Genomic DNA, 57,671 nt, shown 5'->3' with positions numbered 1-57,671 from the left:
ATCAAACTGTAATTAATCGACTAGGTTCATAAATATTTAGAGGAGTAATGTACATGATCAAACAATTATTAAATGACAAATCATTATTAGAAAAATTTAAAGATAAAGATGAATTGAATGAATGTGTAAAAAAGATAAAGAAGGAACAAGTGAAATTAAAAATTGAGAGTAATAGAGTAGTTAATTTTAGTGATTTAAGAGGTGCGTAATTGAAAGAATTAAAATATTAAAAATAGCACTCCTAATCGTCATCTTGGCGGAAGAGATTAGGAATGCTATGGGTGAGAAAATATTTGAATTGATTATAAAAAATATTAACGCAATAAATGTTAAAAGTTGTTCCATGGATTTATCTTAATTAGTTTAATCTAATACATGATTATTTATAGGAGGGAATATTATATTATTCACTAATATTTGTATCATTTTAACAATTGTTTTCATAACTTTAACAACATTTATAAACATTAAAAAATAAACTTTTGTTTGTGGCTAAATCCATTAATAAGTTTATTAGTGTTAATTTCAATTACTTTGGGTTTATCAGTTAAGTAATAAGAAAATTCTATTTTGGCTTCTGGTATAAAGGTTTCCTTCGTCCTAAATTGATAAGAATTATATGGCGAGAATAAAGGATTAGGGTATTTTAACCATTCTTTTTCAGGAGGTTTAACTTCATTGTGTAATAACTTAGCACCTTCATTACTGTATAAATTAATTTCTTTAACAACAATTGTAGTTGATGAAGTATTACAAAGGATGAAACTAAATTTGATTAAGTCACTATGATATTCTAAATCCTCTACATCATGATCACTTAAATCAATATGTGGACGATTAACTATAAATGTATAGATGAAACTAACAATAGCTATTATCAAAGCCACTAAAGCAATGATATTTGAAAATAATGTTGATTGAAAAAAGTCCATCAATTTTCACCCCCGTTCATCGCAGTAGCGATAATTAAATTATACAGTTGATTTAAATATAAAATAAGTGGTTTGCAACATAAATTTAGGAATTTAATTTTTTGGAGATGATTATTATAAGTAGAAGTGAAATTCCATTCTTTGCAGCATATTTTTTAACATTGATTTTATCATTTGTATTTATGCTTATAGGTATATATTTTACGACTTCAATAGTATTAAGTTTTTTTATTGGATTAGCACTATATTTATACCTAGAAAATAAAATTAAAAATAAAAAAACTGACTGCTAACGGCAATTAGCAATCAGTAATTAAAAAATAACACACTTGAATTATACCAACAATGGAGGACAACAACAATGACAAATAATTCAAAACAAGACATGTATGAACTATATCAAGAACTCTTTGAAGAATTAAAGAAATCAGACCAAACTTGTATACTCGAAATCGAAAGAACGCCTCGTAAAGAAATTATTATTAATTTCTTACATTACCACAATAGATATAAAACCAATAACAAACTACTACAAATTTTTGAAATATATCCTGAATCACACGAAAGAATGAAAAATTATATTATTGCTGTTATGCGTGGCCAAATTTTGGTTAAGAAAGGAGCTTGATTAAATGAATGAATTACAACAACAAGAATTTGAAAGTATAGAGCACCAAGAAGAATCGTTTAAAATTACTAATTTAGATCAAGCAAATTGGGCATTTAAAAAGCTTGATGCAATCAATGCCAAAGAAAATGAGATTAATCAGCTTGCTAGTCAAGAAATTGACAGAATCAAAGATTGGCAAAGTATCCAAACTGACCAATTAAAAAATCATAAAACTTATTTTGAGCATTTACTTACAGAATATTTTAAAGAGATGCGTCAACAAGATAATAAATTTAAATTAAATACACCATATGGAAAAGTAACTTCGCGCAAAGGTTCAAAAGTACTTCAATTAAGTAATGAACAAAACGTTATTGATCAATTAGAACAACGCGGATTTGATAAATATATCAAAGTGACTAAAAAAATAAATCAAACAGATATTAAGAAAGATTTTAATGTAACTGAATCAGGAAGATTAATTGATTCAAATGGTGAAATGTTGGATGGTATTTACCTTGTTCAAAAGCCAACATCATACTCAGTCAAAGTGGGTGATTAAATGACACACGAGCCCAGTATTTTAGAAAAATTAGGTGTCAAAGATATAAGTAAACAAAATGCTAATAAGTTCTACAAATTTGCAATATACGGCAAATTTGGGACAGGTAAAACCACATTTTTAACTAAAGATAATAATGCTTTGGTATTAGATATTAATGAAGATGGCACTACTGTTACAGAAGATGGTGCTGTTGTTCAAATAAAAAATTATAAACATTTTGGATTAGTTATAAAGAAGCTGCCAGAAATTATTCAACAATTACGTGATTATGGAAAAAATATTGATGTTGTTGTGATAGAAACCATTCAAAAGCTAAGAGATATAACTATTGATGAGATTATGAATGGTAAAAGACGGAATCCTACATTCAATGATTGGGGAGAGTGTGCTTCCCGAATAGTAAAAATGTATAGGTATATATCAACAATTCAACAGAAATATCAATTTCATTTAGCTATAAGTGGTCATGAAGGCATAAATAAAGATAAAGACGAAGAAGGTAGCACAATCAATCCTACTATCACTATTGAGGCACAAGAACAAATTAGAAAGGCTATTTTAAGCCAGTCTGATGTTTTAGCAAGAATGACAATTGAAGAACACAGTGATAGTGAAGGGAAGAGATTTGAATATGTTTTAAATGCTGAACCATCTTCATTATTTGAAACTAAAATAAGGCATGCTAGCAATGTCAAAATTAGAGATAAGAAGTTTATTAATCCTAGCGTAAATGACCTTGTAGAAGCAATCAGAAATGGAAATTAATAAATATTTAAAGGGTGGTAAGAACTATGAATTTTAATATTAATCTTAATGGTGCGCAAGAATTAGGTAATTATATGAAACCTGGACTTTATAGCGTGAAAATTAAAAACTTTGAGGCTAAACAATCCAAAAATGGACATCCACAATTTGCAATTACATTTATACATAAAGAAGAAGGAGAATTTGTTCATTACGCCAATGCTGATATGGAACATAATTATGCACGTGATTGGCTATATACATTCTTAAGTGTATTAGGGCTTAAAGGTAATAATATGCAATTTAAATTTACTGAAAGAGATTTAATAGGTAAGCCAATAAACATTGAATTAGAGCGTAAATTTAATGACTATACTGACAAATGGGTTACGAATTTAAAGAGATTTTGGAAATTTGATGGTACAGCTGTATATGAAAAATATGAAATTAAAGACGAAGAGAAAAACTATACTAAAGAGCAGAAAAAAACTAGTTTAGACAGTCCAGATAATCCTTATATGAGTGATTCATTTGATATAACAGATGATGATTTACCTTTTTAATTGGTCGTATTTAAAAGAGGTGGTTAGATGACAGGTTGGATTAAAATACATCGTAAAATAATCGATCATTGGATATGGGCAGATTCCAAACGATTTAAATGGTGGTTAGACATCTTATTATTAACAAATCATTCTGATAAAAAAGTGATGATTGGTGGAAATTTAGTCCTTTTGAAACGAGGTTCATTCCATACATCAGAATTGAAATTATCTGAACGTTGGAACGTGTCTAGAAATACCGTGAGAAACTATTTAAATTCGTTAGAAAAAGACAACATGATAAACACTAAAAAGACAAAAAACGGAACAACCATTAAAGTGCATAACTACGAGGTTTATCAAGGAAAAGAAGAAACTAAAAAACATATGATTGAACAACAGACTGAACAATTAAATGAACAACAAACTATACAACCAACTGAACAACAAAGTGAACAAATCATTGAACAACAGACTGAACAAAAGAGAGACAATAGACTGAACAGAACACTGAACAAATCACTGAACAAGACTAAGAATGTAAAGAATATAAAGAATGATAAGAATGTAAAGAATGAGAAGAAGGAGAAGAAGTATAAAGCCTTCGACTTCTTCCAAGAAAATGGATTTGGCTTTATCACTCAATATCTTGTCGAAGAATTAAATTATTATCTTGATAACTTTTCTCATGATTCAGACGAAATAGTCATAGCTGCACTTAAAATTGCAAAGGACAGAAACAAAGTGAATTGGGGTTATGCCAAAAGCATTTTAAATTCCTGGTTACAATCAAACTTGAATTCAATTGATCAAATAAGAGCTTATGAAATTCAACAAAAAGCATTAAGAGATCAATACACCAAACCTAAACAATTCCAACAAAGTAAAGAGAAAACGCCAGACTGGATTGAAAATCGAGACAAATATCAAGACGAAGTAGACGAAAATTTTGAGGAAGATAGGGCTAGATTTTTAAAAGAATTAAACGAACAGTGGGGTGATTAGCATTTGGACAAAGAACCTTACAAAGTAAAAATTGGAGACCATAAACTTATATTTAATAGCGACGAAGTGAAAAAGATGAAACAGCTTGGTATTACAAGATCATTAATTGTTAATAGATTTAAAAATGGTTGGCCAAGATTTTATATAGTGAATCAGCCAAAACGTATGTCTAGAAAAGATTTTGACAAAATGATAGCAATTAGAAAGCAAAATCTATTGTCAAAGCAACGGCGCTCAGTTTATAAAAAGGAACTCCAAGAAAAAAGACAACAGGAGAAATTGCACTTAAAGAAATATCCACAAAAAGTAAAAGCATCAAAATATTATTTTGATTTGCTAAATTTTGCAACTAAAGCATTCAAAAATTAAAACGCAAAATGCAAAACATAAAACAAAAATTGGAGGAATAAAATGTCAAAAATTAAACGTAAAGTAGAAATGAATTTACATAAATTAATTGAGTGGGCTTGGGAAAACAATATTAAAAATCAAGGATTTATAAGTAACAGAGATGAATTAGTATATTTCAATGATTTCGGAGATTTTGATACATGTGGAGATTTTATAGTGAAAGATTCTTTCTTTGAAGTAGAAATTGAAGAACCTTTAACACTAGAAACTCAACTTTTTGGAGTAGTTGCCATGGGGAGAGATGTTGACGAAAAATGGCATTCAACTGAAGGTGTTTTTAAAGAAATTTCAATTAAAGAAATATTGAGTGTGACCACTGATGAACTAATTCAAGATATTACTATTCATCATTACGACAAAGTGACGAAGGAATTTGTTTGTATATATAAAAATGGGGCGATGGTGGAATGATACTGAAATTTAGAGAATGGGACGCAGTAAGAGAAGAAATCTTTCCAGGAAAAGGTATGAGTTATGGTGTGAGAGAAGATTTTGATGATTCATTCAAAATTACATTCAGCCACATGGAAGATTTAGACATTATTAATGGTGATGGTTCTATAAATAGAGTTGTGATGATGTCTACAGGACTTAAAGATGTGAATGATATTGAGATATACGAAGGAGATATTGTACGTATTTTTTCTAGCGATGGTATAGATTATAACGCTCAAATCATTTTTAAAGATGGTGGCTTTTGTGCAATAGATGGAACTAAAGATAATTATTCTACTATTCGTTATAAATTATGTGAATTTGATTTGAATTTAGATGTCATCGGTAATATTTATGAAGATTTTGAGTTATTGGACGAGGATTTAGTAAATGTTGAAAGAAAAGCAAAAGTATTTGATGAAATACAAAGCAATCTCAGCCACGTATTAGATTTAGGAAAGTATGAAACATTGGATTATAAAGATTGTCAGATATTAAAAATTATTTTACAGGAGGTTAATAATGACTAATCAATTAACAGTAGATCAATTACAAGAGTTATTACAGATACAAGAGGACTTTGACGGTAGAATACCGACACTTAATTTGCAAGATAGCAAGATTGCATATGTAGTTGAATTTTTTGAATGGTTTGACACATTAGAAACGTTCAAGAACTGGAAGAAGAAACCAGGCAAACCGTTAGATGTTCAACTAGACGAGTTAGCGGATATGTTGGCATTTGGATTAAGTATTGCGAATCAAACAAGTTCAAATGCTAAAGAAATAGTTGAATCAATAAAAGAAAGCTTTAAAGATGAACTATTTAAAGAAATGTTTGATTTTAATAATAAAGAATTTGCTAAAGATGCAATTTTAGGTTTACCTGATTTGGTTTATAACGAATTTTATCCTGACTATTTCACTGTTGTTGTGGTGTTCGATATAGCATACAACATTTACTCTATTGACCAACTCATCGATGCATACAAAAAGAAAATGAAACTTAACCATACTAGGCAAGATGGAATTGCAGATATAGACAAAGGTTACGTTTAAGGTATCAAGGTATTTATAAATAAGTGAAGAAGGTGCTTTTCAATGACAACAATAATCACATTAATTAGTTTAGCTATATGTATTAGTATATTTTACTTAATGTCTATAGTTTCTATTTATTATTTAAGACTTATATTAGGTATTGTACTGAGTTTTGGAATAACATTTTTATTTACATTTTCAATTTTATTTGAGCAATTAAATTTAGTTTTACCAATTTTAATATTCGTTATGTTAATAGAAATTATTGATTTGAGAATTAAAGTTAGGAAACAGTTTGAAGACAGTGAATCAATTTAAGAATTAAAACATCAGGAGAGAACGACAACATGAGAGATTTATTAATAGAGTATAGGAATACCAGGTTGAACGTACTTAATAAAATTAAAGAACTGGAACAAAATAATACAGATGAAATAGATGACTTAACTGTTTATAAAGATATATTAAAAGATATTGATTACACTATCGAATGGTTAACTACTGGACATGAACCTGGAAACTATAATGCTATTGATAAATCTCAATGTTATTTAGTAGATCAACAAGTTTTAGAAAAAGCTTGTGATGAATCTATGTATAAAAAAGTATCTAATATGGAATATCATGATGTTATTGATGATATGGATAATCAAATAAGTTATGCGCTAATGAAACTTACGACTAAAGAGTTGGAATGTTTTATCATGGTTAAGTGTGAGCATTTATCTTATAGAGAATGTGCTGATTTATTAAATATAAAAATTGGTACAGTTCAAAACTTTTTAAAAAGAGCGCAAAAGAAAATTGATAATGAATTGATAGAGAATTTATTTTTATTATGAATTTTTGTCTTAATCTTGATACATATATAGGAGAAGTGAAATTCTCCAAGGTGTCCTAAGATTTTTGACATTATATGTTCTCCTCCCTAAACCTATCTGAGAGAAAAATCGGGTAGGTTTTTGCTATTTAAATCTATGGTAATTTAATGCATAACAATGTAATATAGTTGTGTAAGGCAAATTAAAACAAAAGGGGAATACAAATGAACAACAAGGAAATATGTCAGTTTTTAGTACAGTATTATGGAAACCCCCTAGGGCAAAACTTACATGCGGTTCCGTCTCACGAACAGATTGAAAGTTTATCTAGAGAAGGTTATATAAAAGTAGAAGGTTATGACGGTACTGAGGAAAGTCTTGATAATATAACAGTTAATATTACCGATAAAGGTAGAGAATATTACGAAAAATATTGTAAATTATAAAATAGCGCCTTAATTGGCGTTTTTTTAATGCAAAAAAATTAAAAAGCTATTAGCGTGAGAGTTGGTGATATATGGAATGGCTAGAAAAGGTTTATATGAAAAATTAGATATTGAAAGTAAATTGGGATTAGTTGAAGGTTGGAAACGTGATGGACTAACTGATGAACAAATTGCTAAGAATTTAAGTGTTTCAAAACATACATTAATTAAATGGAAAAAGAATATACCAGACTTTTTAGACGCCATAAAAAGAGGCAAAGAAGTATCTGACTATGAGTTAGAGAACGCTTTACATAAAAGGGCAGTAGGCTATTATTACGAAGAAGAAACCGTGACAAATAAAGGTAATATAGTAAAAATTAAAAAATATGAACATCCAAATCCTACATCACTAATATTTGCCCTAAAAAATAGATTACCGCATAAATACAGAGATAAAGTGGAACAAGAAATCACTCAGAAAAATATTGAAATCAATATTGGTGAATATAATGACGACGATTAAGTTAAATATTAAATATCCTAATAAGGTGTTTAATAAAAATATATTCGAAATTATTAACGATTATTCACATGTTACTGAAGTACATTATGGTGGTGGTTCAAGTGGTAAATCACATGGCGTTGTTCAAAAAGTAGTATTAAAAGCATTGAAAAAGTGGAAATATCCACGTAAAGTACTTTGGCTTAGAAAAGTCCAATCAACAATAAGTGAAAGTATATTTGAAGATGTAAAAAGCTGCTTAATTGATTTTAAAATTTGGGATTTATGTAAATGGAATAAAACTGATAACAAAGTAGTGCTACCTAATGGCGCTATTTTTTTATTTAAAGGTTTAGATAATCCAGAAAAAATTAAATCTATTAAAGCAGTATCAGATATTGTGATGGAAGAAGCGTCTGAGTTTACTTTAGATGATTACACACAATTGACACTTCGTTTAAGAGAAAGAAAACACTTGAACAAACAAATTTTTTTAATGTTTAACCCAGTATCAAAATTAAATTGGGTTTATAAAGCATTTTTTGAAACTAGTAATCCATTAAAAGATGTATTGATTAGACAATCAAGTTATAAGGATAATAAATTTTTAGATGATATGACTAAAGATACGCTAGAACAACTTGCTAATAGAAATCCAGCCTATTACAAAATATATGCGTTAGGAGAGTTCGCTACATTAGATAAATTAGTTTTTCCAAAATATGAAAAACGAATCATTAATACTGATGAAATTAGACACTTACCATCATATTTTGGACTGGATTTTGGATATATCAACGATCCAAGTGCATTTATTCATGTGAAAGTAGATGTTGAAAATGAGAAACTCTATGTTATTTCAGAGTATGTCAAAAAAGGAATGTTGAACGATGAAATAGCTAAACTTATTAAAAGTTTAGGATTTAGTAAAGAAGTGATAATTGCTGATTCAGCTGAACAAAAAAGTATAGCTGAGATTAGAAAGCATGGTATAGGAAGAATTAAACCTGCAATCAAAGGTAAAGATAGCATTATGGCCGGAATTCAATTTATTAGTCAATTTGAAATTATAGTTGATGAACGATGTTTTAAAACTATTGAAGAATTAGATAACTATACATGGAAAAAAGATAAAAATACCGGCGAATACTATAACGAACCTGTAGATACATATAATCATTGCATAGATGCACTTCGATATTCTGTATGCAATTTAATTTTTAAAGATAAGGAAACTGAAAATAAAATAGATGATTTAACAAGGATTAGAAACATGTTCTAAGGAAGTGAACTGATGACGATTTACACCCAAGAAATTAACAACACAAAGTTCTCTAAAACAGCAAATAATGATTTTTTAATCAGTAATGTAGAACAGTTATTAAAAGAAGAAGTATTACTTAGTTTGGTAAGTAAACATAAAACTGAACAAGTACCAAGGTTAGAAATGTTAGAAGATTATTATTTGAACAGAAATACTGATATTTTAACCGATAACCGAAGAATAAATGATTATAGTGATAAAGCTGACCATAGAGCTGTACATAATTATGCTAAGTATGTCACACGCTTTATAGTCGGTTATTTAACTAGTAATCCTATAACAATTACACATAAAGACGAAAATACAAATGAAAAATTAGTTGACCTTAATAAAGTGAATGATGCAGATGCTACAAATAGTGATTTAGCATTAAATTTATCTATTTATGGTCGAGCGTATGAAATTGTTTATAGAGATACTGATGATAAAGATACATTCAAATTATTAGATAGTAAAAGTACATTTGTTGTATATGACACTTCACTAGATAAAAAGATGATAGCAGGAGTTAGATACTTTAATGTTAAAGATTTAGATAATACACCAATACAAAAAATTGAAGTCTATACAACAAATAAAATCTATTACATAGAAGTTAAAGGCGGCTCTTTCAATTCTATCGATGAAATACCTCATTACTATAATGATGTTCCAATTATTGAATATTTAAATGATCAATTTAAACAAGGTGATTTTGAAAATGTTATTTCTTTAATTGATTTATATGACCAAGCACAATCAGATACTGCTAATTATATGACCGATTTAAATGATGCCATGTTAGCAATTGTTGGAAACATTGAAATAGATGGTGATGAAGCTAAAAAATTTCGACAAGCTAATATGGTTCATGTTAAACCAAGTATCAATGTGAATGGGTCAGAAGGTAATGCAGATGTTAAGTACATTTATAAACAATATGATGTTAATGGCTCAGAAGCTTATAAAACCAGATTACAAAAAGATATTCACAAATATACCAATACACCTGATCTAAGCGATGAGAATTTCAGTGGTGTTCAATCTGGTGAATCAATGAAATATAAATTGTTTGGTCTAGAGCAGGTTAGAGCTATTAAAGAACGTTTATTTAAAAAAGGGTTAATGAAGAGATATAAACTGTTATTTAATATTCTTAATTTAACAGGTGTACATAAGTATGATTATTCAACCATTGATATTACCTTTACACCTAATTTACCTAATTCTTTAAATGAATCAATTGATGCATTCAATTCTTTAAATGGTGGAGTATCTGAACAAACTAGATTGAAATTGTTACCTATTATTGATAATCCACTTGAAGAAATCAAGAAAATGGAAGACGAACAAAATAAAGTAAAAGAAAATAGCTATAATTCATCATTTAAGACACCATTTAGCCGCGAAAATGAAATGACTGATATAAATGTCAGATAATTTAAAATATTGGCTAGAACGTGCTAAAAACGTCATGGACGCTGAATCATTAGTTGATGCACAAGTAATCATTGAAATTGAACGTACCATTTTATTGATGTATGCCGAAATTACAAAAGAATTATTAGCTTTTTATGCAAAATATGCCAAAGATACTGGACTGAGTATTCAAGAAGTTAAGAAAATGGCTGATTCATTTGATGTACTAGCATTTAGTAACAAAGCGAAACAATTTGTTGAGCGTAAAGATTTCAGTGAAGAGGCGAATCAATCGCTCAAACAATACAACTTAACGATGAAAATCTCTAGAGAAAAACTGTTAAAGCAGCAGCTAGATTTGATTGTGAAAGATTCTAGTTTAAATCTTCAAAATAAAATTGAGGATAAGCTAAGTGACGCAGTTAATAGAGAAGTAAAGAGACAAGCACATATTCTAGGTGAACATGTTCAAATTGATGACACTGAAGTGAAAGCAGTCGTTAATAGTAATTTCAAAGGTGTTAAATGGTCTACTAGATTATGGAATGATATGGAACTTGTTCAAAAGGAAGTTGAGAGGGTAACAAGTCATGTCGTTATTCGAGGTCGACATCCTAATGAATTTGTTTCTGAGTTTAAAAAGCAAACCAATTCTACTTCTTATAACGCCAGTAGATTATTAGTAACCGAATCAGCACGTGTACAAACAGAATCACAAAAGATAGCTTATCTTAAAGATTTAGGTGAAGCTGGCGAATATAAATATGTTGCCAAAATAGATAGTAAAACATCTAAATTATGTCATTCACTCAATGGTAAAACATTTAAAGTTAAAGATATGGTTCCAGGTGTGAATGCGCCACCTATGCATCCTTGGTGTAGAAGTACAACAGTGCCACATGTCGGCAGTTGGCGAGACAAGTTCTTTAAAGAGCGTGAAGGTAAATATCAGGTAGAAGATGACACAACCAATGATGAATTACAACAAGCTAAAGTATTAGGAAAGAAAATATATATTACTGATCAAGCAATTGATAAAGTCAGATATGTTGATATTCCAACACATACCAAAGAAGAAAATCAATTTATACAAGAACAACATAAAAAATTACTTAAAGATGCCAAAGAAAATAATGATAGTAATGAAGTAGCATACTTATTAAAAGATGGTAAAGTTACAAAAGTATATGGAAATCAAAATAGTGTATCCTTTGTACCAGGGGAAAAAGCAACCGAATTATTATTTAACAGTAAACCAAATTCAATTGTTATGTTACATAACCATCCTGGACAGTCAGGATTTTCAGAATATGATTTATTTACATTTTTTAAGCATCCATCAATAAAATCAATGACAATCGTTACTAATAAGGGACAAGTAAAATTTATTACCAAGTCAGATAGGTTTCAAGGTAAAATAGTGAGTAAATTTTGTGCTAAATATTTTATGCAAATTAATATTATTAATGATAGCCATATTGAAAAATTATTGAAAAAACTTTATAGTATAAATATGATTATATATAAAGTGAGATGATTTTAATTATGTTAGATTCACAATTAGATGGAAATGTAACTGCAAAAGAATTGAGTGAATCTTTTAAAGAGTTAGTTGAAGAATTTGAACGTATAGAAAAAGCGAATAAGAATTCAAATTCAAAAGATAAATAGCATCCTTTCTACACAAATATATAGAAAGTGGTGCTATTTTTATATATTATTTTAACCTTCCAATGTGAAGGTTATTTTTTATTGTCCAAAACGTGCTGATGACATTTTAGTATCCAATTAACTTTAGAAATTGTAATTGAATACCACAACTAAAAAAATAACTATTGTAGTTATTATATATATTTATAATATAATATTTTTATAAAATTTTCAGTATTCAAAGGTGTTTAAATAGTTTTTACATAACTAGATGGAAATATAATAATGAAAGAATTACGTGAAATTTTGGACAACGAAATTAAGATAGATAAAAAAAGAGAAAGAAAAAGAACAATGATTTTCAAAACAAAATTCAAAATGAGCTGATTATATGAAGAAGCCTATATTAAGGTTAGATGGTGAGATGACAAAAGAAGAACTATTTGATTTTTTAAATATAGATATCGAAGAATATTCGGTCGAAAAGAAACAAGAAAACGAAATGAAAGAATTGACTGATGAAGACTCAATTAAAACTATAGATGAATGAGTAATTTTTAAAATTAATAGTAGGTTAATAGGTAATGTTATTAGTTTTGTTGATCAGAGATGAAAGTGATTGCTAACTTTAAAAATTAAAGAAATAAATGATAAAAGTGTTACATATAAATATTATCCAAATGATGATGAAAATATTAAACCTGGTGTTATTCAAATGGATATAGATAGTCTTCAAATTCTCAATGCCAAAAAATCTGGTATTGAGAATAATACAATAGATAATTATTTCATACATGCAATTGATAGAATACACACGAATACTAATAAGCGATTATTTCCTGATTCTGAACTTGTAGCATGGGGATAAAACACTTATACAGTGATTTAGCTTATTTTTTAATTATTTAAAGGAGTAAAAATTATGGTAGAATTATACAAAGTCAAAGAAAGTGACAATCAAATTGAATATAAATATTTGCCTGAAAATAAAATAAGCAATGGATATGGCCAAGTAATAGTAAATAAAAATAATAATAGAGTTGATAGTTATACTTTGTCGAAATTAGAAATAGATAATGATATTTTGATATATAGAAATCATGTGTATCATGCTATTAAAAAATTTAATATGAATGGTTATTTTCCAGAAAAATATACTGTTGCTTGGTATTAAAATATATATGTGGGTGATATAAATGGTAATACTACAATTAGATGGTAATATACCTATAGAGGATTTAATAGAAGACTTGCAAGAGGATTTGAAAAAATTAAATGAAGAAAATGAATAGTAACAACAATCAGAATTAAGATATGATTTATATTCTTATAAAAATGTAGGTGAGAATATTGCATATAAGAGATGCTTATGGTCATAATGTAAAGGTAATTTTAACAAATGGAGATGAATTAAAAGGTAGAGTAATTGATTATGAAAACCCATTAGAAACAGACACTGGCAATTATGATATGGATCTTAAGACAGATTTGTGTACATACTCTATTGATGAATCCGATATAAAACAAATTGAAATTATAGAAAAGTAAATTTTATTAGGAAGTGGTTATTATGCATTTTGCACAGTTAGATGGTGAAATAACCAATAAATAGTCGCAAGAATTATTGGAAAAAGAATATAAGAAAGCGATAGAATTAGAAAAACAAAAAATCAAAAGATTAGTAGCATCCTTTCAGCATAGATAAAGAGAAAGTGATGCTATTTATATATTCTTTTAACTTTCCAATGTAAAGGTTATTTTTTATTACCCAAAACATACTGATGACAATAAAATACAAAATAGATATCAACTTTCTCAAACATATATACTTACTAAACTTCCTAACCATTAATTCAAATAAAAAAGCATCACTCCACAATAGAATGATGCCCTCTTTAATACCTATATGTATCTACTATATCAACGCTAACAATTGATCTACATTTTCTTCAGTTGTTGCCCAGCTTGTCGCAAATCTTACAACTCGATGTTGATCATCGTATTTTTCCCAAATTGCGAATTTCACTTTTTGCTCTAGTTCTGAAATTTTCTCATTACTTAATATAAAGAATTGTTGATTTGTAGGTGAATCAAAATATAATTGATAACCTTTTTCTAGGAATCCGGCTTTCATTTTATTTGCCATTTCAATTGCATGACGGCTAATTTTGAAATACAAATCATCATTAAATAACTCAAGAAATTGAATTCCTGTTAATCTTCCTTTAGCTAATAAAGCACCGTGATGCTTAATACGTGTTGTAAATTGTTTTGGTTCATTTTGTTTTGTAAATACTATTGCTTCTCCGCAAAGTGCACCAATTTTTGTACCACCAATATAAAATATATCGCAATACTTAGCTACGTCTTCAATAGTTAAGTCTGATTGATCGCTCATTAATCCATATCCTAATCTTTCGCCATCCATAAATAGAGGGAGATTGTGTTTTTGACATACTTTAGATAAAGATTCTAATTCTGGTTTTGTATATAAAGTACCATACTCGGTTGGATGTGAAATATAGACCATTCCTGGAAATACCATGTGATCACGTTTGAAATCACTATTGAAAGTGTCTAAATAGTCCTCAACACCTTTTGCAGTTATTTTTCCTTCAGACGAAGGTATTGCTAAAACTTTATGCCCACTATATTCGATAGCGCCACCTTCATGTACAGCAACATGTCCTGTGTCCGCTGAAATTACACCTTCATAACTTTCTAGTACTGAATTAATGACAACTTGATTTGTTTGTGTCCCACCGACAAGAAATCGAACGGTCGCTTTAGGACAATTGATTCTATTTTTAATTTGTTGGATAGCTTGTTCTGTAAAATGATCGAATCCATATCCTGCTGCTTGAACTCTATTTGTTTCTACTAAACGATTTAATACTTTTTCATGTGCACCTTCTAAATAATCATTTTCAAAAGATAGCATTTACTTTCCCTCCAATAAATCAGTGAAATACTTTTTCAAATAAGCGATATTTTTCTTATTACTTACACGAATGAATATATTATATCTTATTTTAAATTTATTTCAAATATATTCCGAACAATATAATTTTAATGCAAATCGTATTGACATGGTTAAACTTCAATATTAATTGAATTATTAATGAAAAAGACTTATCATTTAATCATCAAAGTGAAAAGGGGAATTGAAAATGGAGCAAATTAAATTTAAAACTTTTACAGAAAGTAGCTTAGATAAATTAGAAAATAGTGTGAATCAATATTTACAATCAGATGAAGGTGCAAGTTATAAGTTATTAAATATTACGATTAAAGAGACTGAAGAACACAGATTTCCGAATATTGAAGAAGATTTTAATGCGGTTGTGACTTTAGTTAAAAATGATAAAAATTAAAAGATAAAATGTTGTTAGGAGATTATGTTTATGGAACTAAGGTTTTCTCATGATTTGGGTATGCTATTTACAATATTATTAGTTATAGGTTTTGTAATTAATATTATTTTAGCGTTTATAATTATATTTTTAGAAAGAAATCGTCGTAGTGCTAGTTCAACTTGGGCATGGCTATTTGTATTATTTGTATTACCATTAATTGGTTTTATTCTATATTTATTTTTCGGACGCACAGTGTCTAAAAGAAAATTAGATAAAAATAACGGTAATGAATTAGATGCATTTAATGAACTTATAGATAAACAAATCAAAGAATTTGATGAAAAAACTTATGATACCGACAATCAATTAGTAAAGAAACATCATGATTTAGTTCGAATGTTATTAATGAACCAAGATGGTTTTATTACTGAAAATAACCATCTAGATTTATTTACTGATGGACATGAACTTTATGATCAAATGCTTGAAGATATTCGCAATGCGAAAGATTACATACATTTAGAATATTTTGGATTTGAGTTAGATGGTTTAGGAAAACGTATCATCAAAGCCTTGGAAGAAAAACTTAAAGAAGGATTAGAAGTTAAGTTACTATATGACGATGTTGGATCTAAAAAGATTAGTAGAGCTAACTTTAAACATTTCAATGAGCTAGGTGGAGAAGTGGAAGCATTCTTTGCCTCTAAATTACCTATCATTAACTTTAGAATGAATAACCGTAATCACCGTAAAATTGTTGTTATCGATGGCCAAGTTGGTTATATTGGTGGGTTTAATGTAGGTGATGACTATTTAGGTTTAGGTAAATTAGGTTACTGGAGAGATACTCATTTTAGAATTAAAGGGAATGCTGTAGATGGATTGCAAACACGATTTATGATGGATTGGAATTCTCAAGCACATAGACCTCAATTTGAATATAATGATAAGTATTTTCCGAAGAAACAAGTACAAGATGGACATGTACCAATGCAAATTGTGGCAAGTAGTCCAGCGGAAGATTGGCATCAAATTGAATTTGGTTATACTAAAATGATTATGAGTGCTAAGAAATCTATTTATATTCAAACACCTTATTTTATACCAGATAATTCTTATATTAATGCCATCAAAATGGCTGCAGCTACTGGTATCGAAGTACATATGATGATTCCTAGTAAGCCTGACCATCCATTCGTATACTGGGCTACATTTGCTAATGCAGCACAGTTATTAGAAAGTGGAGTACATATCTACACTTACGAAAATGGATTCTTACATTCTAAAGTATGTTTAATTGATGATGAAGTTGTTTCTGTAGGGTCTGCTAATATGGACTATAGAAGTTTCGAACTTAACTTTGAAGTTAATGCATTTGTTTATGATGAAAAAATGGCTAAAAAGATCAAGCATGCATATAAAGAAGACATTAAAAAGTCAAATGAACTTACACTAGAAGGATATAAAAATCGTTCTCTAAAAATTAAGATTAAAGAAGATTTGGCGAAATTAATTTCACCAATATTATAACCTTAGAATCTGTCACATAAAGTGGCAGATTTTTTTATTTTACGGTATTAATATTATGTAAACTTGATGACAAATGTCATATAAAGTAGTGACATTAACCACTATTTATATAATTATTTAATTGTTAATCTTAATTTATTAATTGAGAGAGGTGAAAACAATGATTGAAGCTGAACATATTGTAAAGTACTTCCATGAGACAATGGCACTTAATGATGTCAGTTTAACAATTGAAGAAGCAAAATGTACCGCACTTATAGGTAAAAATGGAGCTGGAAAATCAACATTAATAGATATTATTATTGGTAATAAAAATTACAAGTCTGGTGAAATCATAGATCATTATAATTTAATAAATAAAAAAGACATGGCCGTATTATTTCAAAAATCTCAATTTCCTAAAATGATTAAAGTAAAAGAGTTGTTTGATTTATATTGTGCTATATATGATGATCATTTAACTAAAGAAGAATTTATGAATGTAACTAATTTTCAAGAAAATCAATTAAACCAATATGCATCTAAGCTATCAGGTGGACAGCAAAGAATATTGGATTTTGCTTTAACAGTAATAGGAAAACCTAAGTTTTTAATTTTAGATGAACCGACATCTGCCATGGATATTGAAACTAGAGAACACTTTTGGAGAATCATAACTAATTTTAAGCATAAAGGTTTAACTATTTTATATACTACACATTATATTGAAGAAGTTGAAAGAATGGCTGACAATATTGCAATTTTAGATGATGGGTCTATTAGAATGACTGGCGATTTAAATAACATTAAATCAACAGAGAAAAGTTCTAGTATATTGATACCGACAAAATATAAAAACATCGTGTCAGATTTAGATAACTGTACTAAATTAGAACATAAATTTGTGATTAAAACTGAACATGTTAATGATACCATCATGAAATTAGTAAAAAGAGGACTTGATTTAAATGAAGTTGAGATACATAAAGTATCCTTATTAGAAATTTTATTTTCAAATTCAGAAGACAATGAGGGGGTATACTAATGTTACTTACTTATTTTAAAACCGAAATCATAATTTTACTTAGAAAAAAATTATATTTAATGGTATCGATATTGTTACCTTTATTTTTTTATTTACTATTTACTTCAATTTTAGATTTACCAGAACATGCAAAAGAAGTATTTTATAAAGAATATATGTACAGTATGATAGTATTTAGTTGTATGAATTTTTGTTTAATTTCATTTCCAATAGATATGATTGAGGAGAGAAACAATGGCTGGTTTAAACATCTCATGACGACGCCTCTAAATCCATTAAATTATTATTTAGTTAAATTAGCACGAACAATAATACAATTTTTATTATCAATTATTATTATATTTACAGTTGCACATTTTTATAATACAGTGAACATGCATTTTACAGAGTGGATTACATCTGCGTTCATATTATGGCTTGGAGCAAGTCTGTTTTTAACATTGGGGCTTGTCATAGCGCAATCTAATGATGCTCAAAAAGCTAGTAGTATTGCCAATTTAATTAATTTAGGATTAGCAATATTAGGTGGATTATGGTTTCCTACTCATACATTTCCTGATTGGTTACAAAAAATTTCTAAATTAACACCTACATATCACCTGAAAAATATAGCTTATAGTTTAAGTAAGGGACAGGGATTGGATTATGGTTCTTTAATTATTATGGTCATTTACAGTATGATATTTTTGTTTATAGCTTTACAGATTAATAAAAAGAAAGATGTTGAATAACATGACAAATTCATCAATTTGGGTAAAAATAGGTAGTCGAATAGCACCACTTATTTATTTAGTATTTCCTATTATTAATATTTTCAATTACAATATTGATCGTCCATTTTTGGAATATATACTTGTTGTCATCATTTTTACTATTGATTATGTATGTATTATATTTTATTACAATCGCTTAAATGAAGAAATGTTATATGCACTTTTCATTGTGCATTATATTTTGATTGATTATTTTGTGTTTTGTAACCAACCAATGAATTCTTTATTTTATTTTTTTAGTGCATTCGCAATTCCATTCATGTTAGGTAAAGGGTTTAAATCAAAATTCTTTATGACCTTTGTGGTATCTATGATGATTACAATTATCCTAACATTAGTAATAGACAGAGATGCAGTAACCCTGTTAATAATATATTTTGTAGTGATATTACTTATGTGCGTAGGTAATATTTATTCATTAGAAGAACGTAAGTTGAGAGAAAAGCTTACTGAACAAAATAAATATATTAACATATTAATTGCTGAACAAGAACGGTCACGCATCGGTCAAGATTTACATGATACTTTAGGTCATGTATTTGCAAGTTTAACATTAAAATCTGAATTAGCATTAAAACTTATAGATCAACAACCCGAGACAGCCAAAAAAGAAATTGAATCAATTAATGAATTGTCACAAGATACTTTAAAGAAAGTTAGAAATATTATTGAAAATCTTCAAACATTATCATTTCAAGAAGAAGTAAATAATGTTTCTTCAATATTAAAAGATACAGAAATACACTTCAGCTTTTCTAATATACAATTAGCAGAATCTTTAAATTTGCCTAAGCAATCTTTGCTATCTATGGTCTTAAAAGAAGCAATTAATAATGTAATTAAATATTCTAAGGCATCTGAAGTGAATATTAACTTGAGAAATCATGATGGAGGTATAATTTTATCTATTCATGACAATGGTATTGGTATTAAAGATGTTGATATCGATCAATTGCATAGTATTAAAAGTAGGGTAGCGTATTTAAATGGCAAACTAAATGTTTATAATAAAAAGGGAACTGAACTAGAAATTTATGTACCTCGAGGTGAAATTGAATGATTTCAATAATTATTGCAGAAGACCAACAAATGCTTAGAAAAGCAATGGTACAACTAATAGAATTAAATGACGATGTAAATATACTAGGTGATGTAGGTAATGGAAAAGATGCTTTAGATTTAATTAAACTATATGAACCTGATGTTGCAATTTTAGATATAGAAATGCCTGGTATGACAGGAATTGAAGTATTATCTGAAGTTAAAAATTTAAAATTTAAAACCAAAATCATTATAGTCACAACATTTAAAAGACCAGGATATTTTGAAAAAGCTGTCGCTAATGATGTTGATGCTTACGTTTTAAAAGAGCGTTCTATTGATGAATTAATGGAAACAGCACATAAAGTAGTTAATGGAGAGAAAATATATAGCTCAAGTTTAATGACGTCATTAATTACTTCTACTAATCCATTAACTCATAAAGAACAAGTGGTTTTAAGAGAAATAGGGAACGGGCTAAGTAGTAAAGATATTGCCAATAAACTCTATTTATCTAATGGAACTATTAGGAATTATACTTCTATAATTATTGATAAACTTTCTGCTGAAAATAGATTTGATGCATGGAAAATTGCTACGAGTAAAGGATGGCTTTAGATGATTCATTTTTCTTATCTACGTGTGTAGATAGCAATTTTAATATTTCAATGGCTCTGTAAGTGGGTGTTTCAATACTTAAAGTATGTTCAAAGGTGTGGTTTTGAGCAGTTTTAACGCGATAGGTTACTTGGTGGCTATCAATGATACAATCAATAATTTCCATTTTTCCTCCTTTTAAAGTCTTAAGAATTGGAATTAAGCGGTTTATTAATGTATATATACCACTAAAATTTAAAATTATTCACTAATTCTTTATTTAAATATTAAATTTGTACAGTTAAATAAATTAAAAACAGACAATTGAATTAAACATCAATTGTCTGCTTTAAAATACGTTTGTTATAAGGTTCTTTCATTACTATTAGGTTATCTTTTTCTTTTGTTCATAAAATTAGTTATTAAATAAACAATAAACCCTACAAAGATACCTAAAAAGATTGAAACTACTGCAGATACAATAGTTGGAAATTTAAATGCAACTTGCATCACAATACCTACAATCACTGCTACAATAACAGCTATAAGTGTAACTCTATTTTCACTAGACATACGGGTTATTCACTCCTAACATACAGTATTATATCACGGTAATCATTAATTAAAAATTCATAATTAATATTGACGCTATGTTTATTTTTCATTATGATTAGTCGGGATAAAAAAGTAAGAATGGGTGACATCAATGAAATCAAAAAAATCTCTATCAACACTCGCGTTGGTAATTATAGCTATCTTTGTATTATTGTTTCAATATATTAATCATTCAGGACCATTTAGTGGTAATCAATCTGAAGTTTCTAGTACGGATTTAAAAGGAAAAGAAAAAGTTCATGTAGAAAGAGTCGTTGACGGAGATACCTTTGTCGCCAAACAAGGTAATAAAAGTATTAAAGTGAGATTAATCGGTGTAGATACACCTGAAACTGTCAAACCTAATACGCCAGTTCAACCTTATGGAAAAGAAGCGTCTAATTATAGTAAGAAAACATTATCTGATAAAGATGTGTATCTAGAATATGATAAAGAAAAGAATGATAGATACGGTAGAACCTTAGCATACGTATGGTTAGATAAAGACCATATGTTTAACAAGGAGTTAGTTGATAAAGGATTAGCAAGAGAGAAATACTTTGCACCGAATGGTAAGTATAGAGATATGTTTATTAAAGCTCAAAATGAAGCTAAGAAAAAGAAAGTTAATCTTTGGAGTTAAATAGATAAAATAATAAATAAAAGACCAGTTCAAAATGATTAAATGTTTTGAACTGGTCTTTTGGTATGTCCACTTTAATTGAATTGTTCGGTAATTTGATTCACTTGATCTTCGGTCAATGGATGTTTTGATAAATGAACTGCATCTTTGATTACTTTTTCTAAAGAAGATTTTGTTGATACAGTGTCTACGTATTTATCGCTTTCTCCAGAACCCTCGATAATATTTACTGATCCATCGTTAAAGTAGATGACACCAATACTTTGAATCTTAAAGTTAAATTGTCCTTCAATTTGGTCTTTAAGCGCTTTAGCGTTATTAGCAGCTTGTTGATATGGATCATAATCATAAAATTCAAAAATAACACGGTTATCTTGAAGGGTTTCGATAAATGTATATACGCCTTCACGAGTTGTATTAAATTGTTCATGATATTGTTCACTAATGTAATGACCTACTATTTTGTCTCTATCTAAAGGTTGTTGATCCTTATCGATATGTTTATCTGGAACATCGAAATGATAGAACGTTTTTTGGTTCCAATGTTTAACATCGACATTGATTAAACCAACGTCTGTTACAATAATGAAATCGAAAGATCTCACATATTCAAATAAAGGATGTTTTGTTGCCAAATTACTTGTAGTAATGATGTTATAGAATTTTAGTTGATCATCCTCGATAAATTTGTCCAAAATACCTCTTAAATCACGTTTAGCATTTTTTAAAGCGTGAGGACTAATGTCTTTGTTAGTACTAAGCATTTGATTTTTTAAAGAAAGATTTTCTTCACTTAAAGCTGAATTTTTTGCAACGATTTGATTTTTAGCGTATTCTTCTGTTTCAACTCTACTTTTTAAATACTGTTGATTCAAGAAAAATACAATAATCAAAACAATGATGATAATTATTAGAATTATCGATAATGTTGACATAATTTTCACCCGAATCTCTTTAATTTTTTAATAAAAAATACAAATGAATGATTACGATAAATATATTTAATTTTAAAGTAACGCAAACATAAATATTATCGTAATTACACACTTGATAACACAATATAAATTATAAACTTCCGGTTAATGATGTTCAATCTATAGCAGGTGAAATTAAGAATATTGTATGAACTTTTAATCTAAAACTTCCTATAATTTAATATGATGGGTGTAATATTTTACGACACTCAATTAAAACTGTGGATATAATAAAATTTTATAGCATTAAATATAGATTTTACTAATTGTTCACAAATAACCAATTGAAAAATTTTAAGTATATAGGTATAATCAATCTTATGAAAGCGTTTACTAAGAAGGTGGTGTGCTTATACATGGAAGAACATTTAAACACTAAAACATTAGTTGAAGAATTAATTCAAACTTCATCTCAATCATTCAAATTTCATGGTGTAGTTGCCATGCAATTGTTTTTAAGTGATGATTTTGAACTACCTTCAAAAGTAGATATTTGTGTAGAACGTAAAAAATTAATAGAAATTGTAAAAGCAATTCCTAAGACATTCACAGTTTGTTTATATAATAAAGCAGGGGAATGTTTTAAAAATCGTAACATAGCTTTAAAAGATATTACCCATGTAAATGTATATGATGACCAACAACATATCATGGAAATTTTTGTTTATGATGTTGTAAATGATGAATGGGTATTTAGATTAGATAATAAAATTCGTTTACCAAAGGATAATATATATTTCCACTCATTAAATAATGGTGTGGATTATATTAAACCCGAAATTGTTCTAATGTATGATTTATTAGACAATCAAAATTATCATCAATTTTCAAACTATAAACGAGTGATTGATTCATTAAGTTATTACCAATTCTTTATTCTCAAACTTGTAGTAGGCGAGAAAAGGATAAAAGAGGCAATTATTAATAATAAAAAGATATTAGAATCATAAAAAGCAACTTTCTATTTGGAATCTTATCCATTCCATAATAGAAAGTTGCTTTATTTTTAGCTATTCTTTAATACACACGCCATGGTAACAGAATTCATAAGTTGATCTAACCGCTTTTTCTGCATCTTCCACTTTAATTCCAAACATCATAGATATTTCTGAAGCACCTTGGTTTATCATTTTTAAATTAATATTAGATTCAGCTAGAGCATGTGTAATCTTGCTAGCTGTACCTACAACTCTGTTCATACCCTCTCCAACAATCATAAGGATAGCTAGATCATGGTCGATACTTAATTCATCGACATCACAATGTTTTTGAATATCGTTTAATACCCGACTTTCAATATTTTTAATTTGATTAGAACGCATTACTATACTGATATTATCAATTCCAGATGGCATATGATCGAATGAAATATTGTAGTCTTCAAATACACCTAGAACCTTTCTAGTAAAACCTACTTGTCTATTCATTAAATATTTTTTGATATTGATTACAGTAAAGTCTTTATCACAACTAATACCACTAATGACATTTTTAGAATTAATTTCTCGGTCATGTAATATATATGTCCCTTTATCTTCTGGTCGATTAGTATTTTTAATAACTACAGGAATACGGTCTTTATGTAATGGTTGAAGCGCTTCATCGTGAAATACACTGAAACCAGCATAAGATAACTCACGCATTTCTCTATAAGTAATTTCTTCAATAATTTCAGGATCTTTGATGATATTTGGATTAGCTTTATAAATACCAGAAACATCAGTAAAGTTCTCATAAAGTGAGGCTCTAACACCACGAGCAATAATAGCGCCAGTTATGTCTGAACCACCTCTTGGGAAAGTAACTATAAAATTATGTTTTGAAACGCCAAAGAAGCCAGGAATAATTAATTTTTCCTTATAGTCATTTAATTTATAAATCTGTTCATATGAAGAATCCAATATTTGAGCTTGTTTTGGTAAATCTGTTACCCAAATACCTGCTTCTTTAGGTGAAATATACCTTGTTGGGATACCTTGACTATTATTATATGTGGCAATGAGTTGAGCGTTAAAGTCTTCACCACATGACACAATCGCATCGTATAGTCGAGAGGGTTTATCTTTAAGTTCATGAATATAATGTTCAAGAGTATGATCGATTGTATCGAGAATATCACGATCCATATCGAGCTCATCAACGATATCAGCGTATCTTTGAATGATTTCTTGTTTTTTATGTTGATAATCAATGTTATTTATCGCTTTTTCATACAAACGAATTAATAAATCTGTTGTTTTAATATCGTCTTTTGATCTTTTACCTGGTGCAGAAACGATAATAATTTTTCTTTCCGGATCTTCATTAACTATCTTTAATACTTTTTTTATTTGTTTGGCATTGGAAACAGAACTGCCTCCAAATTTAGCTACTTTCATAAATAAAACAACCTTTCTAAAAAATCAGAAAATTTCATTCAGTTTTTGTCTAGAGAATGGTAATATAAAATTATATTTCTATTATTGCGAACTTTACAAAAATTAAGAATAATTCTATACTATACCATCATATAGTATTTTTCAACGATACATTTGTTTTTCTCAAGTGAACAAGGAGGTACAGTTAAATGAAAGAATTAAATATAGCATTACTTGGTTTAGGTACGGTCGGATCAGGTGTTGTTAAAATTATCGAAGAGAATAGGCAACAAATTAAGGATACACTTAATAAAGATATTGTTATCAAACATATACTTGTTAGGGATAAGTCAAAAAAGCGACCGTTAAATATAAGCCAATATCACTTAACTGATGATGTTAATGAAATTTTAGAAGATGATTCTATTGATATTGTCGTTGAAGTAATAGGTGGTATCGAACCAACAGTTGATTGGCTTCGTACTGCATTGAAAAATAAGAAGCATGTTATTACGGCAAATAAAGATTTATTGGCTGTACATTTAAAATTGTTGGAAGATTTAGCCGAAACTAATGGCGTTGCATTAAAATTCGAAGCAAGTGTAGCAGGTGGAATTCCGATTGTGAATGCAATCAATAATGGATTAAATGCTAATAACATTTCAAAATTTATGGGTATTCTGAATGGAACATCAAACTTTATTCTTTCAAAAATGACTCAAGACCAAACATCATTTGAAGATGCTCTTGAAGAAGCAAAGCGTCTCGGTTTTGCAGAAGCGGATCCTACTGATGACGTTGATGGTATTGATGCCGCTAGAAAAGTTGTTATTACATCTTATTTATCATTTAATCAGGTAATTAAGTTAAATGAGGTTAAATTAAAAGGTATTAGAGAAACAACATTATCTGATATTAATGCAGCTAAATCTTTAGGATATAAAATCAAATTAATTGGTAAAGGTACATATAGTAATGGAAAGGTTAATGCATCAGTCGAACCGACGTTAATCGATGAAAATCATCAACTTGCTGCAGTTGAAAATGAATATAATGCAATATACGTTATCGGTGATGCTGTAGGGGACACAATGTTTTATGGTAAAGGTGCTGGAAGTTTAGCTACAGGTAGCGCAGTTGTTAGTGATTTACTAAATGTAGCATTATTCTTTGAGTCGAATTTACATACACTACCGCCTCATTTTGAATTGAAAACAGAAGAAACTAGAGAAATGATGGATAATGACAAAGCAGTGTTAAAACAAGAAAAACTTAACTTCTATGTTGTTCTTAAAGCACAACACAATTCTGAAGAAAAATTAGAAAATGAACTCAAAGCACATTTACCGTTCCATAAATCATTGAAAATAACTAAAAGAGACGGAGATACATTTGCAACGGTTATTATAGGGTTAGATCAATCACCAGAACAACTATTAAATGACGCAGGATTTGAAGTAAGTAAAATTTATCCTGTAGAAGGGGTTTAATTTTTATGAAAAGATGGCAAGGATTAGTTAAAGAATTCGATACGTATTTACCGGTAAATGAAAACACACCTCATTTAACATTGAACGAAGGAAACACACCTTTAATTTATTGTGAAAACATGTCTGAAATGTTAGGTATAGAATTATATGTAAAATATGAAGGTGCAAATCCTACTGGTTCTTTTAAAGATAGAGGAATGGTAATGGCTGTAACTAAAGCCAAAGAACAAGGTAAAAAAATCGTGATTTGTGCTTCAACAGGTAATACATCTGCATCTGCAGCGGCTTATGCAGCAAGAGCTGGTTTAAAAGCAATTGTTGTAATTCCAGAAGGTAAAATTGCTTTAGGGAAATTATCTCAAGCTGTTATGTATGGTGCAGAAATTGTTTCTATAGAAGGCAACTTTGATGAAGCCTTAGAAATTGTTAAAGAAATCGCTAAAAATGGAGGTATTGAACTAGTTAATTCTGTGAATCCATTCAGAATTGAAGGTCAAAAAACAGGTGCCTTTGAATTAGTAGAACAATTAGACGGTCAAGCACCAGATATTTTAGCCATTCCAGTAGGGAATGCAGGAAATATTACAGCTTATTGGAAAGGTTTCAAAGAATATCATGATAAAAAGGGCAGTCAACTTCCACAATTATTTGGTTTCCAAGCTGAAGGTGCATCACCAATTGTTCAGAATAAAGTGATTAAAAATCCAGAAACAGTAGCGACTGCCATTCGTATCGGTAACCCTGCTAGTTGGGATAAAGCAACAAATGCATTACAAGAATCTCAAGGTTTAATTGACAGCGTTACAGATGAAGAGATATTAGAGGCATATCAAATGATGACTTCTAAAGAAGGTGTGTTTAGTGAACCAGCAAGTAATGCATCTATAGCTGGACTTATTAAACTTCACCGTGCAGGACGTTTGCCTAAAGGTAAAAAAGTAGTCGCTGTTCTAACTGGAAATGGATTAAAAGATCCTGATACTGCCATTTCTTTATTAGATAATCCTATTCAACCACTTCCAAACGATAAAGAAAGTATCATTAAATATATTAAAGGGGCACTTTAAAATGGAAGCAATATTAAAGTTGAAAATTCCCGCTTCAACAGCAAATTTAGGCGTTGGTTTTGACTCAATTGGTATGGCTTTAGATAAGTATCTGTATATGGATATAAAAGAGATTCAAGGTGATCAATGGGAATTTAACTACTTTAATGAAGAATTAGAGACTTTACCTAAAGATAATTCAAATTACATCTATAAAGTTGCACAATTAGTTGCTAAAAAATATCAAGTTGAATTGCCAGCTTTAAATATTGATATGAGAAGTGATATACCTTTAGCAAGAGGTTTAGGTTCTTCAGCTTCAGCATTAGTAGGTGCGCTATATATTGCTAATCATTTTGGTAATATTCAACTATCACAATATGAATTACTTCAATTAGCGACTGAAATAGAAGGTCATCCTGATAATGTTGCGCCTACAATTTATGGAGGTTTAATATCTGGTTATTACAACTCAGAATCAAAAGTAACGGATGTTGCTCGAATAGATGTACCTAAGGTAGATGTTATATTAACGATTCCTCCTTATGAACTTAAAACTGAAGAATCACGTAAGGCATTACCAGATACATTTTCCCATGCTAATGCTGTCAAAAATAGCGCGATAAGTAATACAATGATTTGTGCATTGATACAACATAAATATGAATTAGCTGGAAAAATGATGGAACAAGATGGTTTTCATGAACCATATAGACAGCATTTAATTCCAGAATTTGAAAAGATTAGAAATATTTCTAAAGCACACCATGCATATGCAACCGTAATAAGTGGAGCTGGACCGACTGTACTAACTTTGAGCCCTAGGGAACATAGTGGTGAAATAGTAAGAACGTTAAAGAATGAAATGTCGCATTGTATTTCAGAATTAGTAACGATAAATGAGGTTGGTGTAATTGAAGAAGTAGTGTACCAATAAGCTCGTTTTGATGTAAAATATAGATAAGTCATTGAAAGGAGATTCGGAATAATATGAGCAAATATAAAGTAGTTGTTATGGATATGGATGACACACTAATGAATAGTGAGAATAAGGTATCTCCAGAAACACAATCTTATCTTATCGACATTCAAGACAAAGGTTACAAAGTTGTATTAGCTTCCGGACGACCAACAGAAGGTATGATTCCCGTTGCGAGAACTTTAAAATTAAATGAACATGAAAGTTATATTATTAGTTATAATGGCGGTAAAACAATTAACATGATTTCTGAAAAGGTAGAAGTAAGTAAAACCGTTTCGAAAGAGAACTTCGATGAAATTGTCGATTACTGTAGAGAAAAAGGGTTTTTAGTATTAACTTATGATGATGGACATATTATTTATGATGGTGAACATGAATATATGAATATTGAATCTGAACTTACTGGACTGCCTATGAAACGTGTTGACGATATTAAATCATACATTACACATGGTGTACCAAAAGTAATGGGTGTTGATTATGTTGGTAATATTACTGAAGCACGTATTGATTTAAATGGTTATTTTAATGAAGAAATTGACGTTACAACTAGTAAACCATTCTTCTTAGAATTTATGGCAAGAGACGTTTCAAAAGGGAACGCAATTACTGCTTTATGTGAAAAATTAAATATATCACTTGAGGAAGTTATCGCATTTGGCGACAGTTTAAATGACCAATCTATGTTAGATGTTGTAGGATATGCTGTTGCAATGGGTAATGCAAGTGACGAGTTAAAAGAAAAAGCGGATGAAGTCACATTAGATAATGATTCGAATGGTATACCACATACTCTAAAAAAACTATTATAATGTAAATAAATAGACTTAGGTATTTTTAAGGATAATTAAATAGCATTAAATAATGAATGCTATCAACCTATTCCAAGTAAAGATACCTAAGTCTATTTTTGTCTATTGAATTTATTTAGCTGTGTGAGTCCAATCTTTTTTTCCTCTATAGCGCTTAACATGTGCATAAACTTGATCTGCTGCATAGTCAAGGTTAGTATATACAGTTATAGTAAAAGTTGATTGGTTATCTTGAAATTTTTCCTCTAAATATACTTCTTTAAGATGAGTGAACAAGTTACTCATTTGGTCATGATTTAAACTTGGATATTCTCTTAATGTATTTTTTACTAATTGACCATTCTTTTCCTCTAAAGCTTGAACAACAATTACGAAACGTTCATCACTTTTAATCACATCATCGAACAAATTTGTTTGACCAATCATTTTAACCACCTCTAAGCCTTATTTCTTAATTTTATTATACATGATTACGAGCGCTCAGAAAATAAAGATTAACTAGGAATTAATTGTAATTTATTGATTATTGTATAGAAAACTTAAATAAAAATACCTTCCAATTAAAAACCTATAAATCGGCTTGAATTGAAAGGTATAAAATATTTAAACTATAGATATATTAACTATTCATTTTTAAAGATATGAGAACTTAAATCCATATTTTCAAGTTTTACAAATTTAGTTTTCTTAATGAGTTTATGGACAATGAAAATAATTGCCAAAATAATGAGTGGTGTAAAGTTTCGAATAACACTTACCCAATCTCCTGAAACAATACTTCCAAATGAACTACCAAATAATAAAAATAGTAAAGTTGCTATAACTATAATTGGGCCAAATGGATAAAATGGAGCTTTATAAGGTAACAACTCATTAATGTTTTTACCTTGCTTTTTAATTGCACTGCGTACTCTAATTTGTGCCCAGATACTTGATCCCCAAACGACGATGACCATTGAGCCAATAATATTTAATAAATTGAATACCGCATTCGAATTAAAATTAGCATATATAACTACTGCTACAACTAAAATATAAGTAGTTAAAATGGCTCTAATTGGTAATTTCGTTGTTTTATTTAATGTTTTAAAGAATTGAGGTGCTTGTTTATCTACACTTAACGAATAAAGCATTCGACTTGTAGTATAAATACCTGAATTTGCTGCTGATAGTAGTGACGTTAGTATTACAGCATTAATAACTGAAGCTGCAAAGGCGATACCAATTTTATCAAATACAATCGTAAATGGACTTTGTGTTACAGATTGGCTTTCGTTTAATAGCAATGGATCAGTATATGGGATTATAGCGGCAATAACTGCTATAGATAATACATAGAATAATAAAATTCTCCAAAATACTTGCTTAATTGCTTTAGGCATGGATTTACTAGGATCACTAGATTCTCCAGCAGTAACTGCGACCACTTCAGTCCCACCAACAGAAAAGCCAGCAACTAATAAAACACATAAAATACCAGAAATACCACCAACAAAAGGTGCTTGTCCTTTAGTATAATTTTCAAAGCCATATGTATGGCCACCTAAAATACCAAAAATCATTAATAATCCCAATATAATAAATACAATAATAGTAACTACTTTGATGAGAGATAACCAAAATTCAGTTTCACCAAAAGCTTTTACTGAAAAGATATTTAAAAGTAAGAGTAGCGTTATAAAAATTAGGCTCCAAGTTAATGGGCTAAAGAAATTGAAAACATCCCAAAATTTTAAAACATTAGAAGCTACAATAACATCTACACTAGTTACGAGTGTCCACATTCCCCAGTATAACCATCCCATGGTAAAACCTAGTGACGGATCAATAAATCTAGATGAATAAGAACTAAAAGAACCAGATACCGGGTAGAAGGTAGCTAATTCTCCAATTGATGACATTAAGAAATAAAGCATAATCCCAATTAATAAGTAGGCTAGTATAGCACCACCAGGTCCTGCTTCAGAAATGACACTACCAGTAGCGACGAATAATCCTGTTCCAATGGCGCCACCGATAGCAATCATGGTTATGTGTCTGGAGGTTAAACCTCTTTTCATATTATTATCTTCCATATACTGTCTCCCATCTATTTTAAATATATCCATCATTTTAAGTCTTTTGAACCTAGTATTCAATACTAATTAGCAATTTAAAGTGAAAAAACAACAAATTTTCTGATAATTCTAAATAAAATGAGTAGTTTTAGTTTCTTTTTTTGAGGGAATACTTTATAATAGATATTAAATTATAATTATTCTAATTTATGTGGAGGGGATATACACATGTCCAAACAAGATGGAAAATTAACAGGTTTATTTGGAGCACCTGTATCAGATAGAGAAAATAGCATGACAGCTGGCCCACGTGGACCATTAATGATGCAAGATATATACTTTTTAGAACAAATGTCTCACTTTGATCGTGAAGTTATTCCAGAAAGACGTATGCATGCAAAAGGATCAGGCGCATTTGGTACTTTTACTGTAACGAATGATATTACTAAATACACAAGTGCTAAAATCTTCTCAGAAGTAGGTAAACAAACTGAAATGTTCGCAAGATTTTCTACAGTTTCAGGAGAAAGAGGCGCAGCAGATGCTGAACGTGATATTCGTGGATTTGCTTTAAAATTCTACACTGAAGAAGGTAACTGGGATCTAGTAGGGAACAATACACCTGTATTCTTCTTTAGAGATCCTAAATTATTTGTAAGTTTAAACAGAGCAGTTAAAAGAGATCCTAGAACAAATATGAGAAGTGCACAAAATAACTGGGACTTTTGGACAGGATTACCTGAATCATTACATCAAGTTACAATTTTAATGTCTGATAGAGGTATTCCAAAAGATTTACGTCATATGCATGGTTTCGGTTCTCATACTTATTCAATGTATAACGATAAAGGCGAACGTGTATGGGTTAAATATCACTTCAGAAGTCAACAAGGTATTGAAAACTTATCTGATGATGAAGCGGCTAACATAATTGCTACAGATCGTGATTCATCTCAACGTGATTTATTTAATGCCATTGAAAATGGAGACTATCCTAAATGGAAAATGTATATCCAAGTGATGACTGAAGAACAAGCTAAAAATCATAAAGATAATCCATTCGATTTAACTAAAGTTTGGTACCACGGCGATTATCCTTTAATCGAAGTTGGAGAATTTGAACTTAACCGTAATCCTAATAACTATTTCCAAGATGTAGAACAAGCTGCATTTGCGCCAACTAACATTGTACCTGGTTTAGACTTCTCGCCAGATAAAATGTTACAAGGACGTTTATTCTCTTATGGAGATGCTCAACGCTATAGATTAGGCGTAAACCATTGGCAAATTCCTGTTAACCAACCTAAAGGTGTAGGCATTGAAAACTTATGTCCATTTAGTCGTGACGGTCAAATGCGTATCTTAGACGATAACCAAGGTGGTGGACCTCACTACTATCCAAATAATCAAGGCGTATATGATTCTCAACCAGAATTCAAAAAGCCTGCTTTCCCTGTAGACGGTGATGGTTATGAATATAATCAAAGACAAGATGATGATAATTACTTCGAACAACCTGGTAAATTATTTAGATTACAATCTGATGAAGCGAAAGAGCGTATCTTTACAAATACAGCGAACGCTATGGATGGTGTAACTGAAGATGTGAAACGTCGTCATATCCGTCATTGTTATAAAGCTGACCCTGATTATGGTAAAGGTGTAGCGAAAGCATTAGGCATTGATATAAATACAGTTGATTTAGAAGGCGAACAAGACGAAACTTACGAAAATTTTAATAAATAAAATTGAAGATTGCGCACAAAACAAATTTATGATAAAATTTTAAATCGTAAGTATTCCTAATTAGAAAGGGTGTTTAACGTGCGCGTAAATATCACATTAGCATGCACAGAGTGTGGCGATCATAACTATATCACTACAAAAAATAAAAGAAATAATCCTGAGCGTATTGAAATGAAAAAATACTGCCCTAGATTAAATAAATATACGTTACATCGTGAAACTAAATAAATCTTATCTTTCAAATACGACAATTTGAAATGGCTTAAGGGACCTTTTTCTTTAGGAAAAGGTCTCTTTTTTTACGAGTAAATGTCATTTTTAAACAGAAATATGTTTGTTATAGAACTTTTAGATTTGCAAATTGAGATAATCGTGTTAATATATAAAACGTAATTATTACGATTTATAAAAAGAGAGGTAATGGAAATGGCTAAAAAATCTAAGATTGCAAAAGAACAAAAAAGACAAGAACTAGTAGATAAATATTTTGAATTAAGAAAAGAATTGAAAGCTAAAGGTGATTATGAAGCATTAAAAAAATTACCACGTGATTCTTCACCAACACGTTTAACTCGCAGATGTAAAGTGACAGGAAGACCAAGAGGCGTATTACGTAAATTTGAAATGTCACGAATTGCTTTTAGAGAACACGCACATAAAGGTCAAATACCAGGTGTTAAAAAATCTAGTTGGTAAAACTAGTCCTAAAGTCCATTTACAAGAACAATAAAACAATGTACAGTTAATAAGGATAATGAATTTCTGAATAAAACAACTGATAAAACTATGATTATTCGGATTTTAGCTATTTATCCTAATATTATTGTTTTTAAAAAGGGGCTATTTAATTAATATGAAAATATTTGATTATGAAGACATACAACTAATACCAAACAAATGTATTGTTGAAAGTAGATCAGAATGCGATACATCGATAAAATTTGGTCCTCGTACCTTTAAACTTCCAGTAGTACCAGCTAATATGCAAACAGTAATGAATGAAGAATTAGCTCAATGGTTTGCTGAAAATGATTATTTTTATATCATGCACCGTTTTAATGAAGCAGCTAGAATTCCGTTTATCAATAAAATGCAACAAAATAATCTATTTGCATCCATATCAGTTGGCGTAAAGAAATCAGAATTTGACTTTATTGAGCAATTATCAAATGAAAATTTAACACCCGAGTATATTACTATTGATATCGCTCATGGTCATTCAGATTCGGTAATTAATATGATTAAACACATCAAAACGAACCTACCTAATTCTTTTGTTATAGCAGGAAACGTAGGAACACCTGAAGGCGTAAGAGAATTAGAAAATGCTGGTGCTGATGCTACAAAAGTTGGTATCGGTCCGGGACGTGTATGTATTACAAAAATAAAAACTGGATTTGGTACAGGTGGTTGGCAATTATCTGCACTTAATTTATGTAGTAAAGCAGCTAGAAAACCTATCATAGCAGATGGCGGATTACGTACACACGGTGATATCGCTAAGTCTATTCGATTTGGTGCTTCTATGGTAATGATAGGATCACTATTTGCAGCACATGAAGAATCTCCTGGAGAAACTGTTGAATTAGAAGGTAAGCGATATAAAGAATATTTTGGTAGTGCGTCAGAATTCCAAAAAGGTGAACATAAAAATGTTGAAGGTAAAAAAATGTTTGTTGAACATAAAGGTTCATTAAAAGACACTTTAAAAGAGATGCAACAAGATTTACAAAGTTCTATTTCTTATGCAGGTGGCAAAGATTTGAAATCTCTTCGAACAGTGGATTATGTCATTGTTAGAAATTCAATTTTTAATGGGGATAGAGATTAATATCATACGGTAGGTGGCTAAAATTAAAAGATTTCTAGTATTTTTTATATTCTTCTTGTGTCTCGTTATTTTCTTACCATTAAATGAGTTCAAATTTACAGAGCATTTACAACAAGAAGTTAGAGAGCAAGTTGATCAATGGGCATATGGTAATTCAAATGAAGAAGACTTAAGCTTAGATGTTCCTGACAAACAAGAATTTGCGATTAATAATATTCAAATGAATATGACAAAAAAAGACGTTGAGGATAAATTAGGTAAAGAAAAACGCATAACTTCCAATGAATACGGTACACATTGGTATACGTATTATGATAATGATTATAATCAATTCATAATGATTAGTTATATTAAAAATCGTGTCAATGGCATGTATACGAATCAAAATTTAATATCTTCACAGTCTAAAATTAAATATGCTACACCTAAAAAGGCAGTTCGAGATCGTTTAGGTAAACCTATAGAAGAAATAAGTAAAGGTAACAAACGTTTTGAAGTTAAAAATGACGAGTACGATATTTTCCATAAAAATCACATTTACACAACAGTATTTTACGATAAACATGAAAAAAATGGCGTAACAGCTTTATATCAAGTGAGTGAAGCTATGGAAAATAGATTACAAGAACAATATGGTGCACCTTCCAAATCATTAGAAAAGAGTTTTGAATTACAAAATTTTGACATCGTAAATGCTGAACGTAAACAACATCAATTACCAACTTTAAAATATTCAGCTTCAGTTTCTAATACTGCTAGAAAGCATAGTCAAGATATGGCGGACAATAACTACTTTGATCATACAGATTTAAAAGGAAAATCACCTTTTGATCGTTTGAAAGATGATCATCATGATTTTAGTTCTGCTGGTGAAAATTTAGCGTATGGACAACAAAGTAGTATATTTGCACATGAAGGATTAATGAATTCATTAGGTCATCGAAAAAATATTTTAAATGATAGCTTTTCTACTTTAGGCGTAGGTGTTGATTTTAATGATCGTCGACAACCGTATTGGACAGAAAATTATACTGGTTAATCGTTTAGAGTTAATCATCTTTGGGTAATAATTAGTTGTAAGGAAGTAGATAGAATGTCAACTAAATCAAAACAACAACCTGATATCTTAGATAAAGTAAAAGAAGTTTTAAAAAAGAATCAAAATAAAAAGGATTAGGCAATCGCCTAATCCTTTTATTATTTATAGGGGGTTATGAGCATAAAATATGATTACATTTCTCTATATAAACCGATAACTTTACCAACTACTATGACATTGTCTAAATAAATTGGATCCATTGTGCTATTTTCAGGTTGCAATCTATAACGATTTTTTTCTTTGTAGAATCGTTTAACTGTAGCCTCATCATCTTCTGTCATAGCAACAATAATATCTCCATTTTCAGCAATTGTTTGACTACGAACAATTACTTTATCTCCATCTAGAATACCTGCTTCAATCATACTATCACCTACAACATTTAATATGAAAATATCACTGTTATGTGTAGATGTTAAATGTTCGGGTAGTGGGAAATACTCTTCAATATTTTCGACTGCTGTAATTGGAATTCCGGCCGTTACTTTACCTATAACAGGAACGTGAATCGTTTCTTCCATATTAATATTGTCGCCTAATTGTTCGCTAACAATTTCAATTGCTCTTGGTTTAGTAGGGTCTCGTCTAATGTAACCTTTTTCTTCTAATCTTGATAAATGACCATGAACAGTCGAACTCGAAGCTAATCCTACAGCCTCTCCGATTTCTCGAACACTCGGTGGATACCCTTTTGATTGAACAATATGTTTAATGTAATCATATATTTCACTTTGTCTTTTCGTTAACTCTCTCATATATAGGCACTCCCTAATTTTATTTGATTATATTATAGCATCTACATAAACAAAAAACAAACGTTTGTTCGTTAAAGTGTTGACATGGAACATCTGTTCTGTTAAATTAATAATACAAACAAACGTTCTAGGAGTGAGATGCAATGTTAACAAAACAAACAAAAACATTTTTAACTTATATATCAGTATTTTTAATATCTTGTCTTATTTTTCTAGTATTTTTCTTAAGCGTTAACCAAAATGAGCATTCAGAACAAACGTACGAAATGACAGACCATGAAATACATCAAAACGTTAATCATAATACTAATCAATCTTTAAATAAACAAGATGATAGCGAACAAAATTCAGGATCAGTGTTCGCATCAATTAACTAATATCACATTTAATAGTTTATGTGAGCGTAACGATTTGGTTACGCTCCTTTTTTTGTTATATTTTACAAAAGGTATATACACAGAATAAATCCATTTTACTTATTGAAATAATATGTAGTAGGTTATTTTCTAACAAATTATCAATTTAAACGATTAACAAACGAAAGTAGGAGCTAAAATGTCTAATAATTTAAATATTGATAGAATTAATGAATTAGCTAAAAAGAAAAAAGAAAAAGGTTTGACCAATGAAGAAGCAAAAGAACAATCTAAATTAAGAAAACAGTATCTTGATTCATTTAGAAAAGGGTTCAAACAACAACTTGAAAGTACTAAGGTCATTGATCCTGAGGGAAATGATGTTACTCCTGAGAAATTAAAACAAATTCAACGACAAAATAAAGAAAAATAGAATGCTAATTACTGAATTTTAAATATAGATTAATATGGAAAATTAAAAATTTTTCAGATTTTTCTTTATGAATTTATATTAAAATAAGTTATAATTGGCATTAAGTATTATTATTAGAAGGGAAGAATATATAATGTTCAATAAAGAAGATCAATTAGCAATCGATACAATTCGTGCATTAAGTATCGATACAATAGAAAAGGCCAATTCAGGTCACCCAGGTTTACCAATGGGAGCAGCACCAATGGCTTACACACTATGGACAAGACACCTAAATTTCAACCCACAATCTAAAGACTATTTCAATAGAGACAGATTTGTATTATCTGCAGGTCATGGTTCTGCTTTATTATATAGTTTATTACACGTTTCTGGTAGTTTAGAAATGGATGAACTAAAACAATTTAGACAATGGGATTCTAAAACTCCAGGTCACCCTGAATTCAGACACACTGATGGTGTAGAAGTGACAACAGGACCTCTTGGTCAAGGATTTGCAATGTCAGTCGGAATGGCTTTAGCTGAAAGTCATTTAGCTGGTAAATTTAACAAAGATAACTATAATGTTGTAGATCATTATACTTATGTTCTAGCTTCTGATGGGGATTTAATGGAAGGTATTTCTCATGAGGCTGCATCATTTGCAGGTCATAATCAATTAGATAAATTAATCGTATTATATGATTCAAATGATATTTCATTAGATGGAGATTTAGATAAAGCATTCTCTGAAAATACTAAATCTCGTTTCGAATCATATGGTTGGAACTACATTTTTGTTAAAGATGGTAATGATTTAGAAGAAATTGATAATGCAATTAATAAAGCTAAATCTCAGCAAGGTCCAACAATCATTGAAGTTAAAACTGTAATTGGTTATGGCGCGCCTAATAAATCAGGTACAAATGGCGTTCATGGTGCTCCTCTAGGCGACGAAGAACGTAAATTAACTTTAGAAGCTTATGGATTAGACCCTGAAAAGAGATTTAATGTACCACAAGAAGTTTACGACATTTTCAATTCAACAATGTTAAAACGTGCTAATGAAAATGAAGAAAATTGGAAAAATAAAGTTGAAGAGTATAGTAAAGCTTATCCTGAATTAGCGGAAGAATTTAAATTAGCTGTAAGTGGTAAATTACCTCAAGATTACAGAGAAGCTTTACCTAAATTTGATGCAGATCATAATGCAGCTTCACGTGCAGATTCTGGTGAAGTTATTCAAGCGTTAAGTAAACATGTACCTTCATTCTTTGGTGGTTCAGCTGACTTAGCTGGTTCAAATAAATCAAATGTTAAAGAAGCTAAAGATTATGATAAAAATAATCGTGACGGTAAAAACATTTGGTTTGGTGTTCGTGAATTTGGAATGGGCGCTGCTGTTAATGGTATGGCTGCACATGGAGGTTTACATCCATATGGTGCAACATTCTTCGTATTCAGTGACTACCTAAAACCAGCTTTACGTTTATCTGCAATTATGGGATTAAATTCAACATTTGTATTTACACATGATTCCATCGCAGTTGGTGAAGATGGTCCAACACACGAACCAATTGAACAATTAGCTGGATTACGTGCAATTCCAAATATGAATGTGATTCGTCCTGCTGATGGTAATGAAACTAGAGTTGCTTGGGAAGTTGCTTTAGAATCAGAAGGCACGCCAACATCATTAGTACTTACACGTCAAAATTTACCTACTTTAGATGTTTCTGAAGAAACTGTCGAAGAAGGTGTACGTAAAGGTGCATATATTGTATATGAATCTAAAGAAACTCCTGAATATCTATTATTAGCAACTGGTTCTGAAGTAAGCTTAGCAGTAGAGGCTGCAAAAGACTTAGATGCTCAAGGTAAAGGTGTTAGAGTTGTTTCTATGCCAAACTGGTTCGCTTTCGAACAACAATCTGAAGAATATAAAGAGTCTGTTATTCCTTCAAATATTACTAAACGTGTTGCTATTGAAATGGCTTCACCACTTGGTTGGCATAAATACGTTGGAACACAAGGTAAAGTTATTGGTATCGATGGCTTCGGTGCAAGTGCTCCTGGCGATTTAGTAGTTGAAAAATATGGATTTACTAAAGAAAATGTTTTAAACCAAATTCGTGAATTTTAGTTAATCAATAATTTAAACTCAAATAAACTGCTAGTTAAGCTTATGCGAAACTAGCAGTTTTTAAATGTTAACTTTAATATTCAAAAGTACATTTAATATATATTGAAAATTTGTTATTATTTTTGATGTGCGTTATTTTAATATACAAATTTGTCTTGAAATAAATATTTGAATCTAGTAAAATTCATTAGGATAAAGAAAGTGGGTGAAACAATGGCAATTTGGTTAGCAATTATTTTAATTATAATAGCATTAATCGCAGGTTTAGCTGGTGGTTTCTTCTTAGCAAGAAAATATATGATGGATTATTTGAAAAAAAACCCACCTATTAATGAAGAAATGCTACGTATGATGATGATGCAAATGGGTCAAAAACCTTCTCAAAAGAAAATCAATCAAATGATGACTATGATGAACAAAAATATGGACCAAGGCATGAAAGGTCAAAAGAAATAAGATAAATATAAGTGGGGATTAAGTCAATGTTAACGTTGATTTAATCCCTTTTTTATGGAATAAAAGAAAATAAGTTAATTTATAAAATAGCCAGAATTTATTAATTTAAAAACTATGAAAATGACTTGATTTAATGATATACTAACACGTGATTAAAAAGAGTATTAAAGTTTAGAATATATGAGAAGGTGTAAGCGTGGCATATTTAGTATTTTCTATAGTAGTTGCATTCTTTATGGGTGCAATTGTTATTGTGATTCGAATGAAGGCACAAAAATTCCCAGTTAATGAAAAGAAAATTATATTGCCTCCATTTTTTATGGCAACAGGTGCTCTAATGTATGTAGTACCATATTTTAGATTGACTGGTACCGAGATTTTAGAGTCCCTTATTTTAGGTGTACTTTTCTCAACAGTGTTAATTTGGACATCTAGATTTGAAGTTAAAGGTAGTGAAATTTATATGAAACGTTCAAAAGCGTTTCCGATTATCTTAATTTCTCTATTAGTTATCCGTACTGTTCTAAAAATCTTTATTAGTAACGAAATCGATCCAGGTGAGATAGCGGGTATGTTTTTCTTATTAGCATTTTGTATGATAGTACCATGGAGATTAGCAATGTATTATCAGTATAAAAAAGTAAAAAAATCAATTGTTCATTAAATATATTATAGCCACTTATCTTTAGAGATGAGTGGTTTTTTACTTGATATATAGATTAAAAAATTATAAAATAGTTACGAACAAACGTTCTATTTGGAGGTAAAAAATGAAAATAATTCATACAGCAGATTGGCATTTAGGGCGAATTTTGAATGGTAAGCAATTGTTAGAGGACCAAAGGTATGTATTAGAACAGTTTATAAAGAAAATGAAAGATGAAGAACCTGATGTCATCGTTATTGCAGGAGATTTATATGATACTACTTATCCAGGTAAAGAAACGATAAAACTATTTGAAGAAACAATTTCACAACTTAATATTGAAATGAAAATACCAGTAGTTATGATAAGTGGAAACCATGATGGAAAAGAACGTTTGAATTACGGGGCAAATTGGTTTGAACATAGTAACTTATATATTAGAACAAAATTAGAAAGTATGATTGAGCCTATAAATATTAAAGGAGTTAATTTTTATACATTACCATTTGCGACAGTAACAGAAGTGCAACACTTTTTTAAAGATGAAACAATTCAAACACATCAACAAGCACTTGATAAATGTATAATGTATATGTCAAAAACGCTAGATAAGAGTAGCATTAATGTTTTAATTGGTCATTTAACTGTCCAAGGTGGCAAAACATCAGATTCTGAAAGACCATTAACTATTGGAACTGTAGAGACAGTGGAAAAAAGATCGTTTGATATATTTGATTTTGTACTATTAGGTCACCTACATCATCCATTTAGTATTAATGAAGATAGAATTAAATACAGTGGTTCACTTTTGCAATATTCATTTTCTGAAGTTGGACAACCTAAAGGTTATCGTGTTGTTAAATTTAATAATAAAGAAAATATAAATGATTATTTCGTTCCAATAGAACCAATGAGAAAGTTAGAAATAGTAGTTGGAGATTACGAAGATGTTATTCAAGAAAAGGTAGATATTACTAATAAAAATAATTACATACATTTTAGATTGAAAAATATGTCTCATATATCAGATCCAATTATCAATTTGAAACAAATTTATCCCAATACACTGGCATTAACTAATGAGACATTTGAATATTATGATGCAATCGACCAAATTGAAATAAAACAGGAAAGTGATATTTCGATTATAAATAAATTTTATGAAAACATAACCAATGAACAACTGAGTGATATTCAAGAAAAGAAAATTAATCAGATTATTAATAATTTGATGAGAAAGGAAGATTAATTAAATTGAAACCTGCTAAGTTAACTTTAACTAATTTTGGACCTTTCTTAAATGAAACAATAGATTTTCATAAAATAGATCAAAATCAATTATTTTTGATAAGTGGTAAGACCGGTTCTGGTAAAACAATGATATTTGATGCCATAGTATATGCGTTATATGGGGAAGCTTCAACTAAAAATAGAAAAGAAAGTGATTTAAGAAGTCATTTTGCTGATGGTAATTCAGCCATGCAAGTTACTTTTGAATTTGAACTAAATAACAAAATCTTTAAAATAGTTCGAACTGGACCTTATATTAAAGAAGGAAATACAACTAAAACACCAGCAAAGCTAAATGTTTTTGAATACAATGATAATGAATTTGATTTACGTGAAAGTATGGTGAGTGCTGGAAATCAATTTATTATTGATTTAATTGGCGTTAACGCTGAACAATTTAGACAATTATTTATATTACCACAAGGTGAATTTAAAAAATTCTTATTATCTAATAGTAAAGAAAAGCAAGGTATATTAAGAACTCTTTTTAATAGTGAAAGATTTGAACAAATTGAAAAAGCTTTGAGTGAAGATGTTAAAAATGAAAAAAAACAAATTGAAGATAGATATAAGAATATTGAAAGATTATGGAATGATATCAACACCTTTGACAGTGAAAGCCTTGAAGAATTAAAAACGATTAATGTTCAGCAAACTGAAAAATTAATAGATGCATTGCCAAAATTCAATGAATTCGGTAAAAAATTGGCTCAAAGTAAATATGAAGATAAAAATATTTTAGAGAACAAGATTTCAAAGATTGAACATAATTTGAATGAAAATAAAGAGCTGGAATCAAATTTAAAAGAATTAGAGAAAAACAAAAATCAATTTAATCAATTAAAAGAACAAGAAGAAAGCATCAATAAACAAAAGGAAAAGCTAAATAAAATCAACGAAATTAAACCTTTATCACAATTGCTTGATAGAAAAAATGAAACAAACAAAAAATTAAAACAAATAGAAAATTCTGTTGAAACATCTAAACAATCAATTAAACAGTTAAATCAAGAACAAGAGGACTATCAATACCAATTAAAAAAATTAACTGAAAGTGAAGCATCAATAAACAAAGAAAAAGCATATTTAGAAAAAACACATACTTTCTATGTTAATTTATCTAAATATGATTCAAGTTATAAAGATAAGGAAAAACTTTCATCTAAATTGGAAAAATTAAAAGAAAAGAAAGAGCAAGTTGAAAAAGAATTCTATCAATTAAAAGATTCTATTGATTCGAAAGACGTTGACTACGATGTAGTTGAACAATTATCTCAAGATATTTTCAAAATAGAAAAAAATATTCAAACAACTGAAAAGCAATTGGAAGAAGTAAAAACCAAAGAAAATCTAAATTCCAGAATTAATGAAATAAAAGATTCTAATGAGAAAACGGACAATGAAATTGAAAAATTAACCAATGCGATAGCTGATATCAATCAAAATGAAATTAATTTAAACAATAAAGAAACGTTAGTAGAACAATTACAGCAAGTTGTTTCAATAGGAGATACTTGCCCAGTTTGTGGTAATGAAATCACTTCTTTAGATCAACATATTGACTTCGAAAGCATTAATGAAAAGCAAAGGTTATTAAAGTCGTTACAAGAAGAATTAAATGAGCATAAAATAAACAAAGCTAAATTTGAAAATTCAATTAATCACCTTACTGAACAATTAAAAAATATTAATGTAGATGAAAAATCAATTCTCAATATAGATAAACTTAATACTCAACTTAGAGAAAAACAGGAAGAAAAAGTAAGACATCAAAAAGAAAATGACCGTATCTTATCAACAAATAAAAAAATTGAACAAAAAAAACAAGAAATATATGAAATAGAAAATGAAATAAAAGATACAAATGCAAAAATTGAACAATGTGAAATTAGAATTAATGATTTTGAAACGACATCTCAATTTACTAACATTAAAGAGTTTAAATTGTACTATGAACAATTAAAAAATAATGTTACTGAATATGAACAACTAACCGAGAAGTATAAACATGCCATGAGTGATACTTCTCAAAAACTAAGTATTGAAGAAAACAATGTTAAGCATCATACCACTTCATTAAATGAAAGCCAAGATGAACTTAAACGAACTCAAAAAGAAATTGAAAATGAAATGAATAGATTAAGTTTATCTTCAATAGAACAAATCCAAAGCATTATAGAAATCGTTAATGAAAAGGAATCAATCGAGAAAGAAATTAATGATTTTAATAAACAATTGCATATGTATGAAGTAGAAATAAATAGGCTAACGAAGCTAGTTTCAGATAGAAATTTGGAAGATATCGATAAAATACAAGAAAATCTATCAAAGACAAAAGAACAATTGAATCAATTAAATAATGAGATAGCAACGCTAGAGTATCAAATCAAATTAAATGAACAAAAAGGAAATGAAGTTGAATCTAATATAAATTACTTGAATAAAGAGTTAAAAGAACAACAAGATATCTTTAATCTGTCTGAAATTTTGTCAGGTAAAAATAGTCAAAAGTTAACCTTAGAAAATTACGTTCTTGTATATTATTTAGAAAAAATCATCGCTCAAGCTAATATTCGTCTTGCAACTATGAGCGGTCAAAGATATCAGTTACAAAGAAGAGCAGCTTTATCACAAGGGTTTAGTGGTCTTGAAATTGACGTATTTGATTTTTACTCAAATAAATCTAGACATATAAGTTCGTTATCAGGAGGGGAAACGTTCCAAGCGTCATTAGCTTTAGCATTAGGTTTAAGTGAGATTGTACAACAAGAATCTGGAGGAATTTCATTACAATCTATGTTTATTGATGAAGGATTCGGTACTTTAGATCAAGAAACACTTGAAACAGCACTAGATACATTAGTTAATTTGAAATCTACAGGTAGAATGGTAGGAATCATATCTCATGTAAGTGAATTGAAACAACGAATACCACTCATTTTAGAAGTGACATCTAATCAATACCAAAGCACAACACAATTTAAATGGAATTAATAATCATAAAATTATAAAAAAACGTTTTATCAACTTCTATAAATTAGGTTGATAAATCGTTTTAATTAATAATTATTAATTTTTTTCTCGTAATAAATCTCTGATTTCTGTTAAAAGAACAGTGTTTGCTTCTAATTCTTCTTCTGGTTCTTCTTTTCTCATTAATGTATTTGCGATTTTCACAAAGATAAATAATGCAAAAGCTATGATTATAAAATCAATTATTGATTGTATGAATAAACCATATTTAATTCCCCAGAAAGCCCAGTCCTCTGCGAAATTGACAGAACCAAATATTTTACCAATTAATGGCATAATAATGTATTGGACTAATGCAGTGATTATTTTATTAAATGCAGCGCCCATAACTACAGCTACAGCTAAATCTAATACATTGCCTTTTAATGCAAACTCTTTAAACTCTTTAAGCATATAAAAAAATCCTTTCATAACAATATAATCGTCATTATACATCATATAATTAATTTAGAAAATAGTAATTTTAATCAAATTTGATTCTAATATGGAGCTTTGTTATCCTATAGTAGTGTTTTAGTAAAGTTAATTGTTTTAAGATAAAAAAATAATAATTTAATTTTACTAGTTTGAAAATTTAATAATAAGAAGGGAGTAATTAATTATGAATTCTTCTTCTGAAGAAAAAAATGGTAAGAAGATTTCTCCGGTGTTTATCTACAGTGCCATTGTCGCAGCAATTGTTGTGTTAATTGGTGCCATTTTCCCATCTCAATTTGACACGGTTACTAATGAAGTCAAAATGTGGATTACTGATAAACTAGGTTGGTATTACCTAATATTAACTACAGTTATTGTTTTCTTCTGTATTTTCCTAATCTTTAGCCCTATAGGGAAACTTAAGTTAGGTAAACCAAATGATAAACCAGAATTTAATACAATTTCTTGGTTTGCAATGTTATTCAGTGCAGGAATGGGTATTGGTTTAGTTTTCTATGGTGCAGCTGAACCTATGTCACACTTTGCTTCACCACCTGATGCTGATCCAAAGACTACTGAAGCATATACAGAAGCGTTACGTTCTACATTCTTCCATTGGGGATTCCACGCATGGGCAGTATATGGTGTAGTAGCATTAGCACTTGCATATTCTCAATTCCGTAAAGGTGAACCTGGTTTACTTTCAAGAACGCTAAGACCACTTTTAGGAGATAAAGTAGAAGGACCTATTGGAACATTTATTGATGTTTTATCTGTATTTGCTACTTTAGTAGGTGTAGCTGTATCACTAGGTATGGGTGCATTACAAATTAATGGTGGTTTAAGTTACTTATTCGGAATTCCAAATACAACTTGGGTTCAAGCAATTATTATCGTTGTTGTAACGATATTATTTATCGCTAGTGCTTGGTCAGGTTTAAGTAAAGGTATTCAGTATTTAAGTAATTTAAATATTGGTTTAGGTGCCATATTAATGATTATTACATTAATCATTGGACCAACTGTATTAATCCTTAATATGATGACAAGTTCAACAGGTAGCTTGTTAAATACATTCTTATTCAATAGCTTTGACACTGCAGCATTAAATGGTCAAAAACGTGAATGGATGTCAACATGGACATTATACTATTGGGGCTGGTGGTTAAGTTGGAGCCCATTCGTTGGTGTATTTATTGCCAGAGTTTCAAAAGGACGCTCAATCAGAGAATTTATTTCAGGTGTACTATTAGTACCAGCAATTGTAAGTTTCATCTGGTTTAGTGTATTCGGTGTTCTTGGTATTGAAACAGGTAAAAAACATCCAAAATTATTTGATATGACTCCAGAAACACAATTATTTGGTGTATTCCACCACGTTCCGTTAGGTATAGTGTTATCATTCATAGCACTTATTTTAATTGCTTCATTCTTTATCACATCAGCTGACTCTGCAACATTCGTTTTAGGTATGCAGACAACATTTGGTTCATTAAATCCAAACAGTGCAGTTAAAGTAACTTGGGGAATTGCTCAAGCACTTATTGCATTCGTTCTATTATTAGCTGGTGGCGGAGATGGAACAAAAGCACTCAACGCGATTCAGAGTGCCGCCATTATTAGTGCGTTCCCATTCTCCTTTGTCGTCATACTGATGATGATAAGCTTTTACAAAGATGCCAACAAAGAACGTAAATTCTTAGGCTTAACATTAATGCCTAATAAACACAGATTAGAAGAGTACGTTAAATATCAACAAGAAGATTATGAATCTGATATTTTAGAAAAACGTGAATCAAGAAGAAACCGTGAAAGAGAAGAATAATTCAATAATTAATTCTTTTAGAAATGAGTGAAGATACTACCGGCTCTATATAGGGCTGGTAGTATTTTTTTATCTATAAAAAATGAAAACTAATACTTGCGATTGATAACCATTCTCAATTAATAAAATTTACTTATTGCACTAACGTCTTATGATAAGTTTTGCTTATACTACCTGATTAAAAATGCGAAATGAAAATCGACGTCTTTCTACTCTTATATAGTTGTTTTCGAAAACATATAATAATACAATTTAAATAAGGCATATAAAATATAAAGATTTTCAAGGGGGATATCAAATGGCTTCTAATTTTAAAGAAACAGCAAAGAAACAATTTGATTTAAATGGCCAATCATACACATACTATGATTTGAAATTATTAGAAGAACAAGGTTTAACTAAAATTTCTAAATTACCTTATTCAATTCGTGTATTATTAGAATCTGTATTACGTCAGGAAGATGATTTTGTAATCACTGACGATCACATTAAAAAGTTAGCAGAATTCGGTAAAAAAGATAATGAAGGTGAAGTACCTTTCAAACCATCTCGTGTTATTTTACAAGACTTCACTGGTGTACCAGCAGTAGTTGACTTAGCGTCTTTACGTAAAGCAATGAATGATGTTGGTGGAGATATTAACAAAATCAACCCAGAAGTACCAGTAGATTTAGTTATTGACCACTCTGTACAAGTAGATAGCTACGCTAACCCAGACGCATTAGAACGTAATATGAAATTAGAATTCGAAAGAAACTATGAACGTTATCAATTCTTAAACTGGGCAACTAAAGCATTTGACAATTATAATGCTGTACCACCTGCAACTGGTATCGTTCACCAAGTAAACTTAGAATATTTAGCAAATGTTGTTCATGTCCGTGACGTTGAAGGTGAACAAACTGCTTTCCCTGATACATTAGTTGGTACTGACTCTCATACAACAATGATTAACGGTATTGGTGTATTAGGTTGGGGTGTCGGCGGTATTGAAGCCGAAGCAGGTATGTTAGGACAACCTTCTTACTTCCCAATTCCAGAAGTAATTGGTGTTAGATTAAGTAATGAATTACCTCAAGGTTCTACTGCAACTGACTTAGCTTTACGTGTAACTGAAGAGTTGCGTAAACGCGGTGTAGTAGGTAAATTCGTAGAGTTCTTCGGTCCTGGTGTAACAAACTTACCATTAGCTGACCGTGCTACAATCGCTAACATGGCGCCAGAATACGGTGCAACATGTGGTTTCTTCCCAGTTGACGAAGAATCACTTAAATATATGAAATTAACTGGCCGTAAAGCTGATCATATTGAACTTGTTAAAGAATATTTACAACAAAATAATATGTTCTTCCAAGTTGAAAATGAAGACCCAGAATATACTGAAGTAATTGACTTAGACTTATCTACAGTACAAGCTTCATTATCTGGTCCAAAACGTCCACAAGATTTAATTTTCTTAAGTGACATGAAAACTGAATTTGAAAAATCAGTTACAGCACCAGCTGGCAACCAAGGTCATGGTCTAGATGAAAGTGAATTTGATAAACAAGCTAATATCAGTTTCAACGATGGTAGAACAGCTACTATGAAAACTGGTGATATAGCAATTGCAGCTATCACTTCATGTACAAACACTTCAAACCCTTACGTTATGTTAGGTGCAGGTCTTGTAGCTAAAAAAGCTATCGAAAAAGGCTTAAAAGTACCTGAATATGTTAAAACATCATTAGCTCCAGGTTCTAAAGTTGTTACAGGTTATTTAAGAGATTCTGGATTACAAGAATATCTTGATGATTTAGGTTTCAACTTAGTTGGTTATGGTTGTACAACATGTATCGGTAACTCTGGTCCATTATTACCAGAAATCGAAAAAGCTGTTGCTGACGAAGATTTATTAGTAACATCTGTACTTTCAGGTAACCGTAACTTTGAAGGTCGTATCCATCCATTAGTTAAAGCTAACTACTTAGCTTCACCACAATTGGTTGTTGCTTATGCTTTAGCTGGAACTGTAGATATTGACTTAGAAAATGAAGCTATTGGTAAAGGTAAAGATGGCGAAGATGTTTACCTTAAAGATATCTGGCCAAGTATTAAAGAAGTTGCTGACACAGTTGATAGTGTAGTAACACCAGAATTATTCTTAGAAGAATATGCAAATGTTTATGAAAATAATGAAATGTGGAATGAAATCGATGTAACAGATGCACCACTATATGATTTCGATCCAAATTCAACATATATTCAAAATCCATCATTCTTCCAAGGATTATCTAAAGAACCAGGAACAATTGAACCATTAAAAGACTTACGTATTATGGGTAAATTTGGAGATTCAGTAACAACTGACCATATTTCTCCAGCAGGTGCAATCGGTAAAGATACACCAGCAGGTAAGTATTTAATTGACCACAATGTTCCAATTAGAGAATTCAACTCATACGGTTCTAGACGTGGTAACCACGAAGTAATGGTACGTGGTACATTCGCTAATATCCGTATTAAAAACCAATTAGCTCCAGGTACTGAAGGTGGCTTTACAACTTATTGGCCTACAGACGAAGTTATGCCTATTTATGATGCTGCTATGAAATATAAAGAAAATGGCACTGGCTTAGCTGTATTAGCTGGTAACGACTATGGTATGGGATCTTCACGTGACTGGGCTGCTAAAGGTACAAACTTATTAGGAGTTAAAACAGTTATCGCTCAAAGTTATGAGCGTATTCACCGTTCAAACTTAGTTATGATGGGTGTACTTCCATTACAATTTAAACAAGGTGAATCAGCTGATTCTCTTGGTTTAGAAGGTAAAGAAGAAATTTCAGTAGATATCGATGAAAATGTAAAACCTCATGATTTAGTTACAGTTCATGCTAAAAAAGAAAACGGAGAAGTTGTTGATTTCGAAGCAATGGTTCGTTTTGATTCATTAGTTGAATTAGACTACTATCGTCATGGTGGTATCTTACAAATGGTATTAAGAAATAAATTAGCTCAATAATAAAAATCAACTGTGCTAACGTTTAGGTTAGCACAGTTTTTTTATGCTAAAATACATATGTAATGTATAAGTTAAGGAAGGATTGGAATTCAATGATTTATAGTTTGACTGAAATTGAACCAAGATATCAAGAAACAGATAAAATGGGTGTGATTTATCACGGTAATTACGCAACATGGTTTGAAGTTGCCCGTACAGATTATATTGGGAAATTAGGATTTAATTATGCTGATATGGAAAAGCAAGGAATCATTTCTCCAGTTACCGACTTAAATATTAAATATAAAAAATCTATTTTTTATCCTGAAAAAGTAACGATTAAGACATGGGTAGAAAAGTACTCAAGGTTACGTTCAATATATCGTTATGAATTATTTAACGAACAAGGTGAACTAGCTACAACAGGTTACACTGAATTGATTTGTATGAAAGCTGATACATTTAAACCTATTAGATTGGATCGTTATTTTGCTGATTGGCACGAAGTATATAGTAAAGTTGAAGCTTTAAATAAAGAAGGTATAGATGAAGAAGTAACAAATGGTATCGATCATTTGTAATTAAATTAGCATCAGAAAATGAAAATAGCCTAACATTGCTCACTTTAGTGGCATTGTTAGGCTGTTTTTAAATTACTTTTTACTGTAATAAATTTCATCTTCATGATCAACTGCATCTACTACAATATGATCATCTTCAAAATACCATAAATCTTTCTCAGCGATGACTAAAGTGAGTCCGTCAAATTCTTTTTCATATGCCACTTCTACATCGGCTTTATTTTCAACATTAAATGCAGGGCTAAACCCTTGTTTTAATTGGAATTCTCCACCATAACGTACAAAAAAGTGTAATACTTTGTCATCTTGAGGTAAGTCAAACTCATCTTTAAACCACTGAACTGCTGGTTGGGTAAGCTCGATTTTCATAAATAGTTCCTCCATATTAATTATCCATATTTTTTAGGGGTTAAATTGTGAATTTTATTGATAGTAGAATTATAGCATAGCTTAATATCCTAATATAATTATTTTACCTTAATGAGTTATAAGCCACTATCAAAGACTAAAGGTATATCAAACTATATAAAACTCACCAATAACATCATCATAAATCAAAACATTTAACAAAATAAAAAGCACTCAGTGTGATATAAATTTCATATATCATACTAAATGCTTTGTATTGATTATTAAGTTTTAGATTTTTTATTTACATCCACGTTATCTTAGGTTCTTCACCTTTAAAGATTCTAACAATATTTGTTTTATGACGTATGATTAATATAATGGCAACGATTGCGCCTACTGCTAGTAATATATAGTCCTGAATAATGAGCGAACCAATAACACAACAAATAGCTGCTATGATGCTTGATAAGGACACATATTTAAATAATTTTAATACAGCGAAGAAAATAACTGCTAAAATTAATAAAAGAATAGGATTAACGCCTAAAACTACCCCAGCACTTGTTGCAACAGCTTTACCACCTTTGAATCCTAAATAAATTGGATATACATGACCCACAATAGCAAATAATCCTACGATCAGGCCATGGGTAAAGAATGTACTTATAGGTCCATCTGCATGTACAGGTAACCATATAGGGAAGAAAACAGTTATGAATCCTTTAAAGATATCTAAGAATGTAACTACAAAACCTGCTGGTCTTCCTAATACTCTGAAACTGTTTGTTGCTCCAGTGTTGCCACTACCAAATTGTCTTATATCCTTTTTAAAGAATAACTTTCCAATAACTAAACCACTTGGAAAAGCTCCTATAAGATAACTTAGTATTAACATGACGACAATCATCATAAAATACACATCCTTTAATAACTTAGCACTATTTTACCATATCCATCTCATATTAGAACAATAAAAATTACATTTTGAATATGAATAATCAGTAAAATAAACTGTTTTATCAAGATGACACTTGCAATTTATTCTGATTTATATAAGAATAACTATTGTATAGTTTTAAAAACGAACGTACGTTTGTAGGAGGGCGAAATCATTGGCAATGAATAAACAAAATCATTATTCAGATGATTCTATTCAAGTTTTAGAAGGTCTTGAAGCAGTTAGAAAAAGACCGGGGATGTATATAGGATCAACTGATAAACGTGGATTGCATCATCTAGTATATGAAGTTGTCGATAACTCCGTCGATGAAGTATTAAATGGTTATGGGGATGAAATAACAGTTATCCTTAACCAAGATGATAGTATTTCTATAGAAGATAACGGTCGTGGAATGCCTACTGGTATCCATGCATCAGGAAAACCAACTGTGCAAGTTATTTTTACGATTTTACATGCTGGAGGTAAGTTCGGCCAAGGTGGCTATAAAACATCTGGTGGATTACATGGTGTTGGTGCCTCAGTAGTAAATGCACTTAGTGAATGGTTAGAAGTTGAGATTCATAGAGACGGAAATATTTATAAACAAAGATTTAAAGATGGCGGCGTGCCAGCAACAGGTTTACTAAAAGAAGGAAAGACAAAGAAAACAGGTACTAAGGTTACATTTAAACCAGATCCTGAAATTTTCAAAGCAACAACATCATTTAATTTTGATGTTCTAAGTGAGCGATTACAAGAATCTGCTTTTCTATTAAAGAACTTAAAGATTAAATTAATCGATTTACGTCGTGGTAAAGAAAGAGAAGAATTTTACCACTATGAAGAAGGGATTAAAGAATTTGTAAGTTATGTCAATGAAGGTAAAGAAGTACTTCATGATGTTACGACTTTTACAGGAACATCTAACGGTATAGAAGTAGATGTTGCATTTCAATATAATGACCAATATTCAGAAAGTATATTAAGTTTTGTAAATAATGTACGTACTAAAGATGGTGGTACACATGAAGTTGGTTTTAAAACAGCGATGACACGTGTGTTCAATGATTACGCTAGACGCATTAATGAATTAAAAGAAAAAGATAAAAACTTAGACGGTAATGACATACGTGAAGGATTAACAGCTATAGTATCTGTAAGAATTCCTGAAGAGTTACTACAGTTTGAAGGTCAAACTAAATCTAAATTAGGAACGTCAGAAGCTAGAAGTGCTGTAGATTCAGTTGTATCCGAGAAATTACCATTTTACCTTGAAGAAAAAGGTCAATTATCTAAGTCACTTGTTAAAAAAGCAATTAAAGCACAACAGGCTAGAGAAGCAGCTCGTAAAGCACGAGAAGATGCACGTTCTGGTAAAAAGAATAAACGAAAAGATACACTTTTATCTGGTAAATTAACACCTGCTCAAAGTAAAAACACAGAAAAAAATGAACTTTATCTTGTTGAGGGTGATTCAGCAGGTGGTTCAGCTAAACTTGGACGTGATCGTAAGTTCCAAGCGATTCTGCCATTACGAGGTAAAGTTATTAATACTGAAAAGGCTCGTTTAGAAGACATTTTCAAAAACGAAGAAATTAATACGATTATTCATACTATAGGTGCAGGTGTCGGTAATGAATTTAAAATTGAAGACAGTAATTATAGTCGAATTATTATTATGACCGATGCTGATACAGATGGTGCACATATTCAAGTACTGTTACTAACTTTCTTCTTTAAATATATGAAACCATTAGTACAAGCAGGTCGAGTATTTATCGCATTACCACCACTTTACAAATTAGAAAAAGGTAAAGGTAAATCTAAAAAAGTGGAATATGCTTGGACAGATGATGAATTAGATAAATTACAAAAGCAACTTGGTAAAGGTTTCACATTACAAAGATATAAAGGTTTAGGTGAAATGAATCCTGAACAATTATGGGAAACAACTATGAATCCTGATACTCGTACTTTAATACGTGTTCAAGTTGAAGATGAAGTGCGTTCTTCAAAACGTGTTACAACGTTAATGGGTGATAAAGTAGCACCACGTAGAGAATGGATTGAAAGTCATGTTGAGTTTGGTATGCAGGAAGATTCAAGCATTTTAGATAATACAGAAGTTCAGATATTAGAAAGTGAAAACTATGAGGAGGATGAAACGATTTGAGTGAGATAATTCAAGATCTATCACTTGAAGATGTAATTGGAGACCGTTTTGGAAGATATAGTAAATATATTATCCAGGAACGTGCTTTGCCTGACGTTCGAGACGGACTAAAACCAGTACAGCGTCGTATTTTATATGCGATGTATTCAAGTGGTAATACATTCGATAAAAATTTCCGTAAAAGTGCCAAAACTGTCGGGGATGTCATCGGACAGTATCATCCTCATGGTGATTCTTCAGTATATGATGCCATGGTTCGTTTAAGCCAAGATTGGAAATTAAGACATGTTTTAATAGAAATGCATGGTAATAACGGTAGTATCGATAATGACCCTCCTGCAGCAATGCGTTATACAGAAGCAAAATTAAGTCAATTATCTGAAGAACTATTAAGAGATATTAATAAAGAAACAGTTTCTTTTATACCAAACTATGATGATACAACACTTGAACCTATGGTATTACCTGCAAGATTTCCTAATTTATTAATTAATGGTTCTACAGGTATTTCAGCAGGTTATGCTACTGATATCCCACCACATAATTTAGGTGAAGTGATTCAAGCAACATTAAAATATATTGATAATCCAGATATTACTGTGAGTCAATTGATGAAATACATGAAGGGTCCAGACTTCCCAACAGGTGGTATTATTCAAGGTATTGATGGTATTAAAAAAGCATACGAAACTGGTAAAGGTAAAGTTGTTGTACGTTCCAAAGTAGATGAAGAAACATTACGTAATGGACGTAAAGAACTTATCGTGACTGAAATACCATATGAGGTGAATAAAAGTAATCTCGTTAAACGTATTGATGAATTACGTGCTGATAAAAAAGTTGATGGTATTGTTGAAGTTAGAGATGAGACTGATAGAACTGGTTTACGTATTGCAATAGAACTTAAAAAAGACGTGAATAGTGAAGCAATTAAAAATTTCCTATTCAAAAATTCAGACCTTCAAATATCTTATAACTTTAATATGGTTGCAATCAGTGATGGTAGACCTAAATTAATGGGTATTAAACAAATCATTGATAGTTATATTAACCATCAAATAGAAGTCGTGGCTAACAGAACTAAGTTTGATTTAGAACATGCTGAAAAACGTATGCATATCGTTGAAGGTTTAATGAAAGCTTTATCTATTTTAGATGAAGTGATTGCCTTAATTCGTAATTCTAAAAATAAAAAAGATGCTAAAGATAATTTAGTTGCTGAATATGACTTTACTGAAGCTCAGGCAGAAGCCATCGTTATGTTACAACTTTATCGTTTAACTAACACAGATATCGTTGCTTTAGAACAAGAGCACGATGAGTTATCTAATTTAATTAAAGATTTACGTCATATTTTAGATGATCACGATGCATTATTGAATGTTATCAAAAATGAATTAACAGAAATTAGAAAGAATTTTAAAACTGATCGTTTATCAACAATTGAAGCGGAAATTTCTGAAATTAAAATTGATAAAGAAGTGATGGTGCCTAGTGAAGATGTAGTATTAAGTTTAACTAGACATGGTTATATTAAACGTACATCTACACGTAGCTTTAATGCTAGCGGCGTTTCTGAAGTCGGTTTGAAAGATGGCGATAGTTTATTAAAATACCTTGATGTAAATACACAAGATACAGCGCTTGTATTTACGAATAAAGGTAGATACTTGTTTATTCCAGTTCATAAACTAGCTGATATCCGATGGAAAGAATTAGGTCAACACGTATCTCAAATTGTTTCTATTGATGAAGATGAACTAGTTATTGACGTATTTAATGAAAAAGACTTCAAAGAACAACAAGCATTCTATATTATGGCTACTCGTAACGGTATGATTAAGAAAAGTACTGTACCGTTGTTTAAAACAACACGATATAATAAACCATTAATTGCCATGAAAGTAAAAGATCAAGATGAGGTAATTAATGTATTACGTGTTGAAGAAGATCAACTTATTACTGTTATTACACATAAAGGAATGTCATTAACATACTCTACAAACGAATTATCTGATACAGGCTTACGTGCGGCTGGTGTGAAATCTATTAACTTAAAAGATGAAGACTACGTTATTATGACGCAAACAATCACTAATAAAGAATCTATCCTTATGGCTACACAACGTGGTGCTGTTAAACATATTGGATTTAAAGTATTACAAGAAGCGAAACGAGCACAACGAGGTATTACCTTACTTAAAGAATTGAAAAAAGCACCACATCGTATCGTGGCAGCAGATGTTGTTCGTTCTGACAATACAACATATACTTTATATTCAGCTAAAGACCAAGAAACAGGAGATATTGCTTCAATTCATAAATCAGAACAATATACTAATGGTTCATTTATAGTAGATGTAGATGATTTCGGAGAAGTTGAAGGAATGTACTTACAATAAAAGTATATGCAACACATGCATAAGATGATAAAATAAAATATAATAATCACAATTAAATCATTCAAGAGGTTTATATTCTCAATTGAACTGTCTATTTTAGTATTTGTTATTTGATACATTGCTTAATTAGACTTTCATATGCCAATATGAATCTCTTGATATTTTTAAGATATGAATTTTATTTATAGATGAGAGGGATTTATTTGAAAGATTTTGATAGTTTAATTCCTGGTTGGTTTAAAGATTTTGTACAAGTAGGTAACGACTTAATTTGGTCTCAGTATCTAATTGGATTGTTACTTACAGCAGGATTCTTTTTCACTATCAGTTCTAAGTTTGTACAACTACGAATGTTACCAGAAATGTTTAGAGCGTTGGTCGAGAAACCAGAAACATTAGAAAGTGGTAAAAAAGGTATTTCACCGTTCCAAGCATTTGCGATTAGTGCAGGTTCAAGAGTAGGTACTGGAAATATTGCCGGTGTTGCTACAGCAATTGTACTTGGTGGTCCTGGTGCGGTATTTTGGATGTGGATTATTGCATTTATA

General features: G+C 30.0%; 65 protein-coding genes (2 of these 65 cut by a window edge). 53 read left to right on the top strand and 12 right to left on the bottom strand.

Going from position 1 to position 57,671, the window contains the following annotated elements:
- Together NSQ15_RS07305 and NSQ15_RS07300 are read left to right on the top strand one after the other, a co-directional pair.
- Positions 1-32 carry the 3' portion of a hypothetical protein gene (locus NSQ15_RS07305; RefSeq protein ID WP_070451294.1) on the top strand. It extends 241 nt beyond the left edge of the window, so the window shows 32 of its 273 coding nt (coding positions 242-273); its start codon lies off the left edge, out of view; its stop codon occupies positions 30-32.
- A 21-nt stretch (positions 33-53) separates the two neighbouring features.
- The gene (locus tag NSQ15_RS07300) at positions 54-209 is read left to right on the top strand and encodes a hypothetical protein (RefSeq protein WP_176745264.1); all 156 of its coding nucleotides are present in this window, start codon (positions 54-56) and stop codon (positions 207-209) included.
- Between the two features lie 258 nt (positions 210-467).
- Here the strand turns inward: NSQ15_RS07300 and NSQ15_RS07295 are convergent, their stop codons facing one another.
- Complete coding sequence (locus NSQ15_RS07295; protein WP_070451292.1) at positions 468-932, bottom strand: hypothetical protein; 465 nt, start codon at positions 930-932, stop codon at positions 468-470.
- A gap of 361 nt (positions 933-1,293) precedes the next feature.
- Here NSQ15_RS07295 and NSQ15_RS07290 point away from each other — a divergent pair, with 361 nt between their 5' ends.
- From NSQ15_RS07290 to NSQ15_RS07190, 21 genes are all read left to right on the top strand, one after another.
- Positions 1,294-1,560, top strand: a complete 267-nt coding sequence (locus tag NSQ15_RS07290) for a hypothetical protein (RefSeq protein ID WP_124760171.1) — start codon at positions 1,294-1,296, stop codon at positions 1,558-1,560.
- Positions 1,561-1,564: 4 nt separating this feature from the next.
- Positions 1,565-2,104, top strand: a complete 540-nt coding sequence (locus tag NSQ15_RS07285; RefSeq protein ID WP_217193872.1) for a host-nuclease inhibitor Gam family protein — start codon at positions 1,565-1,567, stop codon at positions 2,102-2,104.
- Entirely contained in the window at positions 2,105-2,872 is a 768-nt protein-coding gene (locus tag NSQ15_RS07280) for an ATP-binding protein (RefSeq protein WP_217193873.1), read from the top strand.
- A gap of 26 nt (positions 2,873-2,898) precedes the next feature.
- The gene (locus NSQ15_RS07275; RefSeq protein WP_340747060.1) at positions 2,899-3,414 is read left to right on the top strand and encodes a DUF669 domain-containing protein; all 516 of its coding nucleotides are present in this window, start codon (positions 2,899-2,901) and stop codon (positions 3,412-3,414) included.
- Between the two features lie 27 nt (positions 3,415-3,441).
- On the top strand, positions 3,442-4,398 hold the full coding sequence (locus NSQ15_RS07270; RefSeq protein ID WP_070451283.1) for a DnaD domain protein: 957 nt from the start codon (positions 3,442-3,444) through the stop codon (positions 4,396-4,398).
- A 3-nt stretch (positions 4,399-4,401) separates the two neighbouring features.
- On the top strand, positions 4,402-4,767 hold the full coding sequence (locus NSQ15_RS07265) for an SA1788 family PVL leukocidin-associated protein (RefSeq protein ID WP_070451281.1): 366 nt from the start codon (positions 4,402-4,404) through the stop codon (positions 4,765-4,767).
- Between the two features lie 42 nt (positions 4,768-4,809).
- Entirely contained in the window at positions 4,810-5,220 is a 411-nt protein-coding gene (locus tag NSQ15_RS07260) for a hypothetical protein (protein ID WP_340747059.1), read from the top strand.
- A complete protein-coding gene (locus tag NSQ15_RS07255; RefSeq protein WP_070451277.1) occupies positions 5,217-5,774 on the top strand; it encodes a YopX family protein in 558 nt (185 codons plus the stop codon). The genes NSQ15_RS07260 and NSQ15_RS07255 overlap by 4 nt, the downstream gene beginning before the upstream one ends.
- Positions 5,767-6,303 (top strand): dUTPase, encoded by a 537-nt coding sequence (locus NSQ15_RS07250; RefSeq protein ID WP_070451275.1) that lies wholly within the window; start codon positions 5,767-5,769, stop codon positions 6,301-6,303. The genes NSQ15_RS07255 and NSQ15_RS07250 overlap by 8 nt, the downstream gene beginning before the upstream one ends.
- 42 nt (positions 6,304-6,345) lie before the next feature.
- A complete protein-coding gene (locus tag NSQ15_RS07245; protein WP_070451272.1) occupies positions 6,346-6,603 on the top strand; it encodes a hypothetical protein in 258 nt (85 codons plus the stop codon).
- Between the two features lie 29 nt (positions 6,604-6,632).
- Positions 6,633-7,127 carry a sigma factor-like helix-turn-helix DNA-binding protein gene (locus tag NSQ15_RS07240; protein ID WP_070451270.1) on the top strand — a complete coding sequence of 165 codons (495 nt, stop codon included), beginning with the start codon at positions 6,633-6,635 and terminating at the stop codon, positions 7,125-7,127.
- A gap of 203 nt (positions 7,128-7,330) precedes the next feature.
- Positions 7,331-7,552, top strand: coding sequence for a hypothetical protein (locus tag NSQ15_RS07235; RefSeq protein ID WP_070451269.1), 222 nt, complete (start codon positions 7,331-7,333; stop codon positions 7,550-7,552).
- Between the two features lie 76 nt (positions 7,553-7,628).
- A complete protein-coding gene (locus NSQ15_RS07230; RefSeq protein WP_070451267.1) occupies positions 7,629-8,057 on the top strand; it encodes an HNH endonuclease in 429 nt (142 codons plus the stop codon).
- A complete protein-coding gene (locus NSQ15_RS07225) occupies positions 8,044-9,318 on the top strand; it encodes a PBSX family phage terminase large subunit (RefSeq protein ID WP_047447314.1) in 1,275 nt (424 codons plus the stop codon). Before NSQ15_RS07230 ends, NSQ15_RS07225 begins: the two co-directional genes overlap by 14 nt.
- 12 nt (positions 9,319-9,330) lie before the next feature.
- Positions 9,331-10,779 carry a phage portal protein gene (locus NSQ15_RS07220; protein WP_340747058.1) on the top strand — a complete coding sequence of 483 codons (1,449 nt, stop codon included), beginning with the start codon at positions 9,331-9,333 and terminating at the stop codon, positions 10,777-10,779.
- The gene (locus NSQ15_RS07215) at positions 10,769-12,295 is read left to right on the top strand and encodes a minor capsid protein (protein WP_340747057.1); all 1,527 of its coding nucleotides are present in this window, start codon (positions 10,769-10,771) and stop codon (positions 12,293-12,295) included. Before NSQ15_RS07220 ends, NSQ15_RS07215 begins: the two co-directional genes overlap by 11 nt.
- Complete coding sequence (locus tag NSQ15_RS07210; RefSeq protein WP_072324149.1) at positions 12,292-12,429, top strand: hypothetical protein; 138 nt, start codon at positions 12,292-12,294, stop codon at positions 12,427-12,429. Before NSQ15_RS07215 ends, NSQ15_RS07210 begins: the two co-directional genes overlap by 4 nt.
- A 370-nt stretch (positions 12,430-12,799) precedes the next feature.
- Complete coding sequence (locus NSQ15_RS07205; RefSeq protein ID WP_155979877.1) at positions 12,800-12,958, top strand: hypothetical protein; 159 nt, start codon at positions 12,800-12,802, stop codon at positions 12,956-12,958.
- Between the two features lie 69 nt (positions 12,959-13,027).
- A complete protein-coding gene (locus tag NSQ15_RS07200; RefSeq protein ID WP_029055418.1) occupies positions 13,028-13,276 on the top strand; it encodes a hypothetical protein in 249 nt (82 codons plus the stop codon).
- A gap of 54 nt (positions 13,277-13,330) precedes the next feature.
- Positions 13,331-13,582, top strand: coding sequence for a hypothetical protein (locus tag NSQ15_RS07195; RefSeq protein ID WP_029055417.1), 252 nt, complete (start codon positions 13,331-13,333; stop codon positions 13,580-13,582).
- Positions 13,583-13,758: 176 nt separating this feature from the next.
- A complete protein-coding gene (locus NSQ15_RS07190; RefSeq protein ID WP_017637898.1) occupies positions 13,759-13,956 on the top strand; it encodes a hypothetical protein in 198 nt (65 codons plus the stop codon).
- A gap of 367 nt (positions 13,957-14,323) precedes the next feature.
- On the opposite strand, the gene NSQ15_RS07185 is transcribed toward NSQ15_RS07190, so the two are convergent.
- A complete protein-coding gene (locus NSQ15_RS07185; RefSeq protein ID WP_340747056.1) occupies positions 14,324-15,349 on the bottom strand; it encodes a threonine aldolase family protein in 1,026 nt (341 codons plus the stop codon).
- Between the two features lie 229 nt (positions 15,350-15,578).
- On the opposite strand from NSQ15_RS07185, the gene NSQ15_RS07180 reads away from it, so the two are divergent.
- From NSQ15_RS07180 to NSQ15_RS07155, 6 genes are all read left to right on the top strand, one after another.
- Positions 15,579-15,782 carry a hypothetical protein gene (locus NSQ15_RS07180; RefSeq protein WP_029055415.1) on the top strand — a complete coding sequence of 68 codons (204 nt, stop codon included), beginning with the start codon at positions 15,579-15,581 and terminating at the stop codon, positions 15,780-15,782.
- A 30-nt stretch (positions 15,783-15,812) separates the two neighbouring features.
- Positions 15,813-17,294 carry a cardiolipin synthase gene (gene cls / locus NSQ15_RS07175; protein ID WP_070451259.1) on the top strand — a complete coding sequence of 494 codons (1,482 nt, stop codon included), beginning with the start codon at positions 15,813-15,815 and terminating at the stop codon, positions 17,292-17,294.
- 160 nt (positions 17,295-17,454) lie between these two features.
- Positions 17,455-18,318, top strand: coding sequence for an ABC transporter ATP-binding protein (locus tag NSQ15_RS07170; protein ID WP_017637902.1), 864 nt, complete (start codon positions 17,455-17,457; stop codon positions 18,316-18,318).
- Positions 18,318-19,049 (top strand): ABC transporter permease, encoded by a 732-nt coding sequence (locus tag NSQ15_RS07165; RefSeq protein WP_340747055.1) that lies wholly within the window; start codon positions 18,318-18,320, stop codon positions 19,047-19,049. The genes NSQ15_RS07170 and NSQ15_RS07165 overlap by 1 nt, the downstream gene beginning before the upstream one ends.
- 1 nt (position 19,050) lies before the next feature.
- A complete protein-coding gene (locus NSQ15_RS07160) occupies positions 19,051-20,151 on the top strand; it encodes a sensor histidine kinase (protein WP_070451255.1) in 1,101 nt (366 codons plus the stop codon).
- Positions 20,148-20,750: a response regulator transcription factor gene (locus NSQ15_RS07155; RefSeq protein WP_017636442.1), complete on the top strand. Its 603-nt coding sequence runs from the start codon at positions 20,148-20,150 to the stop codon at positions 20,748-20,750. The genes NSQ15_RS07160 and NSQ15_RS07155 overlap by 4 nt, the downstream gene beginning before the upstream one ends.
- Here the strand turns inward: NSQ15_RS07155 and NSQ15_RS07150 are convergent.
- On the bottom strand, positions 20,728-20,916 hold the full coding sequence (locus NSQ15_RS07150) for a hypothetical protein (protein ID WP_154835046.1): 189 nt from the start codon (positions 20,914-20,916) through the stop codon (positions 20,728-20,730). The genes NSQ15_RS07155 and NSQ15_RS07150 overlap by 23 nt on opposite strands.
- Positions 20,917-21,119: 203 nt before the next feature.
- Complete coding sequence (locus NSQ15_RS07145) at positions 21,120-21,302, bottom strand: hypothetical protein (RefSeq protein ID WP_017636440.1); 183 nt, start codon at positions 21,300-21,302, stop codon at positions 21,120-21,122.
- Positions 21,303-21,435: 133 nt separating this feature from the next.
- On the opposite strand from NSQ15_RS07145, the gene nucI reads away from it, so the two are divergent.
- Complete coding sequence (nucI, locus tag NSQ15_RS07140; protein WP_017636439.1) at positions 21,436-21,966, top strand: thermonuclease NucI; 531 nt, start codon at positions 21,436-21,438, stop codon at positions 21,964-21,966.
- A gap of 74 nt (positions 21,967-22,040) precedes the next feature.
- Here the strand turns inward: nucI and NSQ15_RS07135 are convergent, their stop codons facing one another.
- A complete protein-coding gene (locus NSQ15_RS07135; RefSeq protein ID WP_037555472.1) occupies positions 22,041-22,901 on the bottom strand; it encodes a hypothetical protein in 861 nt (286 codons plus the stop codon).
- A 395-nt stretch (positions 22,902-23,296) separates the two neighbouring features.
- On the opposite strand from NSQ15_RS07135, the gene NSQ15_RS07130 reads away from it, so the two are divergent.
- Positions 23,297-23,890, top strand: a complete 594-nt coding sequence (locus tag NSQ15_RS07130; RefSeq protein ID WP_029055411.1) for a hypothetical protein — start codon at positions 23,297-23,299, stop codon at positions 23,888-23,890.
- A 60-nt stretch (positions 23,891-23,950) separates the two neighbouring features.
- On the opposite strand, the gene NSQ15_RS07125 is transcribed toward NSQ15_RS07130, so the two are convergent.
- Positions 23,951-25,318 (bottom strand): aspartate kinase, encoded by a 1,368-nt coding sequence (locus tag NSQ15_RS07125; protein ID WP_046466633.1) that lies wholly within the window; start codon positions 25,316-25,318, stop codon positions 23,951-23,953.
- Between the two features lie 188 nt (positions 25,319-25,506).
- Here NSQ15_RS07125 and NSQ15_RS07120 point away from each other — a divergent pair, with 188 nt between their 5' ends.
- The 4 genes from NSQ15_RS07120 to NSQ15_RS07105 are packed head-to-tail and all read left to right on the top strand — an operon-like array spanning position 25,507 to position 29,627.
- The gene (locus NSQ15_RS07120; protein ID WP_217193878.1) at positions 25,507-26,787 is read left to right on the top strand and encodes a homoserine dehydrogenase; all 1,281 of its coding nucleotides are present in this window, start codon (positions 25,507-25,509) and stop codon (positions 26,785-26,787) included.
- 5 nt (positions 26,788-26,792) lie between these two features.
- The gene (gene thrC / locus NSQ15_RS07115) at positions 26,793-27,854 is read left to right on the top strand and encodes a threonine synthase (protein ID WP_340747054.1); all 1,062 of its coding nucleotides are present in this window, start codon (positions 26,793-26,795) and stop codon (positions 27,852-27,854) included.
- A gap of 1 nt (position 27,855) precedes the next feature.
- Positions 27,856-28,770 (top strand): homoserine kinase, encoded by a 915-nt coding sequence (gene thrB / locus NSQ15_RS07110; RefSeq protein ID WP_029055408.1) that lies wholly within the window; start codon positions 27,856-27,858, stop codon positions 28,768-28,770.
- Between the two features lie 53 nt (positions 28,771-28,823).
- Positions 28,824-29,627: a Cof-type HAD-IIB family hydrolase gene (locus NSQ15_RS07105; RefSeq protein WP_046466637.1), complete on the top strand. Its 804-nt coding sequence runs from the start codon at positions 28,824-28,826 to the stop codon at positions 29,625-29,627.
- 111 nt (positions 29,628-29,738) lie between these two features.
- Here the strand turns inward: NSQ15_RS07105 and NSQ15_RS07100 are convergent, their stop codons facing one another.
- A complete protein-coding gene (locus NSQ15_RS07100) occupies positions 29,739-30,053 on the bottom strand; it encodes a hypothetical protein (RefSeq protein WP_340747053.1) in 315 nt (104 codons plus the stop codon).
- A 197-nt stretch (positions 30,054-30,250) separates the two neighbouring features.
- On the bottom strand, positions 30,251-31,702 hold the full coding sequence (locus tag NSQ15_RS07095; RefSeq protein WP_070451247.1) for an amino acid permease: 1,452 nt from the start codon (positions 31,700-31,702) through the stop codon (positions 30,251-30,253).
- Positions 31,703-31,912: 210 nt separating this feature from the next.
- On the opposite strand from NSQ15_RS07095, the gene NSQ15_RS07090 reads away from it, so the two are divergent.
- The 5 genes from NSQ15_RS07090 (at position 31,913) to NSQ15_RS07070 (ending at position 36,300) form a co-directional block, all read left to right on the top strand.
- Positions 31,913-33,430: a catalase gene (locus NSQ15_RS07090; protein ID WP_017637354.1), complete on the top strand. Its 1,518-nt coding sequence runs from the start codon at positions 31,913-31,915 to the stop codon at positions 33,428-33,430.
- A 78-nt stretch (positions 33,431-33,508) separates the two neighbouring features.
- Positions 33,509-33,658 carry a 50S ribosomal protein L33 gene (gene rpmG, locus NSQ15_RS07085; RefSeq protein WP_340747052.1) on the top strand — a complete coding sequence of 50 codons (150 nt, stop codon included), beginning with the start codon at positions 33,509-33,511 and terminating at the stop codon, positions 33,656-33,658.
- Between the two features lie 198 nt (positions 33,659-33,856).
- Positions 33,857-34,126: a 30S ribosomal protein S14 gene (rpsN, locus tag NSQ15_RS07080; RefSeq protein WP_017637355.1), complete on the top strand. Its 270-nt coding sequence runs from the start codon at positions 33,857-33,859 to the stop codon at positions 34,124-34,126.
- Between the two features lie 157 nt (positions 34,127-34,283).
- Entirely contained in the window at positions 34,284-35,261 is a 978-nt protein-coding gene (gene guaC, locus NSQ15_RS07075) for a GMP reductase (RefSeq protein ID WP_017637356.1), read from the top strand.
- A 13-nt stretch (positions 35,262-35,274) separates the two neighbouring features.
- Positions 35,275-36,300: a CAP domain-containing protein gene (locus tag NSQ15_RS07070; protein WP_096807799.1), complete on the top strand. Its 1,026-nt coding sequence runs from the start codon at positions 35,275-35,277 to the stop codon at positions 36,298-36,300.
- 191 nt (positions 36,301-36,491) lie between these two features.
- On the opposite strand, the gene lexA is transcribed toward NSQ15_RS07070, so the two are convergent.
- A complete protein-coding gene (gene lexA, locus NSQ15_RS07065; RefSeq protein ID WP_017637358.1) occupies positions 36,492-37,115 on the bottom strand; it encodes a transcriptional repressor LexA in 624 nt (207 codons plus the stop codon).
- 143 nt (positions 37,116-37,258) lie between these two features.
- Between lexA and sosA the strand changes: the two genes are divergently transcribed.
- The 7 genes from sosA (at position 37,259) to sbcC (ending at position 45,412) form a co-directional block, all read left to right on the top strand.
- Positions 37,259-37,492 (top strand): DNA damage-induced cell division inhibitor SosA, encoded by a 234-nt coding sequence (gene sosA, locus NSQ15_RS07060; protein WP_017637359.1) that lies wholly within the window; start codon positions 37,259-37,261, stop codon positions 37,490-37,492.
- 178 nt (positions 37,493-37,670) lie between these two features.
- Entirely contained in the window at positions 37,671-37,904 is a 234-nt protein-coding gene (locus tag NSQ15_RS07055) for a DUF896 domain-containing protein (protein ID WP_029055401.1), read from the top strand.
- 133 nt (positions 37,905-38,037) lie between these two features.
- Positions 38,038-40,026, top strand: coding sequence for a transketolase (tkt, locus tag NSQ15_RS07050; RefSeq protein ID WP_108000576.1), 1,989 nt, complete (start codon positions 38,038-38,040; stop codon positions 40,024-40,026).
- Positions 40,027-40,239: 213 nt separating this feature from the next.
- Positions 40,240-40,482 carry a YneF family protein gene (locus NSQ15_RS07045; RefSeq protein WP_029055399.1) on the top strand — a complete coding sequence of 81 codons (243 nt, stop codon included), beginning with the start codon at positions 40,240-40,242 and terminating at the stop codon, positions 40,480-40,482.
- A gap of 196 nt (positions 40,483-40,678) precedes the next feature.
- Complete coding sequence (locus tag NSQ15_RS07040; RefSeq protein WP_029055398.1) at positions 40,679-41,146, top strand: CcdC family protein; 468 nt, start codon at positions 40,679-40,681, stop codon at positions 41,144-41,146.
- A gap of 106 nt (positions 41,147-41,252) precedes the next feature.
- On the top strand, positions 41,253-42,377 hold the full coding sequence (gene sbcD, locus NSQ15_RS07035; RefSeq protein WP_046466639.1) for an exonuclease subunit SbcD: 1,125 nt from the start codon (positions 41,253-41,255) through the stop codon (positions 42,375-42,377).
- A 5-nt stretch (positions 42,378-42,382) separates the two neighbouring features.
- Complete coding sequence (gene sbcC, locus NSQ15_RS07030; RefSeq protein ID WP_154872701.1) at positions 42,383-45,412, top strand: exonuclease subunit SbcC; 3,030 nt, start codon at positions 42,383-42,385, stop codon at positions 45,410-45,412.
- 75 nt (positions 45,413-45,487) lie between these two features.
- Here the strand turns inward: sbcC and mscL are convergent, their stop codons facing one another.
- Positions 45,488-45,844 (bottom strand): large conductance mechanosensitive channel protein MscL, encoded by a 357-nt coding sequence (mscL, locus tag NSQ15_RS07025; RefSeq protein WP_017638422.1) that lies wholly within the window; start codon positions 45,842-45,844, stop codon positions 45,488-45,490.
- Between the two features lie 208 nt (positions 45,845-46,052).
- Between mscL and NSQ15_RS07020 the strand changes: the two genes are divergently transcribed.
- From NSQ15_RS07020 to menI, 3 genes are all read left to right on the top strand, one after another.
- Positions 46,053-47,693, top strand: a complete 1,641-nt coding sequence (locus tag NSQ15_RS07020; RefSeq protein ID WP_340747051.1) for a BCCT family transporter — start codon at positions 46,053-46,055, stop codon at positions 47,691-47,693.
- Between the two features lie 298 nt (positions 47,694-47,991).
- Positions 47,992-50,697, top strand: a complete 2,706-nt coding sequence (acnA, locus tag NSQ15_RS07015; RefSeq protein ID WP_217193883.1) for an aconitate hydratase AcnA — start codon at positions 47,992-47,994, stop codon at positions 50,695-50,697.
- 92 nt (positions 50,698-50,789) lie between these two features.
- Positions 50,790-51,257: a 1,4-dihydroxy-2-naphthoyl-CoA hydrolase MenI gene (gene menI, locus NSQ15_RS07010; RefSeq protein WP_017638425.1), complete on the top strand. Its 468-nt coding sequence runs from the start codon at positions 50,790-50,792 to the stop codon at positions 51,255-51,257.
- A 72-nt stretch (positions 51,258-51,329) separates the two neighbouring features.
- On the opposite strand, the gene NSQ15_RS07005 is transcribed toward menI, so the two are convergent.
- Together NSQ15_RS07005 and plsY are read right to left on the bottom strand one after the other, a co-directional pair.
- The gene (locus tag NSQ15_RS07005) at positions 51,330-51,626 is read right to left on the bottom strand and encodes a HesB/YadR/YfhF family protein (protein ID WP_340747050.1); all 297 of its coding nucleotides are present in this window, start codon (positions 51,624-51,626) and stop codon (positions 51,330-51,332) included.
- 283 nt (positions 51,627-51,909) lie between these two features.
- Positions 51,910-52,518 (bottom strand): glycerol-3-phosphate 1-O-acyltransferase PlsY, encoded by a 609-nt coding sequence (plsY, locus tag NSQ15_RS07000; protein ID WP_017638427.1) that lies wholly within the window; start codon positions 52,516-52,518, stop codon positions 51,910-51,912.
- Positions 52,519-52,726: 208 nt separating this feature from the next.
- On the opposite strand from plsY, the gene parE reads away from it, so the two are divergent.
- From parE to NSQ15_RS06985, 3 genes are all read left to right on the top strand, one after another.
- A complete protein-coding gene (gene parE / locus NSQ15_RS06995; protein WP_070451427.1) occupies positions 52,727-54,721 on the top strand; it encodes a DNA topoisomerase IV subunit B in 1,995 nt (664 codons plus the stop codon).
- Positions 54,718-57,123, top strand: a complete 2,406-nt coding sequence (gene parC, locus NSQ15_RS06990; protein ID WP_070451235.1) for a DNA topoisomerase IV subunit A — start codon at positions 54,718-54,720, stop codon at positions 57,121-57,123. The genes parE and parC overlap by 4 nt, the downstream gene beginning before the upstream one ends.
- A gap of 203 nt (positions 57,124-57,326) precedes the next feature.
- Positions 57,327-57,671: the 5' portion of an alanine/glycine:cation symporter family protein gene (locus NSQ15_RS06985; protein ID WP_017638430.1), read on the top strand. 1,122 nt of this gene lie beyond the right edge of the window; the window shows 345 of its 1,467 coding nt (coding positions 1-345); the start codon lies at positions 57,327-57,329; its stop codon lies beyond the right edge, outside the window.

Origin of the sequence: Staphylococcus sp. FSL W8-0774 (assembly GCF_038006785.1) — a bacterium.
GTDB lineage: Bacteria > Bacillota > Bacilli > Staphylococcales > Staphylococcaceae > Staphylococcus > Staphylococcus pasteuri.
This window is presented reverse-complemented; position numbering and strand designations above follow the sequence as displayed.

Bases quoted from the DNA above. Each gene is read 5' to 3' on its own strand.
- NSQ15_RS07150 (WP_154835046.1), bottom strand. From the start codon at position 20,916: ATGGAAATTATTGATTGTATCATTGATAGCCACCAAGTAACCTATCGC.
- NSQ15_RS07145 (WP_017636440.1), bottom strand. From the start codon at position 21,302: ATGTCTAGTGAAAATAGAGTTACACTTATAGCTGTTATTGTAGCAGTG.
- plsY (WP_017638427.1), bottom strand. From the start codon at position 52,518: ATGATGATTGTCGTCATGTTAATACTAAGTTATCTTATAGGAGCTTTT.
- NSQ15_RS07290 (WP_124760171.1), top strand. From the start codon at position 1,294: ATGACAAATAATTCAAAACAAGACATGTATGAACTATATCAAGAACTC.
- NSQ15_RS07285 (WP_217193872.1), top strand. From the start codon at position 1,565: ATGAATGAATTACAACAACAAGAATTTGAAAGTATAGAGCACCAAGAA.
- NSQ15_RS07245 (WP_070451272.1), top strand. From the start codon at position 6,346: ATGACAACAATAATCACATTAATTAGTTTAGCTATATGTATTAGTATA.
- sbcD (WP_046466639.1), top strand. From the start codon at position 41,253: ATGAAAATAATTCATACAGCAGATTGGCATTTAGGGCGAATTTTGAAT.
- NSQ15_RS07260 (WP_340747059.1), top strand. From the start codon at position 4,810: ATGTCAAAAATTAAACGTAAAGTAGAAATGAATTTACATAAATTAATT.
- thrC (WP_340747054.1), top strand. From the start codon at position 26,793: ATGAAAAGATGGCAAGGATTAGTTAAAGAATTCGATACGTATTTACCG.
- sosA (WP_017637359.1), top strand. From the start codon at position 37,259: ATGTTAACAAAACAAACAAAAACATTTTTAACTTATATATCAGTATTT.
- NSQ15_RS07250 (WP_070451275.1), top strand. From the start codon at position 5,767: ATGACTAATCAATTAACAGTAGATCAATTACAAGAGTTATTACAGATA.
- NSQ15_RS07130 (WP_029055411.1), top strand. From the start codon at position 23,297: ATGGAAGAACATTTAAACACTAAAACATTAGTTGAAGAATTAATTCAA.
- NSQ15_RS07300 (WP_176745264.1), top strand. From the start codon at position 54: ATGATCAAACAATTATTAAATGACAAATCATTATTAGAAAAATTTAAA.
- NSQ15_RS07275 (WP_340747060.1), top strand. From the start codon at position 2,899: ATGAATTTTAATATTAATCTTAATGGTGCGCAAGAATTAGGTAATTAT.
- NSQ15_RS07205 (WP_155979877.1), top strand. From the start codon at position 12,800: ATGAAGAAGCCTATATTAAGGTTAGATGGTGAGATGACAAAAGAAGAA.
- NSQ15_RS07135 (WP_037555472.1), bottom strand. From the start codon at position 22,901: ATGTCAACATTATCGATAATTCTAATAATTATCATCATTGTTTTGATT.
- NSQ15_RS07155 (WP_017636442.1), top strand. From the start codon at position 20,148: ATGATTTCAATAATTATTGCAGAAGACCAACAAATGCTTAGAAAAGCA.
- NSQ15_RS07270 (WP_070451283.1), top strand. From the start codon at position 3,442: ATGACAGGTTGGATTAAAATACATCGTAAAATAATCGATCATTGGATA.
- NSQ15_RS07240 (WP_070451270.1), top strand. From the start codon at position 6,633: ATGAGAGATTTATTAATAGAGTATAGGAATACCAGGTTGAACGTACTT.
- NSQ15_RS07090 (WP_017637354.1), top strand. From the start codon at position 31,913: ATGTCCAAACAAGATGGAAAATTAACAGGTTTATTTGGAGCACCTGTA.
- NSQ15_RS07185 (WP_340747056.1), bottom strand. From the start codon at position 15,349: ATGCTATCTTTTGAAAATGATTATTTAGAAGGTGCACATGAAAAAGTA.
- rpsN (WP_017637355.1), top strand. From the start codon at position 33,857: ATGGCTAAAAAATCTAAGATTGCAAAAGAACAAAAAAGACAAGAACTA.
- NSQ15_RS07165 (WP_340747055.1), top strand. From the start codon at position 18,318: ATGTTACTTACTTATTTTAAAACCGAAATCATAATTTTACTTAGAAAA.
- NSQ15_RS07100 (WP_340747053.1), bottom strand. From the start codon at position 30,053: ATGATTGGTCAAACAAATTTGTTCGATGATGTGATTAAAAGTGATGAA.
- NSQ15_RS07220 (WP_340747058.1), top strand. From the start codon at position 9,331: ATGACGATTTACACCCAAGAAATTAACAACACAAAGTTCTCTAAAACA.
- cls (WP_070451259.1), top strand. From the start codon at position 15,813: ATGGAACTAAGGTTTTCTCATGATTTGGGTATGCTATTTACAATATTA.
- lexA (WP_017637358.1), bottom strand. From the start codon at position 37,115: ATGAGAGAGTTAACGAAAAGACAAAGTGAAATATATGATTACATTAAA.
- NSQ15_RS07230 (WP_070451267.1), top strand. From the start codon at position 7,629: ATGGCTAGAAAAGGTTTATATGAAAAATTAGATATTGAAAGTAAATTG.
- acnA (WP_217193883.1), top strand. From the start codon at position 47,992: ATGGCTTCTAATTTTAAAGAAACAGCAAAGAAACAATTTGATTTAAAT.
- NSQ15_RS07120 (WP_217193878.1), top strand. From the start codon at position 25,507: ATGAAAGAATTAAATATAGCATTACTTGGTTTAGGTACGGTCGGATCA.
- parE (WP_070451427.1), top strand. From the start codon at position 52,727: ATGAATAAACAAAATCATTATTCAGATGATTCTATTCAAGTTTTAGAA.
- NSQ15_RS07215 (WP_340747057.1), top strand. From the start codon at position 10,769: ATGTCAGATAATTTAAAATATTGGCTAGAACGTGCTAAAAACGTCATG.
- nucI (WP_017636439.1), top strand. From the start codon at position 21,436: ATGAAATCAAAAAAATCTCTATCAACACTCGCGTTGGTAATTATAGCT.
- mscL (WP_017638422.1), bottom strand. From the start codon at position 45,844: ATGCTTAAAGAGTTTAAAGAGTTTGCATTAAAAGGCAATGTATTAGAT.
- NSQ15_RS07160 (WP_070451255.1), top strand. From the start codon at position 19,051: ATGACAAATTCATCAATTTGGGTAAAAATAGGTAGTCGAATAGCACCA.
- NSQ15_RS07255 (WP_070451277.1), top strand. From the start codon at position 5,217: ATGATACTGAAATTTAGAGAATGGGACGCAGTAAGAGAAGAAATCTTT.
- thrB (WP_029055408.1), top strand. From the start codon at position 27,856: ATGGAAGCAATATTAAAGTTGAAAATTCCCGCTTCAACAGCAAATTTA.
- NSQ15_RS07125 (WP_046466633.1), bottom strand. From the start codon at position 25,318: ATGAAAGTAGCTAAATTTGGAGGCAGTTCTGTTTCCAATGCCAAACAA.
- NSQ15_RS07235 (WP_070451269.1), top strand. From the start codon at position 7,331: ATGAACAACAAGGAAATATGTCAGTTTTTAGTACAGTATTATGGAAAC.
- menI (WP_017638425.1), top strand. From the start codon at position 50,790: ATGATTTATAGTTTGACTGAAATTGAACCAAGATATCAAGAAACAGAT.
- NSQ15_RS07170 (WP_017637902.1), top strand. From the start codon at position 17,455: ATGATTGAAGCTGAACATATTGTAAAGTACTTCCATGAGACAATGGCA.
- NSQ15_RS07295 (WP_070451292.1), bottom strand. From the start codon at position 932: ATGGACTTTTTTCAATCAACATTATTTTCAAATATCATTGCTTTAGTG.
- NSQ15_RS07045 (WP_029055399.1), top strand. From the start codon at position 40,240: ATGGCAATTTGGTTAGCAATTATTTTAATTATAATAGCATTAATCGCA.
- NSQ15_RS07210 (WP_072324149.1), top strand. From the start codon at position 12,292: ATGATTTTAATTATGTTAGATTCACAATTAGATGGAAATGTAACTGCA.
- NSQ15_RS07055 (WP_029055401.1), top strand. From the start codon at position 37,671: ATGTCTAATAATTTAAATATTGATAGAATTAATGAATTAGCTAAAAAG.
- NSQ15_RS07020 (WP_340747051.1), top strand. From the start codon at position 46,053: ATGAATTCTTCTTCTGAAGAAAAAAATGGTAAGAAGATTTCTCCGGTG.
- NSQ15_RS07005 (WP_340747050.1), bottom strand. From the start codon at position 51,626: ATGAAAATCGAGCTTACCCAACCAGCAGTTCAGTGGTTTAAAGATGAG.
- NSQ15_RS07105 (WP_046466637.1), top strand. From the start codon at position 28,824: ATGAGCAAATATAAAGTAGTTGTTATGGATATGGATGACACACTAATG.
- tkt (WP_108000576.1), top strand. From the start codon at position 38,038: ATGTTCAATAAAGAAGATCAATTAGCAATCGATACAATTCGTGCATTA.
- guaC (WP_017637356.1), top strand. From the start codon at position 34,284: ATGAAAATATTTGATTATGAAGACATACAACTAATACCAAACAAATGT.
- NSQ15_RS07225 (WP_047447314.1), top strand. From the start codon at position 8,044: ATGACGACGATTAAGTTAAATATTAAATATCCTAATAAGGTGTTTAAT.
- NSQ15_RS07180 (WP_029055415.1), top strand. From the start codon at position 15,579: ATGGAGCAAATTAAATTTAAAACTTTTACAGAAAGTAGCTTAGATAAA.
- NSQ15_RS07280 (WP_217193873.1), top strand. From the start codon at position 2,105: ATGACACACGAGCCCAGTATTTTAGAAAAATTAGGTGTCAAAGATATA.
- NSQ15_RS07195 (WP_029055417.1), top strand. From the start codon at position 13,331: ATGGTAGAATTATACAAAGTCAAAGAAAGTGACAATCAAATTGAATAT.
- NSQ15_RS07095 (WP_070451247.1), bottom strand. From the start codon at position 31,702: ATGGAAGATAATAATATGAAAAGAGGTTTAACCTCCAGACACATAACC.